Origin of the sequence: Micromonospora sp. NPDC023956 (genome assembly GCF_040639195.1) — a bacterium.
Taxonomy (GTDB): domain Bacteria; phylum Actinomycetota; class Actinomycetes; order Mycobacteriales; family Micromonosporaceae; genus Micromonospora.
Genome location: NZ_JBEZZN010000004.1, coordinates 377299 through 434694 on the forward strand (window position 1 = coordinate 377299; position 57396 = coordinate 434694).

Sequence of the window (57396 nt, forward strand, 5' to 3'; positions counted from 1 at the left end):
GGCTGGGTGCAGTTCGCCGCCGACCAGCGGGTCCCGCGCGTAGCGTGCCCGCTCCTCGGCCCGCCCGAGGAGGCGCACCGCCGTGGCCGCCGGTTCGTCCTCGGTGAGGGACTCCCGGACCAACCGGTCGGCGGTGGCCCGGGGCGTCTCCGTCCGGTCCACCCGGACCCGGAAGTCCACCAGGGTGTCGAGCAGCTCGTCCCAGGCGGCGTGCGCCCGTGCGCGGGCGGTGTCGGCGTCCGCCTCGACCACCACCAGCGGACCGGCCGCGCCGGACGCTCCGCCCGCCGCGTCGACCGCCGGGGCCACCGACGCGACGGTCGGTGCGGCCCCGCGACGACGGCGCAGCGCCATCCGCCGCAAGGCCGGCACGGCGAGCAGCACCAGCAGCGTCAGCCCGGCGGCCAGCCACCACGGCCAGACCGGCGCCTGCTCCGTCGCGGCGCCCGTGGTCGGGACCTCCCCCTCGTCGACGTTCCGGTTGGCCTCGTCCGGCCCGGACGGTCCGGCCGACGGGTCGGTCTCGCCCGGTGCGGCCGGGCTGCCGGCCGACGGGGTGACCGGGTCGGGCGCGTCGTTGTCCGGCGCCCAGTCCGAGCGGGTGTTGCCCGGTACGCCGTACGCCGGGGTGGCGTCGAACGGCACCCAGCCGATGTTCTCGCCGAAGTAGACCTCGGTCCAGGCGTGCAGGTTCCGGTTGGTCAGGACGTAGGTGTTCCCGTCCTTGCTGGTGCCGTTGGTGAACCCGAACGCCACCCGGGCCGGGATGCCGGCCGCCCGGACCAGCCAGGCCATCGCGGCGGCGTACTGCTGGCAGTAACCGGCCTTGTTGTTCAGGAAGTCGACGATGTCCCGACCGCTGGTGCCCCCCTCGGTGCTCAGCGAGTAGCGGAACCCGTTGCGGGCGGAGAAGTGGTCGTAGATCGCCCGGACCCGGTCGTAGTCCGTGTCGCGCCCGTCGATCAGCTCTGCGACCAGCGCGTCCACCTCGGGCGCCGGCGGCCTGCCGGTGAACTGCTGGACCACCTGGTCCGCCGCGGACAACGACGGGGCCCGGCGCAGCAACTCGGGGGTGTAGAGGGAGCGGACGTAGTCGAACTCGTACCGCTTGCCTCGGGAGTTCTCCCGGTTGGAGAAGACGATCTGGAGTTTCGGGTCGTACTGCCAGTTGCCGTTCAGGCCGTCGGTGCGGACCGGCTCGGCGTAGACCGGCATCAGCGGCATGTTCAGATCGCGGGTGACCTCGACGGTGGCCCGGTACCGCTCCTGCCGTACCCCGGTCGCGCCGTCGGTGGGATCGGGCAGGTCGCGGGTGACCACCCGCCCGGACGGATTGCGCACGTGGAAGCCGTTCGGCCGCAGCTCGTCGGCGACCCCGAACCGCAGGTAGAACGGATTGGTCTCGGTGGTGGTGACCTTGACCAGGTCGGCCACCTCGGAGTGGTTGAGCTGGCCGCTGAGCGCGGCGAACAGGTCCACCCGGCCGGGGCTGCCCCCGACCCCCGCCCGCCCGTTGCCGTTGCCGTTGCCCGACTGGAGGCTGTCCAGCAGACCGCCGGTCATCCCGGGCACCGCCAGTGGCGCGAGCACCGCGACCACCACCCCGACCACGGCCAGCCGCCGGCCGGCACTGGCCAGCGGGGAGGCCTCCCAGACGTCGACGTCCCGGCCGTCCCCGGTGAACCGTCGGCCGAACCGGCGCACCCGGTCGATGTTGTCGCTGACCAGCAGCCAGAGGTAGCCGGCCGCGCCGATCACGAAGGGCACCGGGGGGACGCTCTCGACGTAGACCGCGACCGGCACCGAGTAGATGGCGAGCATCGGCAGACCGGCCAGGGCGGGCCGGCGCAGGCCCACGGCGAGCAGGTCGACCACCACGGCCACCCCGCCCACCCCGAGCACGGTGATGAACAGCAGCGGGTCGGTGTCGGGCACCTTCACCCCGTACGACCGCATGTCCTGGACCGAACCGCCGAGCAGCTCACCGAAGTGGGCGATGGTGCCCGGCGTGGGCAGCACGGCGGCCAGCTCGCTGCCGCTGGGGAACATCCAGGTCAGGGCGATCAGCAGCCCGGCGAACATGCCGAGCACCTGACCCCACAGCGGAACCCGGACCAGCCGCAGCAGCGCGGCGACCCCGGCGACCACCGCCACCGCGATGGCCGACTGCACCAGCCACGTCCAGCGTTGGAAGATCGCCGACAGCGGTGCGGCGGCGAGCACCGTGGCCACCGCCGCCACCAGGCCGAGCCCACGGTTCACGATCACTGGTCCCCCCTCACTTCACGCCACCGGCCACCGTCTCGGCCAGCGCGGCGCGTACCGCGAACCCCTGCGAGCCCCGGGCCGCCTGCGGCCAGAGCGCGGGAAGCTGGCTGCCGTGCTCCACCCCGATCACCCGCCATCCGCTCTGCAACAGGGCGAGCGCGGCGGCGCCGTGGGCCTCCTGCGCCTCGGCGCGGGCCCGCTCCGGCAGATTGAGCCAACCGGCGCTGTCCAGCAGGAACGCCACACAGGTGGCGCCGTTGCCGCGCAGCGAGGCCAGCAACTGCGCCTCGGCGGTGCTCAGCGAGCCGAGCAGGGCGATGATCAGCCCGCCGTCGGCGCGCTGGCGGACCCGCTCCACCAGGCTGGTGAGCTCACCCCGCTGCTCCAGCCGGACCTCGGCGAGATGGTCGAGGAGCACGCCGTCGCCGGTCGCCTCGGCCGCGTCGACGTCGGCCCCGGAGCCGGTGACCAGGCGCAGCTTGTAGCCGGCCTGGCGCAGGTGCACGGCGATGCTCGCGGCGGCCGAGACGGCCCACTCGAAGCTCGCCGTCGGCCCGTCGCCGCGGTGCCCGTACGCGCGGGTGTCCAGCACCACCGTCGCCCGGCTCTCCCACGGCTGTTCCTCCCGGCGCACCATCAGCTCCCCGGTGCGCGCGGTCGACTTCCAGTGCACCCGGCGCAGGTCGTCGCCCACCCGGTACTCACGGGTCGCCGCGTCGTCCTCGCCGTGCACCGCCACCGAGCGGGCCCGGCTGTCGCCGCTGCCGGCGTACTCACCCGGGAGCCGGATCGACGGCAGCGGCGTGACCTGCGGAATCACCGTGAGCCGGTCGGTGCTCGGGAAGGCCCGGCTCAGCTCGCAGAGGCCGAACGGGTCGGTCATCCGCACCCCGAGCGGCCCCACCTCGTACCGGCCGCGCACGTCGGCCCGGACGGTGTACGCCACCGAGCTGGCCTGGAACGCGCCGAGCCGCTCCAGCACCACCCGGGGCCGGCTGCCCAGCGCGTACGGCAGCCGGTCCTCCAGCAGCAGCGTGCCGGTGGGCAGGCGGGACATGTTCTGCAACCGCAGCACCACCCGGGAGCTGGCCCCGACCGGCGCCCGGTGCGGTTCCAGCGACCGGACGCAGGCGAGCTTGTAGCGGCTGCGTCCGACGTACGCGGCGGCGAGCAGCGGGAGCACGGCCAGCAGCACCGCCACCCGGAGCAGGTCCCGCTCCCCGAGCAGCAGTGCCGAGATCGCCGCGGCCACGGCGGCGGCCAGGAAGGACCGGCCGCGGGTGGTGAGCCCGCGCAGCCCGTCGCGCACGGTCACCGCCTCCGCGGCTCGTACGCGGAGCGACCGTTCCCACCGGCCGGCCGGGTGTCGTACTGCGAGCGCTTGCGGTCCTGCGGCACGGCGAGCCGGTGCACCAGGTCGGAGACGATCGCGTCGGTGGTGCGCCGGGCCAGCTGCGCGTCGGCGGTCGGGATGATCCGGTGTGCCAGCACCGGCACCGCGAGCGCCTGGAGGTCGTCGGGGAGGACGTAGTCGCGTCCCTCCAGCGCGGCGACCGCGCGGGCGGTGCGCAGCAGTTGCAGGGTGGCCCGGGGGGACGCGCCGAGCCGCAGCTCGGGGGCCTCCCGGGTGGCGGTGACCAGGTCGATGGCGTACTGCTTGACCGCGTCGGCCACGTGCACCTCGCGGACCGTGGCGATGAGCTGCCGTACGGTCGCCGCGTCGGAGACCGCCCCCAGGTCGTTCAGCGGGTCGACCGCGCCGTGCCCGTCGAGCATGGCCAGCTCGGCCTCCGGGCCGGGGTAGCCCATGGCGATCCGCGCGGTAAACCGGTCGCGCTGTGCCTCGGGGAGCGGGTACGTCCCCTCCATCTCGATCGGGTTCTGCGTCGCGATCACCATGAACGGGGTCTGGAGCTGGTAGGTGACGCCGTCGACGGTGACCTGCCGCTCCTCCATGCACTCCAGCAGCGCCGACTGGGTCTTCGGCGAGGCCCGGTTGATCTCGTCGCCGACGACCAGGTTGGCGAAGACGGCCCCCGGCCGGAACTCGAAGTCGTGGGTCTCCTGGTTGTAGACGCTCACCCCGGTGACGTCGCTGGGGAGCAGGTCGGGGGTGAACTGGATACGTCGTACCGAGCAGTCGATGGAACGGGCCAGCGCCTTGGCGAGCTTGGTCTTGCCGACCCCGGGGACGTCCTCGATGAGCAGGTGCCCCTCGGCCAGCAGCACCGCGAGCGCGAGCCGTACGGTGGCCGTCTTACCCTCGATGACCTGCTCGATGTTGGCGACGATGGCTTCACTGGCGGCGCGGAACTCGTCGTGCGGCAGCACGCCGCCCACCTCGTCCCAGGTCTGTTGTGTCAACGGGCCTCCCTCTCGTCGCCTGGACGGCAGCTCTGTATAGAGCACCTGGACCCGCCGTGGGGTTCGCGTGTCGAGCCTCTGATGCCGCAGGAATCACTGGTATCTCAGGCTAACCATGTTTCCCGCCCGCGCCGAACGCCGCAGGTAGACGGTCGGTTACGCACCGAATAACCGTCTGGCGGGGGATCTGTGCCGGTGCGGCGCGCGTCGTCGGCCGCGACCACCCGCGCGGCGGACGGGCGGTCCCGCCGTCGGTGGTGTCCCGTCCGCTGGAAGCCCCCGGCGCGCTCCGGGCGGGGGCGGGTACACTGCCGGGCATGGCCGGTTTCCAGCTGCTCCTTACCGGGCCGTGCTGATGCGCTGAACGCGCGACAGCACGGCGGCCCCTCCTGCGTGAGGGGCTTTTTTGTGCCCCGAGCAGACCACGGCGAAGGCCCCGGCGGCCACGAGCGAAGCGAGGACACGCGATGACTGAGGCAGCCGCGAGCGACATCCCCCCGTTCCGGTACACGGCGGCGCTGGCCGGTGAGATCGAACAGCGCTGGCAGGACACCTGGGAACGGGACGGGACGTTCCACGCCCCGAACCCGACCGGCCCGCTGGCCGACCCCGGACATCCCCGGGCCGGCGCGGAGAAGCTCTACGTGCTGGACATGTTCCCCTACCCGTCCGGCGCGGGCCTGCACGTCGGGCATCCGCTGGGCTACATCGGCACCGACTGCTACGCCCGCTATCAGCGGATGGCCGGGCGCAACGTGCTGCACGCGATGGGCTTCGACGCGTTCGGCCTGCCCGCCGAGCAGTACGCGGTGCAGACCGGCACCCACCCGCGTACCACCACCGAGGCGAACATCGAGCGGTACCGGGCACAGCTGCGCCGGCTGGGCCTGGCCCACGACGACCGGCGTTCGGTGGCCACCATCGAGACCGGGTTCTACCGCTGGACCCAGTGGATCTTCCTGCAGGTCTTCAACTCCTGGTACGACACCGGGGCGCGCCGGGCCCGCCCGATCGACGACCTGGTCGCCGAGTTCGCCGCCGGTACCCGGCCGACCCCGGACGGCCGCCCCTGGGCCGAGCTGACCCCGGTCGAGCAGCGCAGGGTCGTCGACGATCACCGGCTGGCGTACGTCTCGCAGGCCCCGGTCAACTGGTGCCCGGGGCTGGGCACCGTGCTGGCCAACGAGGAGGTCACCGCCGACGGCCGCTCGGAGCGGGGCAACTTCCCGGTCTTCAAGCGCAACCTGAAGCAGTGGATGATGCGGATCACCGCGTACGCCGACCGGCTGGTCGACGACCTGGACGCGCTGGACTGGCCCGAGCCGATCAAGCTGATGCAGCGCAACTGGATCGGCCGCTCCACGGGCGCGCACATCGACTTCCCCACCCCGGCCGCCCCGGTGCGGGTCTTCACCACCCGCCCCGACACCGTCTTCGGCGCCACCTACATGGTGCTGGCCCCCGAGCACGAGCTGGTCGACGCGCTGGCGTCGGACGCCTGGCCGGAGGGGACGAAGGAGGCCTGGACCGGCGGGCACGCCGGCCCGCGCGCGGCGGTCGAGGCGTACCGGAAGGCGGCGGCGGCCCGCACCGACGTGGAGCGGCAGGCCGAGACGAAGGAGAAGACCGGCGTCTTCGTCGGCGCGTACGCCACCAACCCGGTCACCGGCGGGCAGATCCCGATCTTCATCGCCGACTACGTGCTGGCCGGCTACGGCACCGGCGCGATCATGGCGGTGCCGGCGCAGGACGAGCGGGACTGGGCCTTCGCCGAGGCGTTCGACCTGCCGATCGTCCGGACCGTGCAGCCGCCGGAGGGCTTCGACGGCACCGCGTACACCGGGGACGGGCCGGCGATCAACAGCGCCGCCCCGGACCGCGGCCTGGACCTGGACGGCCTGGCGGTCGCCGACGCCAAGGCCCGCATCGTCGAATGGCTGGAGGCGAACGGGCACGGCACCGGAGCGGTCACCTACCGGCTGCGCGACTGGCTGTTCAGCCGGCAGCGCTACTGGGGCGAGCCCTTCCCGATCGTCTACGACGAGCACGGTGCCGCCGTCGCGCTGCCCGAGTCGATGCTGCCGGTCGAACTGCCCGAGGTGGACGACTTCGCCCCGAAGACGTTCGCGCCGGACGACGCCGCCTCGAACCCGGAGACCCCGCTGTCGCGCCGCCGCGACTGGGTCGAGGTCGAGCTGGACCTGGGTGACGGGCCGAAGCGGTACACCCGGGAGACCAACGTGATGCCGCAGTGGGCCGGCTCCTGCTGGTACGAGCTGCGCTACGTGGACCCGACCAACACCGGACGGTTCGTCGACGCGGAGAACGAGCGGTACTGGATGGGGCCGCGCGGCGAGGGCGACTGCGGGGGCACCGACCTGTACGTGGGCGGTCAGGAGCACGCCGTGCTGCACCTGCTGTACGCCCGCTTCTGGCACAAGGTGCTGTACGACCTGGGCCACGTCTCGTCGTTCGAGCCGTTCCGCAAGCTGTTCAACCAGGGCATGATCCAGGCGTACGCCTACACCGACGACCGGGGCGTGTACGTCCCCGCCGAGGAGGTCGTCGAGGTCGACGGCCGGTACGTCCACGGCGAGGCGGAGGTGCGCCGGGAGTACGGCAAGATGGGCAAGTCGCTGCGGAACGTGGTCACCCCCGACGAGATGTGCGCGGCGTACGGCGCGGACACCTTCCGGGTGTACGAGATGTCGATGGGCCCGCTGGAGGTGTCCCGCCCCTGGGAGACCCGGGCGGTGGTCGGCTCGTACCGGTTCCTGCAACGGGTCTGGCGGACCGTGGTCGACGAGTCCACCGGTGCGCTGCGCATCACCGACGACCCGGCCGACGAGGCCACCCGCCGGCTGCTGCACAAGGTGATCGACGGGGTCCGCGCCGACATGGAGGGGATCCGGTTCAACACCGCGATCGCCAAGCTGATCGAGCTGACGAACGGGCTGACCCGGCTGGCCGCCACGCCGCGTGAGGTCGCCGAGCCGCTGGTGCTGATGCTGGCCCCGTTCGCCCCGCACGTCGCCGAGGAGCTGTGGCAGCGGCTGGGTCACCCCGGTTCGCTGGCGTACGCCGACTTCCCGACCGCCGACCCGGCCCTGCTGGTCGCCGAGACGGTCACCTACCCGGTGCAGGTCAACGGCAAGGTCCGGGGCCGGGTCGAGGTGCCCGCGGACGCGTCCGAGGAGGCGGTCCGGGCAGCGGCCCTGGAGGCGGTGGCCGCCGCGCTGGCCGGCAAGGAGCCCCGCAAGGTCATCGTCGTCAAGGGCCGGATGGTGAGCGTGGTCGCCTGACGGAGGTGCGGGAGGGGCGGCCGATCGCGGTGTCGGCCCCTTCCCGTCCGGCGGAACCGGTCGGCGCGGCCGGTGCGGTGGCCCGGCCGTGCGGCGGCACGACCGGGCCACGGCTACCCGTCGACGGCGACGGTGGTCGACAGGCCGAGCCCGGCGAGCGCCGCCGAGACGAGTTCGTGCGGGGTCAGCGACACGTCGAGCACCAGCACCGACTCGTCCGGATGGTGCCTTTCCAAAGTGGCCAGTTGGGACTCCAGCAGGCTCGTTGGCATGTAGTGCCCGGCCCGCCGGGACATCCGCTCCCGGATCACCTCGGCCGGCCCGTCGAGGTGGACGAACTCGACGTTCGGCGACCCCTGGCGGAGCACGTCGCGGTAGGACCGCTTCAGCGCCGAGCAGGCCAGCACGGTCGACACGCCGGCGGCGGACCGGTCGGCCATCCACCCGGCCAGGTCACGCAGCCAGGGCAGCCGCGCGGCGTCGTCGAGCGGCAAGCCGGCCCGCATCCGGGCCACGTTGGTCGGCGGGTGGAACTCGTCCGCCTCGGCGAAGACGAGCCCGGCGCGGGCGGCGATGCCCCGGGCCACGGTCGTCTTGCCGGCCCCGGACACCCCCATCACGACCACGTGCCGGGTCCGGGGCGGGCCGCCCGGACGACTGTCACCAGTCATGGACCGTCCCGTCCTGGAGCCGGTTGAACGGCAGGTAGGCCGGCACGTACGGGAACGTCGCGGCGGCGGCCTCGTCGATCTCCACCCCGATGCCGGGCTGCTCACCCGGGTGCAGGTAGCCGTCGGTGAAGCTGAACGACTGCCGGAACACCTCGTTGGTGAGCGGCCCGTGCTGCATGTACTCCTGGATGCCGAAGTTGTGGATGGCGAGGTCCAGGTGCAGCGCGGCGGCCATGCCGACCGGTGAGATGTCGGTCGGGCCGTGGATACCGGACTTGATCTGGTACTGGGCGGCGAAGTCGAGCAGCTTGCGCATGGCCGTGATGCCACCGGTGTGGGTGACGGCGGATCGGACGTAGTCGATCAGTTGCTCGCGGATGAGGGTCTGGTAGTCCCACACCGTGTTGAAGACCTCGCCGATGGCCAGCGGTGTGGTGGTGTGCTGCCGGACCAGCCGCAGCGCCTCCTGGTTCTCCGCCGGGGTGCAGTCCTCCAACCAGAACAGGTCGTACGGTTCGAGGGCCTTGCCCAGCTTCGCGGCCTGGATCGGGGTCATCCGGTGGTGGCCGTCGTGCAGCAGCGGCAGTTCCGGGCCGAACTCGTTGCGGACCGCCTCGAACACGCCGGGCAGGTGGCGCATGTACGAGCGGGTGTCCCAGTCCTCCTCGGCGGGCAGCGGGGTGCGTTGGGCCGGCTCGTAGTCGTACCGCGTGCCACCGGTGCTGGGCTGCGAGGCGACCCCGTACACGGCGTTGATGCCGGGCACGGAGGTCTGGACGCGGATCGACCGGAAGCCGAGTTCGAGGTGTCGACGGATCGAGTCGAACAGCTCCGGCAGGTCCCGTCCGGAGGCGTGCCCGTAGGCCATGATGCCGCTCCGGGACGCCCCGCCCAGCAGTTGGTACAGCGGCATGCCGGCGGCCTTGGCCTTGATGTCCCACAGGGCCACGTCCACCGCGGCGATGGCCGCCATGGTGACCGGCCCGCGCCGCCAGTAGGCCGAGCGGTACAGGAACTGCCAGGTGTCCTCGACGCGGTGCGGGTCGCGGCCGATCAGCAGCGGGGCGACGTGGTCCTTCAGGTACGAGGCGACGGAGAGTTCCCGTCCGTTGAGGGTGCCGTCGCCCAGACCGGTGACGCCGTCGTCAGTGGTGATCTTCAGGGTGACGAAGTTGCGGTCGGGGCTGGAGACGATGACGTCAGCTGCGACGATCTTCACGGGATGCCTTTCTTCCTGAGGGGTGCGCGGGCGGCTGAGGGGTGCCACGGGCGGCTAACGGATGACGTTTCCCGTCTCGTGGTCGTCGAGAAGGAAGAGTTCGGCGCGGCGCGGCAGCCCTTCCCAGTCACCCGGGCTGGAGACCGCGAAGGCGCCGAGGGTGGCCGCGCGGCGCAGGCGACCGGCCAGGTCGAGCCCGTCGAACCAGCCGGACAGGTAGCCGGCGGTGAACGCGTCCCCAGCGCCGACGGGGTCGACGGCGGTCACGGTCAGCGCCCCGGCGTGCCGGACTCCGTCCGGGGTGTACGCGCGGGCACCGTCGGCGCCGAGCTTGACCAGAACGGTGTGCACGCCCCGCCGGAACAGCCCCGCCACGACGGTGGACTCGTCGGCCCCCGGCTCACCGAGGAGGTCCAGCTCGTCGGCGGAGGCGACGACGATCGAGGCGTGGCCCACCAGCGGGGTGAGCACCTCGCGGGCCGTGTCGCGGGACCAGAGCCGGGCGCGGTAGTTGACGTCGAGGCAGACCGGGATGCCCGCCCCGGCGGCGGCCCCGGCCGCCCAGCGGGTGGCCGCGCGGGCGGTGTCGGACAACGCCGGGGTGACCCCGGTCAGGTGCAGGACCCGCGCTCCGGCGGCCAGCGGCGCCCGCAGGTCGTCGACGCACAGCGCGGACCCGGCCGATCCGGCCCGGTGGTACTGCACCCGGGTCAGGTCGGCGGTGCGCCGCTCCAGGACCATCAGGCCGGTCGGCCGGTCGGGGTCCCGGGTCACTCCGTCGACACCGACGCCCTCGGCGCGCAACTGCCGCAGCACGTACTCGCCGAACTCGTCGGCGCCCACCCGCCCGACCCAGGCGGCCCGGTGGCCGAGCCGGGCCACCCCCACCGCCACGTTGGACTCCGCGCCGGCCAGGTGCGTGGTCAGCGACCCCCCGGCGGCGAGCGGTCCGGCCGAGCGCAGCGACACCAGGGCCTCGCCGAGGGTGAGCAGGTCCGGCGCGCTCACGACCCGCTCGATTCCCGCACCGCGGCGAGGTAGGTGCGCGCCCGCGTCCGCAGGGCGGCCAGGTCGCCGCCGGAGGCGGCGTCCCCGACCAACGGTCCGCCGACACCGACCGCGATCGCGCCGGCACCGAGGTAGCCGGACACGTCGTCCAGACCGACGCCGCCGACCGCGACGAACGGGATGTCCGGGAACGGGTCGCGCACCGCCCGGAGGTACGCCGGGCCCCCGACCGACGCCGGGAACAGCTTGACCACCGACGCCCCCAACCGCATCGCGGTGTACGCCTCGGTCGGGGTGAGTGCCCCGGCGGCGACCGGGAGTCCCCGCCGGGCCGCCTCGGCGATCGACTCGACCACGGCCGGCGTCACCACGAACTGCGCGCCCGCGGCGGCCACGTCGGCCACGTCGGCGGCGGTGAGCACGGTGCCCGCGCCGACCAGGGACCCGGCGGGAGCGACCGCGCGCAGCGCCTCGACGGCCCGCGCCGCGTCCGGGGTGGTGAGGGCCACCTCGACCACGCGTACGCCCTCCGCCAGCAGGGCGGTGCCCGCCGCGATCGCGCCGGCGGTGTCGGTGCCCCGGATCACCGCGAGGATCCGGGCGGCGGTGAGTTCGGCGGCCAGGTTGACGGTCATGTGATCACCATTCCGCGTAGGAGCCGTCGAGGTGCCGCCACGTGGGGCTGCGCCACGCGTGCCCGCGCTTGTCCGCCGCCCGTACGGCGTGCTCGTCGATCTCGATGCCGAGGCCGGGTGCGGTGAGCCGCTCGACGTACCCGTCGACGAACCTCAGCGGGGTCTTGTCGAGGCAGTAGTCGAGCACCTCGGCACCGAGGTTGTAGTGGATGCCGATGCTCTGTTCCTGGATCAGGTAGTTGGGCGTGGCGAAGCCGACCTGGAGGCAGGCGGCCAGCGCGATCGGCCCGAGCGGGCAGTGCGGGGCGAGCTGTGCGTCGTACACCTCGGCCAGCGCGGCGATCTTGCGGACCTCGGTGATGCCACCGGCGTGCGAGAGGTCCGGCTGGGCGACCGCGATGCCGGCCTGGAGCACCGGCAGGAACTCCTGCCGGCTGTAGAGCCGCTCACCCGTCGACACCGGCGTGGTCGTGGAGCGGACGAACTCGCCGATCAGGTGCGAGTTCTCCGGCACCACCGGTTCCTCCAGGAAGAACGGCCGGTACGGGTCGAGCAGTGGGGCGACCCGGCGGGCGGTGGCGAGGGTGAACCGGCCGTGGAAGTCGACCGCGACGTCCCGCTCGTCGCCGAGCACCTCGCGGGCGGCGGCCACCCGCCGGACCACGCCGTCGAGTTCGGCGACGGACGCGAGCGCGCTCATCCGGCCGGACGCGTTCATCTTCACCGCGGTCAGGCCCGACTCGACCGCGGCGCTGATCTGGTCGCGTACCTCACCGGGCTCGTCGCCGCCGACCCAGCCGTAGACCCGGATCCGGTCCCGGACCGGGCCGCCGAGCAGCTGGTGCACCGGTGCCCCGTACCGCTTCCCGGCGATGTCCCACAGCGCCTGGTCGAGCCCGGACACGGCGCTGGCCAGGATCGGCCCGCCCCGGTAGAACGAGCCCTTGGTCATGACCTGCCAGTGGTCCTCGATGCGCAGCGCGTCCCGGCCGACCAGCAGCTCGCTGAGCTGCTCGACGGCGGTGCGGACGGTCTCGGACCGTCCCTCGCAGGTCGCCTCGCCCCAGCCGACGATGCCGGAGGACGTCTCGACCCGGACGAACAGCCACCGCGGTGCGACCAGGAAGGTCTCCACCCGTGCGATCCTCGTCATGGTGTCCTCAGCCCTTCGTGGCGCCGGCGGTGAGGCCGGAGACGACGTACTTCTGCACGAACAGGGCGATCAGCATGATCGGCAGGGTGACCACGGTGGCCGCCGCCATCAGGCCGCCCCAGTCGATGCTGGCGTAGCCGACGAAGTCGAAGATCGCCACCGGGAGCGTCTTGGTGTCGGCACCGGAGAGCACGAGGGCGAACATGAAGTTGTTCCAGGAGAAGATGAAGGACAGGATGCCCGCGGTGGCGATGCCGGGCACCGACAGCGGCAGGGTGATCCGCCGGAACGCGCCGATGTGGGTCAGCCCGTCGACGAGCGCCGCCTCCTCGAGTTCGGTCGGCAGGCCGTCGAAGTAGCCCATCATGATGTAGACGATCAACGGCAGCGACACGAACATGTGACTGAGGACCAGCACGGTGAACCCGCCGACCATCTGCAGGTTCGAGAAGACGTAGTACCAGGGGACCAGCAGCGAGACGCCGGGGATGACCCGCGCCATCAGCACGACGAGCGCGGACTTCTTCATGTTGAACCGGCTCATCGAGTACGCGGCGGGCACCCCGAGCAGGAGCGAGAGCACGGTGGCGGCGAACGCCACCCAGAGGCTGTTGCCGATGAACTGGACGTAGTTCGCCTGCTGGAGCACGTTGCTGTAGTTGTCCAGCGTCGGGGAGAAGACGAACGCCTTGTCGGTGTCGTAGATGTCGACGTTCGTCTTGAGCGACGCGGCGATCATCCAGATCAGCGGCGCGATCAGCGACAGCACCACGAGGGTCAGAGCCGTCGTCCGGAAGATCCTGTACGGCCTGCGCAGCTTCATCGGTCCAGCCCCTTCTTGCGGTAGGTCAGGGCCCACATCACCCCGATGATGATCAGGAAGAAGATGATGAGGACTGTCGATGAGACGCCGTACTCGTTGTAGTCGAAGCTCAGCCCGTAGGCGTACACGTTGAGGGTCTCGACCTCGTGGAAGGACCCGCCGCCGCGTCCCTTGGTGGCGTAGAGGATGTCGAAGGTCTTCAGCGCGTCGATGCCGCGCAGCAGGATCGCGACGATCACGGTGGGCATCAGCAACGGCAGGGTGACGTGCCGGAACCGCTGCCAGGTGCTCGCGCCGTCGATGAGCGCGGCCTCCTGCGGCTCGTCGGAGAGCGACGTCAGGCCGGCGAGCAGGATCAGCACCACCATCGGGGTCCACTGCCAGATGTCGATGAACATCGTCGTCGGCAGGGCTGAGCTCTGACCGGCCAGCCACGGCTGGGGGCCGATCCCGACCCAGCCGAGCACCTGGTTCGCCATCCCGATGTTGGGATCGAAGATCAGCCGCCACATCATGCCGACCGCGACCGGGGTGGCCACCAGCGGCAGGAGGATCGCGACCCGGACCCACTTCTCGCCGCGGAACGGTCGCCACAGCAGCAGGGCGATCGCCATGCCGAGCACGACCTCGAAGAGGAGGACGACCCCGGTGAAGGCGACCGTGCGCCACACCGCGGGCCAGAACCGGTCGGTGTCGCCGAGGACGTCGAGGTAGTTCTGGAAGCCGATGAACTCGGACTCTGCGCGTACGGAACCCTCGGCGTCGGTCAGGCTGAGGTATCCGGTCCACGCCACCGGGAAGACGATCAGAACGGCGACGAACGCCATGGCGGGTGCCGCGAAGAGCCACTTGCGGTGCTCGTTGGCCCAGCGCGACCAGGCCGACGTCTCCGGGGACGCCGGACGGCTCTCGGGCGATCTGGTGACTTTCGTGGTGACGGCTGACATGGGGGTCTCCGGGGGGTCAGGGCCAGGACCCGATGCGCAGCCGGCGGAGCCGATCGGCCCCGCCGGCCGCGCACCGGTCTACTTCGCCTCGTCGTCGAGGAACTTCTGGAACGCCTCGTTGGCCGCGTCCGCCGACGTGGCCGCGTCCTTGCCGGTGATCGCGTCGACGATCGGCTGGCCGACGATCTCCCGCGCCTGGGCGACCTTCACCACCAGCGGACGGTCGTGCCCGATGCCGTTGGCGGTGCTGACCGTGGTGGCCTCGGCGAGGTCCTTCGGGTAGGTCGCGGCACCCTCCGGGTTCGCCCACACCGAGGTGCGGGCGCTGGGGACGCCGGCCTTCTGCTGCGCCAGCGCCTGCTCCTTGCCGGCCGCCCACTGGATGAACTTCCAGGCGTTGTCCTGGTTCTTGGAGGCGTCGTTGACGCCGAGCGCCCAGGAGGGGATGTTGTACGGCTTGGAGCCGGCCGGGCCGGCCGGGAAGGCAGCGAACCCGACGGTGTCGGAGACCTTCGACTTGGCCGGGTCGGTGGCGTTCTTGTAGAGCGAGTTGGCCTCGGTGTAGAACGCCGCCTTGCCCTGGGTGAAGATCGCCATCGCCTCGGACCAGCTCATGTCGGTGCTGATGTTCTCCGGGCCGTGCTCCCGCAGCAGGCCGCCGTAGTAGGCGTACGCCTGCTTGGCCTGCTCGGTGTTGACCGAGGCCTTGCCGTTGGCGTCGACGAAGTCACCGCCGAAGCTGAAGAGGAAGCTGGAGAACTGCGTCACGGCGGCTGCCTTGCCGGTGCGGGACACGAAGCCCGCCACTCCCGGGTTGTCCGCCTCGACCTTCGCCGCCTGCGCCTTGAGCTCGTCCAGCGTCTTCGGCGGGGCGGTGAAGCCCGACTTCTCCAGCAGGTCCTTGCGGTAGTAGAGGACCTCCTGCTCGGTGATGATCGGTACGCCGACCACCTTGTCGTCATGCGTGGTGGCCTGCACCGGTCCGGCCTGGAAGTCGCCGAACTCGAAGCCGCTGTCCGACTTCGACTTCTCGGTCAGGTCGGCGAGGTACTTGTTCGTGGCGAACAGCTTCCCCTCCTGCAGCGGCCGGTACATCATCACGTCGAGGTCGCTGGACCCGGCGTTCAGCTTGACGTTGTACTGGTCGGAGAGCTGGTCCTCGCCGAGCTGGGTGACCTCCACCTTCAGGCCCGACTGCTTCTCGAACTCCGGCAGGGCGTTCTTGATGTTCTCGGTCCAGACGTGGTTCACCAGCGTCACGCGCACCGTGTTCGACGCTGCGGCGTCGTCTCCGCCGCCGCAGGCGGTCAGGCCGAGGGTGACGGCCACCGCCAGGGAAGTCCCGATAACTGATCGACGTCTCACGTCCAGCTCTCCTTACGCCGTGGCCGTTGCCGGGGCCGCATGCCGGGGGACGTGTCCGTCATCTCAACGGTCGCCACCAGGCGTTTAACGTCCGCTTAACAGCGCGATGCTAGGCCGAAAAAGCAGATTTATTCAAGAGGTGGGCTCAACTGATATGCTCCGCCCCGTGGAACAGTCCTCCCCAGGGGTTGCAGTCGCCCTCGTCGCCCCGGTCGAGGCTGGTCTGCACGCCCAGGTCCTCGACCACCTCGGCACGACCATCTGTGGTGGCGAACTGCGGCCCGGGATGGTCCTCAACATCGACGACCTGGTCGACCGGTACGCCGTGTCCCGATCGGTCGTCCGCGAGGTGCTGCGGGTGCTCGCCTCGATCGGGTTCATCGAGACCCGTCGCCGCGTCGGGATCATGATCCGGCCGAGGGACGCCTGGAATGTCTTCGACCCGCAGGTGATCCGCTGGCGGCTCGCCTCGTCCGGCCGCATTGCCCAGCTCCGGTCGATCACCGAGCTGCGCACCGCCGTCGAGCCGCACGCCGCCCTGCTCGCCGCCGAACGGGTCGGTCACGACGAGGCGAGCGACCTCGTCGGGCTCGCGGCCAAGATGTGGGCCGCCGGCAAGGCCGGGGACGAGGCGCGCTTCCTCGAACTGGACATCGATTTCCACCGGCGGGTCCTGGTGGCCTCCGGCAACGAGATGTTCGTCCGGCTGCAGGACCTGGTCGCGGAGGTGCTGACCGGCCGGCACCAGCACCACCTCATGCCGCACCATCCGCACGAGCAGGCCCTCCAGTTGCACGCGGAGGTGGCGCAGGCGATCCAGCGACGCGACGGCGAACGTGCCCGCAGGGCCATGGTGCAGCTCATGGAGCAGGCCTTCGGCGAGATGAGTTCGATCTGGGGGCAGACCGGCGAGCCCGGAGGCCACTGACCGCCGCAGCGCCACCCCGGCCACCACCCCGGCACGGCTCCGTCCTCGTCGACCGAGGTGACGTGCGGCCGCACCGGGGCGTGGGCGATTCGCCGGCCGTCGTCCTGACCCCGGTCGGTCAGGGTTCGCGTCGGCGGACGACCAGCACCGTGACCAGGGTGGCCAGCACCGCCCAGCCGGCGTACGTGGTCCACGCGCCGCCGACCGAGGCCCGGTGCGCGACGTCCACCCAGGGCGGCGGCTCGGCGGGTTGGAGCAGGCGGTCCCAGGCGGGCACCGGCATGGCGTGCCGGATCAGGGCGGTCCAGCGTTCGTCCTCGTCGATCGCGGTCGGCAGCAGGAGCAGGACCGTCGCGGCGGTGACGATCGCGGGCGCGGTGTGGCGCACCAGCGCACCGAGCCCGGCGCCGATGAGGGTGCAGAGCGGCACCAGCAGCGCGGACGCGACGATCGCCCGCAGTGCGCCCGGCTCACCGACGGACATGCCACCCTTTCCGGCCAGAATGGCCTGGGAGATCCCGAAGGCGGTCGCCGAACCGACCAGCCCCAGGAGCGTGGTGGCGGCGGTCAGCACGACGAGCTTCGCCGCGGCCACGGATCCACGGGCCGGGACGGCCGCGAAGGTGGCCCGGAACAGGCCGGAGGCGTACTCGCCGCCGATCGCGACCGCGCCGACGCTGCTCGCGGCGAGCACCACGAAGAGCTGCGCCTCCTGGGGGAACGCGTCCCACAGCGGGTTCAGCAGGTTCCGGCGGTCGGCCGGCCAGTCCGCCCACTGACGACGGCTGTCGAGGCTGGCGTGCACGGCGAGACCGACCGTGGTGAGCAGGATCAGCCCGAGGGCACCCCAGGTCGAGCGGAGCGACCAGAGCTTGATCCACTCGGCGGCGACCAGGTCCCGGAAGCGGGCCGGCGGCCCGATCGTCGCCGTCGGGCGACGGGTGCCGTCGCTGCCCCGGCCCGCGTCGGTCCCGGCCCGGACGGCGTCGCCGCCGGACCGGCCCGCCTGGGTGTCGGCGTGGCCGGTGCCGGTCTGCCGGCGGTCGGCGGTGGTCATCGGGCCACCTCCCCGGCGCGGTGCTCGACGCTGGCCGCGGTCAGCCGCATGAACGCCTGTTCCAGCGAGGGCGTACGGGTCACCAGCTCGTGCACCGGGATCCGGTGGGCGGCGGCAAGGTCGCCGATCCGGGCCGCGCTCAGGCCGGTCACCGTGACCGTCCCGTCGTCCTCGGCCCGTACCGCGCCACCCTCGGCGGTCAGCCGGGCGGTGAGCGCGCTCTCCTGCGGGGTACGGACGGAGACGGTGCCCCGGCCGCTGCCGGCGGCGAACTCGGCGACGGTCTGGTCGGCGAGGAGCCGTCCCCGGCCGATGACGACGAGCCGGTCGACGCAGTGCTCCATCTCGCTCATCAGGTGGCTGGAGACGAAGACCGTCCGCCCCTGGCGGGCGAGGTCCCGGAACAGACCCCGCACCCAGCGCACCCCCTCCGGGTCCAGGCCGTTGAACGGTTCGTCGAAGAGCACGACCGGCGGGTCACCGAGGAGCGCGGCGGCGATGCCGAGCCGTTGCCGCATGCCGAGCGAGAACCCGCCCACCCGTCGTCGGGCCACTCCGGCGAGACCCACCTCGCGCAGGGTCGCGTCGACCCGGGAGCGGGGGAGGCCGTTGCTGCGGGCCAATGCCCGCAGGTGCGCCTCGGCGCTGCGTCCACCCTGCACGTCGGCGGCGTCGAGGAGGGCGCCGACGTGGCGCAGCCCGCGCGGCCGGTCCCGGAACCGGACGCCGTCCACCGTGACGGTGCCGCTGGTCGGTGCGGTGAGACCGAGGATCATGCGGAGCGTGGTGGACTTGCCGGCCCCGTTGGGACCGAGGAACCCGGTCACGTGACCGGGGCGCACGGTGAGGGACAGGTCGTGGACGGCCGTCGTGCGGCCGTACCGTCTGGTCAGCGAGGTCAGTTGGATCACGTGGTCCAGGCTGTCCGGCCGCCCCCGTCCGGTCGTCCGGCCGGCGGCCACAACCGGGCGCGGGCGGTACGCCCCGGGGCGTACGCCCACGGGCCGATGCCCGGCCGGCCGGTCCTGGCTACCGTGGGCGGCATGCATGCCGCCGTGCCGCCGCGCCGTGTTCCGGCCGTCCTGTCGTCGGTGCTGCCGTGGGTCGGCGTCGCCGCGCAGCCCGTCGTGGTACTGCACGCCCCGACGGTCGGGACCGGCGGCGGATTCGGCTTCGGTGCCTGGTGGATTCCGCTGGCGTACCTGCTGCCGGCCCTGGTGGTCGCCCTCCCGATGGGGCTGTTGCCGCGCCGCCCCCTGGTGGCCCTCGGGCTGATGCTCACCGGCGCGACCATGGTCACCGCGACGGTCAACTCCGCCGACGGCAGCTACCTCTCCGACATCTGGTATCTCCAGTTCCTCGCGGTGGACGTGACGCTCGGGGTGGTCGCCGCGAACCGGTCCCGCCGGCTCGCCCTGCCGGCCACCGCGCTGGTGCTCGTGGTGCAGGTCGTCGCGGCCTTCATCGACCCCGGCGCGGACGACCCGGTGAACCGGGCCGTCCTCTCGGTGCTGGCGGTCGCCACCGCCGCGACCGTGGGCGGTTCGGTGCGGGCCCGCCGCCGGTACGCCGCCGCGCTGCGGTCGCACGCCGCCGCCGAGGCGGTCACCGCCGAGCGGTTGCGCATCGCCCGCGAGCTGCACGACATGGTGGCCCACAGCATCGGGGTGATCGCCATCCAGGCCGGGGTGGGCGCCCGGGTCATCGACACCCAGCCGGCGCAGGCCCGGGCGGCGCTGCGGATCATCGAGGCCACCAGCCGGGACACCCTCGCCGGGCTGCGCCGTACCCTCGGCGCGCTGCGGCGCCCGGAGTCCGCGCCGACGCTGGACCCGACGCCCGGCCTGGCCGACCTGGACCGGCTGGTCACCGCCGGGGCGGACGCCGGGGTCCGGGTCGAGCTGCGCCGGGTCGGGCCGGCCGAGCCGGTTCCGGACGACATCGGTCTCGCCGTGTTCCGCATCGTCCAGGAGGCGGTCACCAACGTGGTACGGCACGCCGGCACCGACACCTGCCGGGTGCTGGTCGAGCAGCACCGCGACGGGCTGGGCGTGGAAGTGGTGGACGACGGCCGGGGTGGGCCGGTCGGCGGCGAGGGGCACGGCATCGTCGGCATGCGGGAACGGGTCGCGCTGCTGGGCGGCCGGTTCACCGCGGCGCCCCGCCCGGAGGGCGGTTTCCGGGTCGCCGTACGGCTGCCCCTGCCGGCGGCGGTGACCCGGTGAGCGCGGCGGGGGAGAGCGCCGCCGTCGTGTCCGGTCGGATCCGGGTGCTGCTCGTCGACGACCAGCCGCTGGTCCGCGCCGGACTGCGGGTGCTGATCACGGACGCGCCCGACATCGAGGTCGTCGGCGAGGCGGGCACCGGCGCGGACGCCGTCCGGGTGGCCCGTGACGTGCGACCGGACGTGGTGCTGATGGACCTGCGGATGCCGGGCATGGACGGGATCCGGGCCACCCGGGAGATCACCGCGTCGGGCGGGCCGAGCCGGGTTCTCGTCCTCACCACCTTCGACGACGACGACCACGTGCACGCCGCGCTGCGGGCCGGGGCGAGCGGCTTCCTGGTCAAGGACATGGCCCTCGACGACATCCTGCACGCCGTCCGGGTGGTGGCCGCCGGGGACGCCCTGCTCGCGCCGGGCGTCACCCGCCGGCTGGTCGCCGAGTTCGCCCGCCGGGCCGCGCCGGCCGCCCGGCCCCGCTGCCTGGACGGGGTGACCGGGCGGGAACGGGAGGTGCTGACGCTGGTCGGGCGGGGCCTGAGCAACGGCGAGATCGCCGCCGAACTGACGATCAGCGTGGCCACCGCGAAGGCCCACGTCGGACGCCTGCTCACCAAGCTCGACGCCCGGGACCGCGTGCACCTGGTCATCGCCGCCTACGACGCCGGACTGGTCACCCCGGCGGGCTGAGGTCGGCGCGGCGGCGGCGTTCCGCCCGCCACCAGCTGTGGCCGAGCACGACGGTGGCGACCAGGCCGAGTCCGGCGGGGGCGACGGTCAGCCAGTTCACCTCGTCGGGGGTGCTGACCGCCGCGCCGAGTGCCGCGTAGCCGAAGGCGGTGGGCGCCGAGGCGAGCACGCTGCCGAGCAGGAACGGCAGCAGCCGCGCGCCGGTGGTGCCGTAGCCGTAGCTGACCAGCCCGAACCCGGAGATGGGCAGCAGCCGTACGGTCATCACCCCGAGCACGCTCTGCCGGGCGAACCAGTGGTCCAACCGGGCGAGCCGACCCCGGACCCGTTCGGCGACGAACTCCCGGCCGAGGACCCGGCCGACCGCGAACCCGAGCGCCGCCGCGAGCAGCGCGGCGGTGAGGGCGTACGCGGCTCCCTCGAGGGCACCGAAGAGCGCCCCCGAGGCCAGCGTGACGAAGGTGCGGGGCACCAGCGCGACCAGCAGCAACGCGCCGCCGACGATGGCGGCTGCCGGGGCGGCGCGGCCGAGGCGGTCGGCGTGCGCCGGCAGGTCGGCCAGCTCCGGCCGGGGCACCAGCACCAGCAGCAGCGCGAGAACCCCCAGCAGGAGCAGCAGGGACGCGAAACGGACGGCCGACCGCTGCGCGAGCAGCCGCCGGACCGTCGGGATCACGGCCGGGCGGCGGCCACCGCGGCCTGGCGCTCGGCGCGCAGCCGGTCGGGCCAGGTGTCGTTCAGCGGGGGGAGCTGGTGCGCCCCGGTGGCCCACTTCAGCAGCAGGTCGGCCAGGGCCGGGTTGCGGGCCAGCGCCGGGCCGTGGGAGTAGGTGCCGAGCAGCTTGCCGCGCCAGGCGCCCTCGGTCTGGCTGTCGTTGCCCACCCCGGCGGTGACCCGGGCCAGCGGCGCGACCCCCGGCCCCAGGTGGGTACGGCCGCCGTGGTTCTCGAACCCGCTCAGCGGGGGCAGGCCCAGCCGGGGGTCGATCTCCCCGGCGAGTTCGCCGACGGCCCGCGACGGACCCCGGTCGGACTGGAGGTCGAGCAGGCCCAGGCCCTGACAGCGGGTGCCCTTGGCGAAGAACGAGGTGCCGAGCAGTTGGTAGCCGGCGCAGACGCCGAAGACCACCGAACCCTGGGCGACCGCGCGGTGCAGGCCGCCGTCGGCGAGCAACCGCTGCGCGCCGAGCGCCTGCGGCCCGTCCTCGCCGCCGCCGATGAGGTAGATGTCGGCGCCGGTGGGCAGCCGCTGGTCCGAGCGGACCTCCAGCACCTCGACCGGCATGCCGCGCTGCTGCGCCCGGCGGGCCAGGATCAGCACGTTGCCCCGGTCCCCGTAGGTGGAGAGCAGGTCGGGGTAGATCCAGACGATGCGCAGGCTCTCAGTTGACACGGTCCAACTCCGCTCGGATGTCCTGGAACGCGGTGTAATTGGCGATGACCTCCAGCCGGCCCGGCGGGACACTGCGGACCGCCTCGCCGAACGACCGGACGTGCTGGAACGGCACGTCGTTGACGTCGAGGCGGACGGCCAGGTCGTAGGCCCGGTCGCCGGTGATCAGCACCTGCCGGCCGCGCAGCGGGGCGAAGTCGACGTCGAACAGCCAGGAGGTGTCCAGGCCGTCCGGGTCCCGAGCGTTGATCGAGAGCAGTGTCGGGGCGTGGTCGGCCATGTCGAAGGCCTCCAGCCAGCTCGCCGGGTTCTTCGCCAACAGCAGCCGGATGTTGCGTCCGTCCCGGTCGACCTGCGCGTACCGGCCGGCGATCGAGGTGACCCCGCCGAGCCGGGAGACCGCGTCGACCGGGCGGACGCCGAACTCGGCGGCGACGGCGAGCGCGGTGGCCGCGTTGCCGAGGTTGACCCGGCCGGGGAGCTGGAGGACGACCTTGTGCCACGCGCCGGTCGGGTCGACCACGCCGTCGTCCTCGACGACCCAGTGCGGCTGGGGGCGGCGCAGCGAGCAGCCGGTGCACCACCACTGCTCGCCGGAGCGCTGGATGGACGAGCCGCACTCGGGACAGACCCAGGAGTCGTCGTGCCACCGCTGGCCGGCGCTGAACCAGATCACGGCGGGCGGGGTGATCCGGTGGTCGTGGCTGGCCGGTGGGGTGGCCGCCCAGACCACCATCGGGTCGTCGGCGTTGGCCACCACGCGCAGCTCCGGGTGGCGGACCAGCGCGGCCCGCCAGAGCTGCGCCATCATGGCCACCTCCTTGGCCCGGTCGAGCTGGTCGCGGGAGAGGTTGAGCAGAGCCACCACGTGCGGCTCGGTCGCCTCCATGACCTGCGCCAGGTAGTGCTCGTCCACCTCGAGCACCGCGTACGGGGTGCTGCCGGCCTTGGCCAGCGCGGAGGTGTGGCCGGTGGGCATGTTCGCCCCGAAGGAGTTGGTGGCGACGGTGCCCAGCACGCCGACCGCCGCAGTGGTGAGTCGGGTGGTGGTCGTCTTGCCGTTGGTGCCGGAGATCAGGGCGATCGCCCGGCCCGTCGAGAGGTGGGCCAGCAGGTCCGGGTCGATCTTGAGGCCGATCCAGCCGCCGATCACCGAACCGTCCCCGCGGCCCGCAGCCCGCGACAGTGCCGCAGCCGTACGCGACACGGAGCTGGCCACCTTTGCCCGCAGGGGCATCTTCGCGTCCGTCACGCGAGCGAGGTTACCGGACCGGTCGCTCCGTCAGATCGCCGCCGACGGCGAACCGTTCGGGCGGGGGGCTCCACCCGCCGGGGTGACCGGTCGGCCGGGCGGACGCGCGGTGCGCGCCGGCCGGGGGCGGCCGGCGCGCCAGCCGGGTGGATCTTGCTCAACCGGATGGAGTCGATCTATGTCGGAAAACGGACGTCGGTGCGGGGAGTGTTCGGCCCTCCACGTCGCTCCACCGCCTCTGACGTGCGGTTTTGTCTTTCGGCGCGGCGCGCCGACAGGTCGTTTCCGGTTGCAGGTGGAGGGAAGTGGAGTAGAGTGGAGCGCAATGGTGAGGCCGGGAGGGCCCACCGGCCCGGGGGGTCAGCGGCGCCGCGAACGCCGTCGAAGGGCGAGGGGGTTGGGCCGTGTTCCTCGGCACCCACACTCCGCGCCTGGACGACAAAGGCCGGTTGATTCTCCCGGCGAGGTTCCGGGACGGACTGGCGGGGGGTGTCGTGATCACCAAAGGGCAGGAACGCTGTCTCTACGTCTTCCCGACACCCGAGTTCCAGCGCATCGCCGACCAGTTGCGTCAGCAGCCGATGACACACAAGGCCGCGCGGGCGTACAGCCGGGTCTTCTTCGCCAGTGCCCACGACGAGGTTCCCGACAAGCAGGGCCGGGTCACCGTCCCCGCCCACCTGCGTGCCTACGCCGACCTCGACCGCGACCTCGCGGTGATCGGCGCACACACCCGGGTGGAGATCTGGGACCGGGTCGCCTGGGAAACCTACCTCGCGGAGAGCGAGGAGGGGTTCTCCGACATCTCCGAGGGGGTGTTGCCCGGCGGTCTGTAGGGCGTGACGACGCCCGACGTACTGCGAGATCTCCAGCCGCTTCGCGTTCCTGGCACCCCTTCCCCGGTGCCAGGGGCACGATCCGGTCTCCTCGAGCCGCGGTCGGGGAGCGGGCGGGAGCGGATGGGGATCTGGCGGTACGACGGGGTGTCGTGACGACGACGCAGACAACACGAGAGAGAAGGTCCGGTACCAGTGGGGGTCGACATGGGGGAGCTACGCGGCACGCACGTGCCGGTACTGCTCGAGCGGTGTCTCGAGCTACTGGCCCCCGCGCTGGACCGGCCGGGACCGACGGTCCACGTCGACGCCACGCTGGGTCTGGCCGGACACGCCGAGGCGGTACTCCAGGCACACCCCCGGACCACCCTCGTCGGTCTGGACCGGGACACCGAGGCCCTGGCGCACGCCCGGGCCCGGCTGGCCCGGTTCGCCGACCGGATCCACCTGGTGCACGCCGTCTACGACGAGCTGCCCGAGGTGCTCGACCGGCTGGGTGTCCCGGCCGTCGACGGGATCCTCTTCGACCTCGGGGTCTCCTCGCTGCAACTGGACGAACCCGACCGAGGGTTCGCCTACGCGCGGGACGCCCCGCTGGACATGCGGATGGACCAGACCCGGGGGACCACCGCGGAGGAGGTGGTCAACACCTACTCCCATCCGGACCTGGCCCGGGTGCTGCGGACCTACGGCGAGGAGCGCTTCGCCGGTCGGATCGCCTCGGCGGTCATCCGGGAACGGGAGCGGGCGCGGATCACCTCGACGGCCCGGCTGGCGGAACTGGTCCAGGACGCCATCCCGGCACCGGCCCGACGAACGGGCGGTCACCCGGCAAAGAGAACGTTTCAGGCTTTACGGATCGAGGTAAACAGGGAACTGGCGGCGCTGGAGACGGCGCTGCCGGCCGCGCTCGACACGCTGACCGTGGGTGGCCGCATGGTGGTCCTGTCCTACCACTCGTTGGAGGACCGGCTCACCAAGGCGGCGCTCGCCGAGCGGACCCGACGTCAGGGTCCGGTCGACCTCCCGGTCGAACTGCCCGGCACCGGCCCGACGTTCCGGCTGCTCAGCCGGGGCGCCGAGCTGCCCGGGGAGACGGAGGTCACGGCGAACCCACGGGCGACGTCGGTGCGGTTGCGTGCCGCGGAAAGGATCGACCCCGACGCGGAACGGTCCGGCGGTGCCGAACGCGAACGGTACCGCCGGCGGGTCAGGGCGATGCACCAGGGGGTGGGGTCGACCACGGGTTCCACGATGGACCTGCGGCCGGCCTCGGACGGCGGCACGACGACGGACGACGAAAAGGGGGAGGGATCATGAACGTCAACAAGCGCGACCGCCGGGACCTTCCCGGCGCGGGGCAGCGTACACCGCGGTCGGGGGGCCGGACCGCGGCGGAGCGGACCGCGTCGGTGGGGACTGGCGTGACCGGACCGGACCGCGCTCGGCGGCAGGGGGAGGCCCGCGCCCGGGGGACGCGCGAGTTCCCCACCCAGGGTAGTGCCGCGCTGAAGCCGGCGCCGCGCAGTGCCGGTGCTGACCGGCCCACCGCGCCCCGCCTGCGGGTCGCGCCGCCGCCGCCGGTCTCCGTGCCGCGGGCGCCCTTCGTCGCGATGGTCCTGGTCCTGGTGGTCGGTGGGGTGCTCGGCATCCTGCTGGTCAACACCAAGATCAACGAGAACGCCTTCCGGCTGGAGAAGCTCCAGCAGCAGCAGGCCAAGCTCGACGTCGACCAGCAGCAGCTGGAGAAGCGGATCGCCGAGTCGGAGGCGCCGGGCAACCTGACCGCCAACGCCCGCAAGCTGGGTCTGGTCGAGTCGGACGAGCCGGCGTTCATCCAGCTGCCGGACGGCCGGATGATCGGCGTGCCCCGCCCGGCGGGCGGCCAGCCGGCCATCACGAGCCAGCAGGCCACGGGAGACTGACCCGTGGCCCCGAGACCAGAGGAACCGCGCCGGGACGCCACAGGCTCCCGGCGCGGTTCGTCACGTGCCGCCGGTAACCGGGGTGGCGAACCGCGTGAACCGGGCGTCGGCGGGATCTCCGACGCACGGTCGTACACGCCTCGGGGTCGTACGGTCCGGGAGAGCCACGACGAGCGCGCCGGAACCGGGCGGGGGACCGGCCGGGACGCCCGCGTCGCCCGCCAGCCGGGTCTGTCCGGCCGCAGCGAGCGCGAGGAACGCACCGCCGCCGCCCGCCGCACCCCGCGCTCCGGCGACCCGTTCCGCCCGGCCCTCCAGGTGCTCGACGGGGGACGGACCGGAGCCGGACGCACCGGTCGCCGGGCCGCGCCGGCCGCCCGGACCACCGTGATCCGCACCGTCGACCCGGCCAGCGCCCGGGGCCCGGCGGACGACGAACCGCCACCGCCACGCCGACGGAGCCCCCGACCGGCGACCGGCGCGCGCCGACCGGCCCGCAAGCCGCGCCGTCCGCCGCTGCTCGCCGACCCGCGCCGCCGGCTGCGGCTCGGCACCGTCCTCACCCTCGCTCTCTTCGCCGTCATCGGCATCCGCCTGGTCGCGTTGCAGGCCGTGGACGCCCCCGCGTACGCCGGCGGCGGCGTCGAGGACCGCCTGCGTAAAGTGGACCTGCCCGCCCCGCGTGGGGCGATCTACGACCGGGACGGCAACCCGCTCGCGCACAGTGTGGAGGCCCGGTACGTCTTCGCCGACCCGACCCGGGTCGAGGACGTCCCGGCCGCCGCCGAGGCGCTCTCCCCGCTGCTCGGCATCCCCGTCTCCGAACTGACCGAGCGGATGACCCCGCGTACCCGCGCCGACGGCATCCGGTCCGAGTTCGAGTACCTCGCCCGGGGCGTCGACATCGAGGTCGCCAAGGAGATCCTGGCCCTGGAACTGCCCGGTATCGGCGCGCACCGCGACGAGCGCCGCGACGTGCCCGGCGGTGACCTGGCCGCGAACCTGATCGGCTTCACCAGCCCGGACATGGTCGGCCTGGAGGGTCTGGAGGCCCGGTACGACGACCTGCTCGACGGCGAGGACGGCAAGCGGGTCTTCGAGATCGGCAACGGCGACCTGAAGGCGCCGATCCCCGGTGGGTACCGCGAGACCACCGAGGCGAAGCCGGGCAGCTCCATCAGGCTCACCGTCGACCGGGACCTCCAGTACCGCACGCAGGAGATCTTCAGCGACCAGATGGCCAAGGTCAACGGCAGCACCGGCGCGGTGGTAATCATGGAGATCCCGACCGGCGAGATCCTCACCCAGGCCAGCCACCCCACCTACAACGCCGCCGCGCCGCGCGGGAGCAAGCCCACCGACCGGGAGGACGCCGCCACCAGCTTCGTGGTCGACCCCGGCTCGGTGCACAAGGCGATCACCTTCGGCGCGGCGCTCCAGGAGGGCGTGATCACGGCCGACACGGCCTTCCCGGTGGAGAACGTCATCGTGAAGGGGGACACCCCCTTCCGGGACACCCACCGGGCGAACGGCCAGCGGATGAGCGTGGCCGGGATGATGGCCTACTCCTCGAACGTCGGCACCATCAAGATCGCCGACCAGCTCGGCAAGGAGAAGCTGTACGAGTACCAGCAGCGCTTCGGCCTGGGCAAGCCGACCGGGGTGGGCATGCCGGGTGAGGCGTCCGGCCGGCTGCTGCCGCCGGCGGAGTGGAGCGACTCGTCGCGGGGATCGGTGCCGATCGGGCACAGCGTGGACGCCACCCCGTTGCAGATGGCCGCCGCGTACGGGGCGATCGCCAACAACGGCACCTGGGTCCAGCCGCGCCTGATCAAGGAGACCATCGACCCCGACGGCAAGCGCACCCCGACCAAGCCGCCGGTCACCCGCTCGGTGCTCAGCCCGGAGAACGCGAAGGCGCTGCGCACCATCCTGGAGGCGGTGACCACCGTCGAGGACGCCACCGGGGTGACCGCCGCCATCCCCGGCTACCGGGTCGCCGGCAAGACCGGCACCGGCTGGCGGCTGGTCGACGGGAAGAAGCAGCCCGGCGAGGTCGCCTCGTTCATCGGGATGGCCCCGGCGGAGAACCCGCGCTACGTGATCGCCGTCTTCGCGCACACCCCGGGTGGGGGCGGGGGCGCGATCGCCGGCCCCGCCTTCCGCGACATCATGGGCTTCACCCTGCGTCACTACAAGGTGCCCCCGACCGGCGAGAAGCGACCGGAGTTCACGGTCTATCCACGGTGAGCAGGCCGATCGGGACATCATCGGTGAGTGGGGACGAACCACCGGGGCGGCTGTGCGGCCCCCGCCGAGGGACCGGGTAGGGTCTGACGCCGTGCCCGGCAATCCACGCCCCCGTACCGTGATCGGAATCCGGCTCGGCGCGCTCGCCGCGCGCCTCGGTGTCGAGCCGCCGGCGCAGGCCGCGGGCGTGTCGGTGACCGGAGTGACCCACGCCAGCCAGGAGGTCCGTCCGGGCGACCTGTACGCCGCCCTGCCCGGTGCCCGCCGGCACGGCGCGGAGTTCGCCGCCGGCGCGGCCGAGGCGGGCGCGGTGGCCGTGCTGACCGACGAGGCCGGCCGGGCGGCGGTGGCCGCCACCGGGCTGCCGGCGCTGGTCGTCGCCGACCCGCGCGACGCGCTCGGTCCGCTCGCCTCCGCCGTCTACGGCGACCCGACCGAGGGACTCACCGTCATCGGGGTGACCGGCACCGCCGGCAAGACCTCCACCGCCTACCTGGTCGAGTCCGGGCTGCGCGCCGCCGGGCACACCACCGGCCTGATCGGCACGGTGGAGACCCGCCTCGGCGACCTGGTGCTGGACAGCGTGCGGACCACCCCGGAGGCCACCGACCTGCACGCCATGCTCGCCGCCGCCCGGGAACGCGGGGTGACCGCCGTGGTCATGGAGGTCTCCAGCCACGCGCTGGCCATGGGCCGGGTCGGTGGCGTCCGGTTCACCGTGGGCGGGTACACCAACTTCGGCTCCGACCACCTGGACTTCCACGCCGACACCGCCGACTACTTCGCGGCCAAGGCCCGCCTCTTCGACGGCCGCTGCGCGGCCGAGGTGCTCAACCTCGACGACCCGGCGCTGCGTCCGCTCTTCACGCCGGACACGGTGAGCTACTCGGCGACCGGCGACCCGACCGCCACCTGGTGGGCCTCGGACGTCGACGAGGCCGGCTACGCCCAGCGGTTCACCGCGCACGGCCCGGACGGGCTGACCGTCCCCGCCGGGGTGGCGCTGCCCGGCCGGCACAACGTCGCCAACGCCCTGCTCGCCATCGCCACCCTGGTGGCGGTCGGGGTGGACGCGCGGACCGCCGCCGCCGGGGTGGCCGACTGCCCGGGTGTGCCCGGACGGCTGGAGCTGGTCCGGGCACCCGGCCCGGTCACGGGCGTGGTCGACTACGCGCACAAGCCGGACGCGATCGTCGCCGCGCTGACCGCGCTGCGTGAGCTGACCGCCAGCGGCGGTCGGCTGATCTGCGTCATCGGGGCCGGCGGGGACCGCGACCGGGGCAAGCGCCCGGTGATGGGGGCCGCGGCCGCCCACGGCGCGGACGTGGTCCTGGTGACCGACGACAACCCGCGCACCGAGGACCCGGCGGCGATCCGGGCCGAGGTGCGGGCCGGTGCCGAGACGGCGGACGCGGGGCCGGTGACCGTCCTGGACGTGGCCGGCCGCCGGGCCGCCATCGACGAGGCGGTCCGGATGGCCGGGCCGGGCGACGTGGTGGCCGTGCTCGGCAAGGGCCACGAACGCGGCCAGGAGGTCGGCGGCGAGGTGCTGCCCTTCGACGACCGCACGGAGCTGGCCGACGCGCTGCGCGCCCGCTTCGACGACCGGGTGGAGCAGTTGTGATCACGTTGACCCTGGCCGAGGTGGCCGCCGCCGTCGACGGACGGCTGATCGGCGCCGACCCGAGCGGCACGGTGAGCGGCCCGGTCGAGTTCGACTCCCGCCGGGTCCGCCCCGGTGGACTCTTCGTCGCCTTCGACGGGGAGAAGGTCGACGGGCACGACTTCGCGGTCCGGGCGGTGGCCGACGGCGCGGTCGCCGTCCTGGGCACCCGGGAGGTGCCCGGGGTGCCGATGGTGCTGGTCACCGACGCGCTCGCCGCGCTGGGCCGGCTGGCCCGCGCCGTGGTGGACCGGTTGCCGGAGCTGACCGTCGTCGGCATCACCGGCTCCTCGGGCAAGACCACCACCAAGGACCTGATCGCCCAGCTCACCGTGCGGCTCGGCCCGACGGTGGCCCCGCCCGGGTCGTTCAACAACGAGCTGGGCCACCCGTACACCGCGTTGCAGGCGGGACCGGAGACCCGGTTCCTGGTGCTGGAGAAGGGCGCCCGGGGGGTGGGGCACGTCCGTTACCTCTGCGACGTGGTGCCGCCCCGGATCTCGGTGGTGCTCAACGTCGGGGTGGCGCACATCGGGGAGTTCGGCTCCCGGGAGGCGATCGCCCTGGCCAAGGGGGAACTGGTCGAGGCGCTGCCGGTCGACGGGCTCGCCGTGCTCAACGCCGACGACCCCCTGGTCGCGGCGATGGCCGAGCGCACCCGGGGCCGGGTGGTCCGCTACGGCGAGGCGGTCGACGCCGACGTGCGCGCCACCGACGTGACGCTGGACGAGCGGGGGCGTCCCTCGTACACCTTGGTCACGCCGGAGGGCAGCGTCCCGGTGCGGCTCGGGTTGACCGGCCGTCACCAGGTTTCCAACTCGCTGGCCGCCGCCGCGGTGGCCCGGGAACTGGGCATGCCCCTGGCTGCCCTGGCCGAGGCGCTCGGCGGGCTGGGACTGGTCTCGACCCGACGGATGGACGTCTTCGACCGTCCCGACGGGGTGACGGTGATCGACGACTCGTACAACGCCAACCCGGCGTCGATGGCGGTCGCGCTGCGTGCGCTGGCCGGCATGCGGCGGGGGGACGGGCGGACGATCGCGGTGCTCGGCTACATGGCCGAACTGGGCCCCTTCGAGGTCGAGGGGCACCGGGAGGTCGGCCGGCTCGCGGCCGAACTGGGTGTCGACCGGCTGCTCGTGGTGGGCGAGACGGCGGCACCGATCCAAGCAGGCGCGACAGCGGTAGGAAACTGGGGAGGAGAATCGGTGCTGCTCACCGATCAGGCGGCGGCCGTCGAGGTGCTGCGCAGTGAGCTACGGCCAGGGGACGTGGTCCTGGTGAAGGGCTCCCGTTACCGCACCTGGGAGGTGGCCGACGCGCTGCGCGTCGACACGGGGGGCGGGGACGCCTCATGAGGGCCGTCATCGTGGCCATCGGGGTGGCCTTCCTGGTCTCGCTCCTCACCACCCCGATCGCGATCCGGGTGTTCACCCGACTCAAGGCGGGACAGCCGATCCGATCCATCGGGCTCGCCAGCAACCAGGGCAAGAAGGGCACCCCCACCATGGGCGGGGTGGTGTTCATCATCGCCACGGTCATCGCGTACGTCGCCGGGCACCTCGCCCTGACCACCCTGCCGGACCAGCAGATCGCCCAGGTCGAACCGACCATCACCGCGCTGGTGCTGCTGGGGCTGATGGTCTTCTCCGGCGCGGTCGGCTTCGTCGACGACTTCGTCAAGGTCCGCAAGCGCAACAGCGGCGGCATCAGCGCGCGGGCAAAGCTGATCGGCCAGATCCTGGTGGGCGCGGTCTTCGGGGTGGTGGCGCTCTACTTCCCCAGCAGCATGACCGACGCGAGCGGCGCGATCACCAACGTCGAGACCGTCGGCAGCACCACCCTGAGCTTCATCCGGGACATCCCGGCGCTGGAGGTCGGCAAGGTCGCCTCGGTGGTCATCTTCATCTTCGTGGTGATGGCGGCGACCAACGGCGTCAACCTCACCGACGGTCTGGACGGTCTCGCCACCGGCGCGTCGGTGATGGTGCTCGCCGCGTACGCGCTGATCGCGTTCTGGCAGTACCGGCACTGGTGCGCCGACCCGAACTACACCGAGGACTACTGCTACACCGTCCGGGACCCGCTGGAGATCGCGCTGATCGCGGGCGCGGCGGCCGGCGCCTGTGTCGGCTTCCTCTGGTGGAACACCTCACCGGCCCGGATCTTCATGGGTGACACCGGCGCGCTCGGCCTGGGCGGGCTGATCGCCGGCATGGCGATGTCCACCCGGACCGTGCTGCTGCTGCCGATCATCGGTGGGCTCTTCGTGATCATCACCATGTCGGTGGTCATCCAGATCATCTCCTTCAAGAGCACCGGCAAGCGGGTGTTCCGGATGTCTCCGCTCCAGCACCACTTCGAGTTGGCGGGCTGGAGCGAGGTCAACATCGTGGTCCGGTTCTGGATCATCGCCGGGATCGGCGTGGCGATCGCCCTGGGCCTCTTCTACAGCGAGTTCCTCGCCAACGTCAGCTGACCGGCTCGCCGGGGTGGTCGGGAGGGGTCCCCTGTGACGCGGAAAGCGGTAGCAGGGCACCCTGGGACCACCCCGGCGGCAACTCGACACGCCGAGAGTCGGGGGTTCCGCGCGAAGCGGGCGACGGCAGCGGCGATGATGGGCGGGTGGGGGAGGACCGAGGGAACACCAGGACGGTCGACGGGCAGCCGCGGGGAGCCGCCGCAGGGCGTACCGGCGACCCGCCCGCGCCGCTACGCGGCCTGGACGCCGCCGGTGGGCTGGCGGCGTTGCGTGGCCTGCTCGCCCGGCCGCTGGCCTCGTACTACCTGCTGATCTCCAGCGCCGGCCTGCTGCTGCTCATCGGGCTGGCCATGGTCTTCTCCGCGACCAGCGTGCAGGCGTTCGCCCAGGAGGGGAACGCCTTCGCCGCGCTCACCAAGCAGGCGATCTTCGCGGTGATCGGCATCGTCGCCTTCTGGGCCTGCCAGCGGCTGCCGGCCCGCACCTTCCGGGTGCTGGGCGGGCCGGTACTCGGGTTGTCGGTGGCGCTGCTGGTGCTGCTCAACCTGCTGCTGGTGTACGGCAGGCTGTTCGACACCGCGTCGAAGATCGGCCCGTTCGAGGCGGAGTTGCTCTGGCTCTACCTGGGACCGATCGGGTTGCAACCCTCCGAACTGGCCAAGTTCGCCATGGTGCTCTGGGGGGCCGACGTCATCGCCCGCAAGGGCGTGAAGCTGGGCTGGTGGAAGGAGTTGGCCACCCCCCTCTTCCCGGTGGTCGGGCTGCTCTTCGTCCTGGTCGGCTACAACGACCTGGGCACCATGCTCTGCCTGCTGGCCCTGGTGATCGGTCTGCTCTGGGCGGCCGGGGTCCGGAAGCGGGTCTTCGCCGTGCTCTCGGTGGTCGGGCTGCTCGGGGTCGCCCTGCTGGTGGCGGTCGCCTCGCTCGGCGCCGGTTCCGGCGCGAGGGGCGAGGAGAACTACCGTCTCGCCCGGCTGACCATGTTCATCAACCCGCCGCCGCCCGACGAATGCAAGATCAACGGCTGTTACCAGATCGCCCAGGCCCGGTACGCCATCGACCTCGGCGGCTGGTTCGGCACCGGGCTCGGCCAGAGCCGGACCAAGTGGGACTGGCTGCCCGCCGCCAACAACGACTTCATCTTCGCGGTCATCGCCGAGGAACTCGGGGTGGTCGGCTGCGTCGTGGTGCTGGCACTGTTCGCGGTACTGGCGTACACCGGGCTGCGGATCGCCCGCCGGGTGGAGGACCCGTTCCGGCGGCTCGCCGCCGCCGCCGTCACCACCTGGCTGGTCAGCCAGGCTGTGATCAACATCGGCGGGGTGGTGGGGCTGCTGCCGATCACCGGCCTGCCGCTGCCGTTCATCTCCGACGGCGGCAGCGCCCTGGTGGTGACCCTGGCCGCGATCGGAATGCTCGCCTCCTTCGCCCGTGCCGAGCCGGACGCCGCGCGGGCCCTGCACGCCCGTCCGCCCGCCCGATGGGTCCGACTAGTGTGGGCCCCGTTGCCGCCGCTTCCCGGCCGGCGTCGCCGGCCGGCGACGCCACCGGCCGACCGTGGGTCCGTACCCCGGGCGCGGACGCGGCGCAACGACGACGACGAGACGGCGCCGCGCGGCGCCCGGGGCACCCGGAACCGCGCCGGGTCGGCCAGTGAGAGGAGACGCTGATGGGTCCGCTGCGTTCGGTGGTGCTCTGCGGAGGGGGCACCGGGGGACACATCTACCCGCTGCTCGCCTTCGCCGACTGCCTCCGCCGGCACGACCCGAACGTCCGGATCACCTGCCTGGGCACACCCAAGGGCCTGGAGAACGAGCTGATCCCGCCGCACGGCTACGACCTGCGCACCATTCCCGCCTACCAGCTGCCGCGCTCGGTCAACATGAACCTGGTCCGGACCCCGGGTCGGATGTGGACCGCGGCGCGCGCCGCCGGCGCGGTGATCGACGAGGTCCGCGCCGACGTGGTCGTCGGCTTCGGCGGCTACGTCTCGGTGCCCGGCTACCTCGCCGCCTGGCGGCGGGACCTGCCGATCGTCATCCACGAGGTCAACGTGCCGCCGGGGGTGGCCAACCGGCTGGGCATGAAGTTCACCCGGCACGTGGCGGTGGGTTTCCCGCACCAGCCGCAGCAGGCCGAGGCGCTGCGGGAGGCCCGGGTGGTCGGGGTGCCGCTGCGGCGCGGTATCGCCGGGCTGGACCGGGTCGCGTACCGCAACGCCGCCCGCGCCCGGTTCGGGCTCCGGCCCGACCTGCCGGTGCTCTTCGTCGCCGGCGGCTCGCAGGGGGCCCGTTCGATCAACCTGGCGGTGGCCGGGGCGGCGAAGGAACTGGCCCGCTACGGCGTACAGGTGCTGCACGTGATCGGCGCCCGCAACGAGCCGGTGCCGGTCCCCACCGACCTGCCGGTGCCCTACGTCACCCTGCCCTACCTGTCCGAGATGGAGCTGGGCTACGCCGCCGCGGACCTGATGCTGGGCCGGGGCGGGGCGATGACCTGCGCCGAGGTGGCCGCGATCGGCCTGCCCACCATCTACGTGCCGTACCCGCACAGCAACCAGGAGCAGAAGCGCAACGCGCTGCCCGTGGTCGAGGCCGGCGGCGGGCTGCTGGTGGACGACGCCGAACTCACCCCGGACTGGGTCGAGCGGACGGTCATCCCGCTGATCCGTGACCCGCAGCGCCTCTCCGCGATGGGTGCCGCCGCCGCCAACTACGGCCGGCGCGACGGCGACGAGGCGCTGCTCCGATTCGTCTACGAGGCGGTGGCCCGGTGAGCCGGGCGACCGCGACGGGAAGGTACCTCCCATGAACACCGCGCAGTTCTCCCCGGCCGGCACACTGACCGCCGAGGACCTGGGCACCATCCACCTGATCGGGGTGGGTGGGGTCGGCATGAGCGGCCTGGCCCGGCTCTTCCTCACCCGGGGCATCCGCACCACCGGCAGCGAGCTGCGGGAGTGGCCCTCGCTGGCCGGGCTGCGCGCGCTGGGCGGCACCATCCACATGACCCACGAGCCGGCCAACCTCGACGGGGTGGACACCGTGGTCTACTCCTCGGCGATCCCGGCGGACCACCTGGAGATGGTGGAGGCCCGACGGCGCGGGCTGCGGGTGCTGCACCGGTCCGAGGCCCTTGCGGCGGCGATGACCGGCCGGCGGGCGGTGGCCATCGCCGGCACGCACGGCAAGACCACCACCACCTCGATGGCGACCATGGTGCTCCAGCAGGCCGGCGAGGACCCGTCGTTCGTCATCGGCGGGGAGATCTCCGAGGTGGGCTCGGGCGCGCACCACGGCACCGGGCAGTACTTCGTGGTGGAGGCCGACGAGAGCGACCGGTCCTTCCTGATCTACCGGCCGTTCGTCTCGGTGATCACCAACATCGAGCCGGACCACCTGAACACCTACGGCGACTTCGCCACGCTGAAGGCGGCCTTCGCCGACTTCGCCCGGCTCACCGACCCGGCGGGCTTCGTCGTCACCTGCGCGGACGACCCGGCGGCCCGGGACCTGGCCGCGACCCTGCGGGCCGAGGGCCGCCGGGTGTACACGTACGGCGAGTCGCCCGACGCCGACCTGCGGATGACCGACATGTCGTCGTCGGCCCGGGGGGTCCGCTACCTGGCCGAGGTGGACGGACGCGCGCTCGGCGAGATCCGTCTGCCGGTGCCCGGCCGCCACATGGGACTCAACAGTGCCGCCGCGGTGCTCACCGCGTACCTGCTGGACCTGCCGCTGACCGCCAGCGCGGACGCGCTGGCCGCCTTCCCCGGCGTGCGGCGGCGGTTCGAGCGCAAGGGCGTGGCCGACGGCGTCCTGGTCTACGACGAGTACGCGTACCACCCGACCTCGATCACCCTGGCCCTGCGGACGCTGCGCGAGGTGGCCGGGGAGGGCCGACTGATCGTGGTGTTCCAGCCGTACCGCCTCTACCGCACCCGCGACCTCCAGGCGGAGATCGCCGAGGGGCTGGCCATCGCCGATGAGGTGGTGCTGCTGGAGGTCTTCGGCCCGGGTGAGCTGCGCCAGCCGGGGGAGGGCTCGGCCGCCCTGGCCGAGGCGATCGACCTGCCGGCCGAGCGGAAGGTCTTCGTGGACTCCTGGGAGGCGGCGCCGGTCGAGGTGGCTCGGCGGGCCCGTCCCGGGGACGTGGTGGTCACCATGGGCGCGCCGCCGATCTCGCTGATGGGCGACCAGCTCCTCGACGCGCTGCTGGCCCGCACGGGCGACCCCGGTGCGGCCGGCCCGGCGACCGGTGCCCCGGTCGGCACCACCACCGCCCCGGTCACCGACGCCGCCGCCCCGGGCACCGGTACGGACGGCGCGTCGCCAGCGGGCGGATGAGTCCCGGCCCGGCGCGGGGGCGGACAGCCGGCGCGGAGCCCGGCGGCCGGCGCGGCGCGGCCCGGCGGTGGCAGCTGGTCCGGGCCGGCACCGACGCGGTGCCGCCGTCGACCCGCCGGTTCATGCAACGGGCCCGGCAGCGCCGGCTGCGGGCCGCGCTGCCCTGGGCGGTCGCCGGCGGGGTGCTGGTGCTGGCCGGGATGATCGCCTGGACACTGCTCGGCACCGGCCTGTTCGGCGTGCGCGAGGTGCGGGTGCTCGGCACCGAGCTGGTGACTCCGGTACAGGTCCGGCAGGCGGCGGCGGTGCCCGACGGTGTCCCGCTGGCCCGGGTCGACCTGGCGGCGACCGCTCGCCGGATCGGCGAGCTGCCGGCGGTGGAGCGGGCCACGGTGACCCGGGACTGGCCGGACGCGCTGGTGGTGCGGGTGGTGGAGCGGACACCGGTGGCGGTGGTTCCGCAGGGCGAGCGGTTCGTCGTGGTGGACCGGTCCGGAGTGGCGTTCCGGGAGGAACCGGCACGCCCGGAGGGCCTGCCGCTGGCCCGGGTGGCCCGGCCCGGCCCGGACGACCCGGAGACCCGGGCGGCACTGGAGGTGCTCGCCGTGCTCACCCCGCAACTGCGCGAGGCGCTGGTGGACGTCACGGTGGAGGGGCTGGCCCGGATCACGGTCCGGCTTTCCGACGGGCGCACCATCGTCTGGGGGGACGCGACCCGGGGCGAGGACAAGGCCCGGGTGGCGACCACGCTGCTCGGTCGGAATGCCGACACCATCGACGTCAGCGCCCCTGACGTGGTGACGTTCCGGTGACCGGGGAGGCCGGAGAGGGTGAGCCTGCCCGCTCTCCGCAGCGACACGCCGGTCAGGTCCTTGGCTCATCGCGCGGCGGCGCTTACGTTGCCCGGAAGAGGATCAGTAGTTGACATAACTGTAAGCCTCTAGTAGAGGGTGAAGGTTAAGCCCTTCGTCTTCACGGGGCGACAGTTGACGTCGACGGCGATCCGGGGCGAGCCGTCGGTCGGCGTGGCCAATCTCGAAGGGAAAGGACCGGAGATGACACCTCCGCACAACTACCTGGCGGTCATCAAGGTCGTCGGCATCGGGGGCGGCGGGGTCAACGCCGTCAACCGGATGATCGAGGTTGGGCTCAAGGGCGTCGAGTTCATCGCGATCAACACCGACGCGCAGGCGCTGCTGATGAGTGACGCCGACGTCAAGCTCGACGTCGGCCGTGAGTTGACCCGGGGGCTCGGCGCGGGCGCCAACCCCGACGTGGGCAAGAACGCCGCCGAGGACCACCGCGACGAGATCGAGGAGGTGCTCAAGGGCGCCGACATGGTCTTCGTGACCTGCGGCGAGGGCGGCGGCACCGGCACCGGTGGGGCGCCCGTGGTGGCCAACATCGCCCGCAAGCTGGGGGCGCTGACCATCGGTGTGGTCACCCGGCCGTTCTCCTTCGAGGGCAAGCGGCGGCAGGTGCAGGCCGAGGCCGGAATAGAAGAACTGCGCAACCAGTGCGACACGCTCATCGTCATCCCGAACGACCGGCTGCTGGCCCTCGGTGACCGGGGCATCAGCATGATGGACGCCTTCCGCCAGGCGGACCAGGTGCTCCTCTCCGGTGTCCAGGGCATCACCGACCTGATCACCACGCCGGGTCTGATCAACCTGGACTTCGCCGACGTCAAGAGCGTGATGAGCGGCGCGGGCAGCGCGTTGATGGGCATCGGCAGCGCCCGGGGCGAGAACCGCGCGGTCGAGGCGGCCGAGGCGGCCATCTCCAGCCCGCTGCTGGAGCAGAGCATGGACGGCGCGCGCGGTGTGCTGCTCTCCATCGCCGGTGGCTCCGACCTGGGCCTGTTCGAGATCAACGACGCGGCCCAGTTGGTCACCGACGCGGCCCACCCGGACGCGAACATCATCTTCGGCGCGGTCATCGACGACGCGCTCGGCGACGAGGTGCGGGTGACCGTGATCGCGGCCGGCTTCGACGGCGGCGCGCCGGCGTACAAGGCGGTCGACTCGGGGCGCAAGAGCAACCAGAACCAGCCGACCAGCCCGCCCGCGTCGACCCCGACGCAGGCCAGCATGCCCCCGCCCAGCCAGTCGCCGCGCCGGGTCCTCTTCGACGACGTCGACGTGCCCGACTTCCTCAAGAACGGTTCCTGAGCCACGCCCATGACCGATCCCACCCCGCCGCACCCCGACCGCCGAGCCGAAATCGCCGCCGGGCTGGCCCGGGTCCGGGCCAGGATCACCGACGCCTGCGCCGCGGCCGGGCGGGACCGCGCCGAGGTGACGATGATCGCGGTGACCAAGACGTACCCGGCCGGCGACGTGCTCGCGCTGGCCGGGCTCGGCGTCGTGGACGTCGGGGAGAACCGCGACCAGGAGGCGTCCGGCAAGGCGGCCGAGGTGGCGGCGGCCGGGGCGCGGCCCCGGTGGCACTTCATCGGGCAGCTCCAGCGCAACAAGTGCCGGTCGGTGGTCCGGTACGCCGACGTGGTCCACTCAGTGGACAGTGCCCGGCTGGCCGACGCGCTCGGTGCCGCGGCCGAACGGGAGCGGGACCGGCCTCTGGAGACGTTGGTGCAGGTCAGCATCGACGGCGACCCGGCCCGGGGCGGGGCGCTGCCGGACTCCACCGACCCGGACCGGGGGCTGCACCGGGTGGCCGAGGCGGTGGCCGGGGCGGCGTCGCTACGGCTGGCCGGGCTGATGGCGGTGGCGCCGCTGGGCTGGGAGCCGGAGCGGGCCTTCGCCCGGCTCGCCGAGGTGGCCGAGGCGTTCCGGACCGTCCATCCGCGAGCCACCGCACTCTCCGCCGGCATGAGCGGCGATCTGGAGATCGCGATCGGATACGGCGCGACACATGTCCGCGTCGGCAGCGCGTTGCTCGGAATGCGTCCCACGCTGCGGTAGCCTTCGCGGGAAGGCAAATTACATCAGTGTTGTTTGGGCCGGCGTCCCACGTCGGGGGTCAGGCGGACGACCGCGAATCGTCCGCTGCGGTTGCCGGCCCGGTCCGGTGGGCAGAGGGAGTCCCACACGCGACACGCGACACGGGCACGGGGGCGCGTGCCGCACGGCGGACGGAAGGGCGCGGCGATGGGTGCACTGCGCAAGGCGGGGGTCTGGCTCGGTCTCGTCGAGGAGGACGACGAGCGGGGCTACGACGACGGTGGCTACGAGAAGGGTGGCTACCGCGAGTCGCGGTACCGGCAGAGCCGGTACGCCGAGGAGTTCGCCGACGACGATGACGACGACAACGACGACCCGCCGGCCCCCCGGCCCCGAGCGAGCGAGCGGAGCCGGCTGACCGAGCGGACGACCTCCCGTACGGAGAGCGACCGGGGCGACACCGACCGGCTGGAGCGCGCCGATCGGTCGGAGCGCGCGGAGCGGGCCAGCGTCCGCTCGATCACCCGGTCCGGTGCCGGGGAGACCTCGGGCGGGGCGTACCACACCCGGGACAACCTCGCCCTGGCTCCCCAGGCCCAGCCCCGGGAGCGGACCGTGGTCGCCGAGGAGGAGCAGCGTTACCAGATCACCACGCTGCACCCGACGACCTACCGTGAGGCCAGGACCATCGGCGAGCACTTCCGCGACGGGGTACCTGTGATCATCAACCTCACCGAGATGGACGAGGCCGATGCCCGCCGTCTGGTGGACTTCGCCGCCGGTCTGGCGTTCGGACTGCGGGGTACGATCGAGCGCGTGACCAACCGGGTGTTCCTGCTCTCACCAGCCAATGTCCAGGTCACCGCGGAGGACAAGGCCAAGATCGCTGAGGGTGGCTTTTTCAGCCTGGGGTAACACCCCCCGACCGAGGGACGTCGCCTACCGTGTTGTCGATCCTGCTCCAGGTGCTGTACCTGATCCTGTACGTCTTCCTGCTCCTCCTCCTGGCCCGCTTCGTGCTCAGCGCCGTCCTCCAGTACGGTCGCCGCTGGCAGCCCGGTCGGGGAGCGTCGGCGGGACTGGAATCCGTGTGGAGCGTCACTGATCCGCCCCTGAAGGCGTTGAGGCGGGTGATCCCTCCGCTGCGGATTGGTACCGTGAGCATCGACCTGGCTTCCCTTGTGCTCCTGGTTATCCTGTTCGTGCTGATGGAGTTCGTGTTAAGGCGGCTGATCCTCGGGTGAACACCCGGTGACAGCCCGCTACGCGGCCGCAACTGACCCGAGGAGTTTCGATGCCGCTGACCCCGGCCGACGTCCACAACGTCGCCTTCAAAAAGCCGCCGATCGGCAAGCGGGGGTATGACGAGGAGGAGGTTGACGCCTTCCTGGACGAGGTCGAGCGCGAGCTGGCCCGTCTGATCGAGGAGAACAACGAGCTCCGCGCCCAGGTGGAGCGCGGTGGCCGTGGTGCCGCCCCGGCCGGCCCCGGTGCCGACCCCCGGCTGGCCGCAGAGCTGAACGACGTGAAGGCCCAGCTCGACCGGGTCCAGCGGGACAAGGCCGCCGCCGAGCAGGCCGCCCGCGCGATGCAGGCCGAGCTGGAGCAGGTCCGCTCCCAGGGCGGCCCGGCCCCGACCGGGGACGGCGAGCAGCAGGCGCTGCGGGTGCTGATGATGGCGCAGCGCACCGCCGACGACCACCTCTCCGACGCCCGGCGCGAGGCCGACCAGCTCCTCTCCGAGGCCCGGACGAAGGCCGAGGAGGTCACCCGCGAGGCCCGTAACAAGGCCGACGCGCTGGAGCGGGACGCCCGGCAGCGGCACCAGGAGGCGATGGGCGGGCTGGACGCCAAGCGCACCGCGCTGTCCAAGCACATCGAGGAACTCAAGCAGTTCGAGCGGGAGTACCGCACCCGGCTCAAGGCGTACCTGGAGAGCCAGCTGCGCGACCTCGGTGCCCGGGGGCAGGACATCGAGGCCGACATCAACGGCAGCGAGGGCGGCCGCAGTGTCGGCAGCGGTGGTCTGGCGACCGCCGGTCTCGGTGGGTCGTACGGCGGCGGGGGCCGCACCAACGCCCTCGAAGCCGGCCACTGAGCCCGGCGACCAGCTGACCCGGATCGGATCGACGCGACGGGGGTGAGCCGTGATAGTCGGTAGTCTCCTGCTCATCCTCGTCGCCGTCGTGCTCCTGGTGGTCGGCCTCGTGGGCGGCTCCAGCGTCCTGCTGATCGCCTCCATCGGGGCCAGCCTCCTGGCCGCCGTGGCTCTCGTGGTGGGTGCCCGCCAGGTGGCCACCGCACGGACGGCGGCGGACCCATCCGGTCCGACCACCCGTCCCGGCGACCGTCGCCGTCCGCCGGCGACCGCCGGCACGGCACCGACCGACCCCCGGACCACGGCCGGGCAGGCCGTACCGGCCCAGTTCACTCCGACGACGGACGGCGCCGGTGGCAGCGGGTGGCGGCAACCACCCGGGTCACCGGTGGCCGAACCGGAGTCCCCGACCGCGCCCGGCTCGCCGGTCGCGGTCGCGCGGGACGAGGACCCGGACGACGAGCCCGGCGTGCAGGAGGTCTCCCCGGCCGACGCGGCCCGGGTGGCCCGGCTCGACACCGAGGTCCTGGTGGTCGACGGCCGGCCCCGCTACCACGTCGCCGACTGCCCGCACCTGCTCGGTCGGGAGCCCGAGCCGCTGCCCGCCTCCGAGGCCGTCGAGTTGGGGTTCACCCCGTGCGCGGACTGCGCGCCGGACACCGTCCTGCTCGCCGACTCGCACCCGTCCTGACCGGCCGCCGTGCCCGGGGACGAGACGCTGACCGTCGCGGTCCGGGTCAAGCCCGGCGCGTCCCGCGCGCGGGTGGGCGGGCGCTTCGACGGCCCGCACGGTCCGGCCCTGGTCATCGCGGTGAACGCCCCGGCCGTGGACGGTCGGGCCACCGAGGCGGCCCGGAAGGCGCTGGCCCAGGCGCTCGGCGTGCGACCGGCGGCGGTGTCACTGCGTGCCGGGGCGGCGAGCCGCGACAAACTCTTCCTGGTGGCGCACCCCGAACCGGCCGTCAGCGGGCTGCTGTCCCGACTGCGCGACGGACCGGACGGGTGACGATCGTCCAGCGCGGACGCCGGTGACGCACGACCTGGATGTCGCGCTGCTGGTCGGCGCGGCGGTGCTGCTGGTCGCCATCGCGGCGGTCCGGTTCTCCTCCCGGCTGGGGGTGCCGAGCCTCCTGGTCTACCTGGCGCTCGGCGTGGTGATCGGCCGCTCCGGGCTGGGCATCCGGTTCGACGACGCCGAGCTGACCCGGATGCTCGGCTTCTGCGCGCTCATCGTGATCATCGCCGAGGGCGGCCTCACCGCCCGGTGGAGCACCCTGCGTCCGGTGCTCGGACTCGCCGCCGCGCTCTCCACGGTGGGGGTGCTGGTGAGCATCCTGGTGGTGGGGCTCGCCGTCCACCTGCTGCTCGGGCTGGACTGGCGGCTCGCCCTCCTCTACGGCGCGGTGCTCTCCTCGACCGACGCGGCGGCGGTCTTCGCCACCCTGCGCCGACTGCGCCTGCCACCCCGCCTGGTGGCCACCCTGGAGGCCGAGTCGGGGATGAACGACGCCCCGGTGGTGCTGCTCGTGGTGCTGCTGTCCCGGGGCTTCCCGCTGTCGCACCCGTGGTGGTACGAGCTGCTCCTGGTCTGTTACGAGCTGACCGCCGGGGCGGCGGTGGGCCTCGTGACCGGGTACCTCGGCCGGTGGGCGCTGCGCCGGGCGGCGTTGCCCTCGGCGGGGCTCTACCCGGTCGCGGTGGTGGGCACCACCGTGCTGGCGTACGCGGTCGGAGCGTCGGTGCACGCCTCGGGGTTCCTCGCCGTCTACGTGGCGGGGGTGCTGCTGGGCAACGCCCGGCTGCCGCACCGGCAGGCGATTCTCGGGTTCGCCGACGGGCTGGCGTGGCTGGCCCAGATCGGCCTCTTCGTGCTGCTCGGACTCCTGGTGACCCCGGCCCGGTTGGACGAGGCGATCCTGCCGGCCGTGGTGGCGGGCCTGGCGCTGCTCTTCGTCGCCCGGCCGTTGAGCGTGGCCGCCGCGGCGCTGCCGTTCCGGTTCGGGGTACGGGAACAGGCGTTTCTCTCCTGGGCGGGGCTGCGGGGCGCGGTGCCGATCGTGCTCGCCACCATTCCGCTCTCCGGCCGGGTGCCCGGTGCGGACCGGCTCTTCGACTCGGTCTTCGTGCTCGTGGTGATCTTCACACTGGTGCAGGCGGGGACGTTGGCCCCGGTCGCGCGTCGGTTGCGGGTGACCGCGCCCGCCGAGGCGGCGGAGATCCGGGTGGAGACGGCCCCGTTGGAGCGGATGCGGGCGGACCTGCTCCAGGTGGAGGTGCCGGTCGGCTCGCGGCTGGCCGGGGTGCACCTCGACGAGTTGCGGCTGCCGCTCGGGGCGTCGGTGACCCTGGTCCTGCGGGACGGCACCGGATTCGTGCCGGGCCCGGACACCCGGCTGAAGACCGGGGACAGCTTGTTGATCGTGGCGACGGCCGCGGTGCGGGACGCGGCGGAGCGGCGGCTGCGGGCGGTCAGTCGCCGGGGCCGGCTGGCCCGGTGGTTCGGGGAAACCGGGGATGATCGTGGCGATTGACCTGTTATTGTCCTTTTGCTCCGATTGAGGATTGTTCGGGGATGAAACACGGGATATCGGAGCGGCACGTTGTCGGACGCCTGTACGTTCCGTATTCTTGCGAATCTCTGGAGTGCGCGACGGCTGTCGCGCGCCCCTTTTGTTCAATGGGGGACGCCACCGCCGGCGGCCCCCGTCCAGGCACCGGGGACCGCCGCGGTTGCCGCGGCCGAGGGAGTGACGATGGCGAAGCCAGACACCAGGACCGCCGGCCGGAAATCGACGGCGAAGTCCCCCCGCAGCGCTGCCGAGACCGAGAAGATCCGGGCTGCCCTGGCGGCACGGCGTGACGAGTTGCGCGCCGAGTACGATCACACCCTGAGCGAGATCACCGAACTCCAGCGCGACCGGTTGACCGACTCGGCCGGTGACGATCCGGCCGACACCGGGGCCCGGACCTTCGAGCGGGAGCAGGAGATCTCCCTCGCCAACAACATCCTGGAGCGGATCACGCAGGTCGAGCGGGCACTGGAACGGCTCGACGAGGGCGGTTACGGCTGGTGCGAGCGGTGCGGCAACCCGATCCCGGTGGAGCGGCTCGCCGCCTTCCCGTCGGCCACCCTCTGCGTGACCTGCAAACAGCTGGAGGAGCGGCGCTGACGCGTGCTCCCCGGCGGCCGGGCCGAGGTCGGTGAGCGATCACCGCGGAGCGTCGATGGGGAGCACATGACGGCAGCAGGGCCGGACGGGCCCGGAACCGCCGAGCCGGGCGGCGGCGGGCCCGGACGACGCCGGGCGATCGTGGTACTCGTCGGCACCGCCGGGCTCGCCTTCCTGGCCGACCTCTCCACCAAGCACCTCGCGCTGGCCACCCTGGACGACCGTGACCCGGTCCGCCTGCTCGGCGGAACGGTCTACCTCACCCTCACCCGCAACAGCGGTGCCGCGTTCAGCCTCGGCGCCGACCACACCTGGGTCTTCTCGCTGATCACCATCGCGGTGGTCGGCTGGATCGGCTGGATGGCGCTGCGGCTGCGGTCGGTACCCTGGGGGCTCTCGCTCGGCCTGGTGCTCGGTGGTGCGTTCGGCAACCTCGCCGACCGGATCTTCCGGGCACCGGGGCACTTCGTCGGCCACGTGGTCGACATGGTGAGCCTCTTCGACCCGTACGGCCGGGTCTGGCCGGTGTTCAACCTCGCCGACAGCGCGCTGGTCTGCGGGGTGGTGCTGGCGGTCGCCCTCGAACTCACCGGCCGGCAGCGCGACGGGACCCGGCTGCGGGCGGGCGGCACCGGGCCGGACGCCGCGAGCCCGGACGCCGGGACCGACGGTTCCCGGACGCCCCCGATCGGGAACCGACCGAAGACCACCGACATCGAGCAGCGGGAGCGGGCATGACCACGACGCACGGTGGCGACCACCGTTCCCTACCGGTTCCCGACGGCCTGGACGGCATGCGGCTGGATCAGGCCGTGGCCCGGCTGTTCGGGCTCTCCCGCACCGCCGCCGCAGCCCTGGTCGACGGGGGCGACGCACTGGTCGACGGGGCGGTCCGGGCGAACTCGCACAAGGTCAAGGCGGGCTCCTGGCTGGAGGTCACCCTGCCCGCGCCGGCCGCCCCGCCGACCGTGGTGCCGCAGGCGGTGCCAGGGCTCCGGGTGGTGCACGCCGACGACGACATCGTGGTGGTGGACAAGCCGGTGGGGGTGGCCGCCCACCCCAGTCCCGGCTGGACCGGCCCGACCGTGATCGGCGGCCTGGCGGCGATCGGGCACCGGATCTCCACCAGCGGCGCGGCCGAGCGGCAGGGGGTGGTGCACCGGCTGGACGTGGGCACCACCGGGATCATGGTGGTGGCCAAGAGCGAGCAGGCGTACACCGCGTTGAAGCGGGCCTTCAAGTTCCGCGAGGTCGACAAGCAGTATCACGCCGTGGTGCAGGGCCACCTGGATCCGTTGCGCGGCACCGTCGACGCCCCGATCGACCGGCACCCGCACCACGACTACCGCTGGGCGGTGGTCTCCGGCGGCAAGCCGAGCATCACCCACTACGACACGATCGAGGCGTTCCCGGCGGCCAGCCTGGTGGACGTCCGGTTGGAGACCGGCCGGACCCACCAGATCCGGGTGCACTTCTCCACGTTGCGGCATCCCTGCGTGGGCGATCTCACCTACGGCGCCGACCCCACCCTGTCGGCCCGGCTCGGCCTGTCCAGACAGTGGCTGCACGCCCGCGCGTTGAGCTTCCTGCACCCCCGAACGGGGGACGAGGTCCGCTTCGTCAGCGACTACCCTGACGACTTGGATCGCGCGCTGGGACGCCTGCGCGACTGACGTGCCGGCCACGGCGGCGGTCCACCGGTAACCCATCCGACGAGGGGGCGGTCGCCCGTGCGCGCCGGTGAGCTGTTGCGCCGACTGGACCAGCGGTTCCTGCCGCCGCTGGTCCGGGCCCTGACCGGCCGGGACGCCCCCCGGCCGGGGCTGCTCGGCTGGGTCGCGCTCGTCTCGGTGGGCGCGGTCCTGCTCACCGCGGTCTGGGCCACCGGCCGTCCGCCGGCCGGCGACCGGACGGTGGGCGAGGTGACCCGGGTCGGAGTGGGCGAGGGCGACTCGATCCCCGGCTACCTCCGCTCCGCCGGCGACGAACTCGACGCCCTGCCCGACCCGGCCCCGTCGGCGTCCGCCGGGTCGACCTGGGCGCTGGTGTCCCTGGCGGAGTACCTGCCGCCGGACCGGCTCGCTCCGGTGCTCGGGGACGTCCCGGTCTCCGCGGTCTTCGGGCGGGTGCCGCTGCCCGGTCGGCAGACGCAGATCGTGCGCATTCCGGCCGTGCGCGTGCCCGAGGACGTCCGCGCCGGGATGGTGGAACTCGCCGACCGCAAGGACCGGGAGGCGGCCGACTACCGGGCCCGCGGCGCGGAACTGACCGGCGACGCGCCGCGCGAGCGGGAACTGCGCCAGCTCTACGACAGCGGTGCCGAGGTGGCGGCGGTCGAGGCGGCGGCCTACCGGGCCGGCTGCTCCTGCGTGTACGCGGCGGTGGTCCGGGCCGAGCCGGCCCGGCTGCGTACGGTGGCGGCCCGCCCCGGGGTCCGGGCGGTGGACCCGGCACCCGAGGTCGAGCGGCTGGACCGGACGGTCTTCACGCCGCCCCTGCCCGAGCAGGAGGATCAGGTCCGGCCGCCCGCCGACGAGCAGCTGCCGAGCGCGTCGTCGGTGCCCCCGCCCACCGGCCGTACCACCCCGACCGCGACGCCGGAGGGTACCGTGACCAGCACTCCGGCCCCGACCGCGCCGATCAGCCCGACCGGCCCGGCCGGGGCCACCACGGTTGCGCCCGCGCCGTCGGGGGCCAGCACGTCCGGGCCGATCGACGGGGACGATTCCGAACCGACGCCGTGAGACCGGCGACGGGGAGGTGCGCGTACCGGTGTGGTCCGAATAGGGTTGGCTTCGTAGCCTGTCGGGCGGAGATCGATGGCGCTGGGAGGGCGAGCCTTGGACGGCACCGAGACCGGTTGGGGTCGGTCAGCCGAACCAGCACCACGTTGGCGCACGCTGCTCGACCGGGCGCGGCTCGGTGGCCGCGGCGGCGGGGAGCAGGTCGAGGCCGACCGGGAGGCGGACGAACCGTTCCTGCCGCCGGCACCGGACCCACTGCCCCGGCGGGGCGGCGGCAACGGCTACGCCGGGCGGGCGCGGGCGATCGAGCCGGCGTACGGCGGGGAGTACCGGCCGGATCCGGGATATCCGGCGGAGCCCGGTCACCCGGTCGAGTCGACCTACCGCGCCGAGTCCGGCCACCGGTCCGACCCCGGGTACCGGGTGGAACCGGTCTACCAGGCCGGGACGACCTACCCGGCTGAGCCGACCTACCGCGCTGACGTCGAACCCGGCTACCGCCATGACGTCGAACCCGGCTACCGCGCTGACGTCGAATCCGGCTACCGCGCTGACGTCGAACCCGGCTACCGCGCGGGTTCCGGCTACCGGTCCGACGACGGCTACCGCGCCCAGCCGGTCTACCGGCAGCCCGAGCCGGCGTACCCGACCGAGCCGAGCTACCCGATCGAGCCGGCCTATGCGGCCGTGCCGGTGTACCCGGCGGAGCCGGCCTATCCGGCCGAGCCCGCGTACCCGACGGAGCAGGCCTACGCGGTCGAACCCGGGTACGCGGTCGAACCGGCGTACCCGAGCGAGCCGGTGTATCCGGCCGACCCGGCGTACCCGGCCGACCCGGCGTACCCGGCCGGGGCGAGTTACCGGGCGGAGCCGGCCTACCCCGAACAGACCTACCCCGCCGCGCCGGTCTACCAGCCCGAGCCGGCCCATCCGGTCGAGCCGGCGTACCGGGCGGAGCCGTCCCCGCCGGTGGAGTCCCGCTACGCGCTGCTGGAGCAGTACCGGCACAACCCGCACCCCGCTGAGAACCGGTACACGGCGCTGGAGAGCGGCTACCCCCAGCCGGAGCCCGCGTACCCGCCGCCGGTGGCCCGTGCGGCGGTACCGGCGGTCGTCGACCGCGGCTACCCGGCCCGGCTGGAGTGGCGACCGCAGGCCGTCGAGAACGAGCAGGAGCGGGCCGCGGCGATCCTGCGCCGCGATGTCGGCACCCCCCGGGTGCTCGCCTTCGCCAACCCGAAGGGCGGGGTGCACAAGACCACCGCCACCGTGCTGGCCGCCGCGACCGTGGGCAGCGTGCGCGGGCGGGGTGTGCTGGCCTGGGACGACAACGAACTGCGCGGCACCCTCGGGCTGCGCGCCGGCAGTGCCCGGCACGCCCGGACGATCCGCCACCTCATCGCCGACCTGGCCTCGATCGAGATCAGCCAGGGCCCCGACCTGGTGGAACAGCTCGACGACTACCTGCGGCACGCCTCCGACGGCTCGTACGACGTACTGGCCGGGGAGGAGAGCCCCCGGTTCGCCCAGAAGCTCGACAAGTACACCGTCCAACGGGTGCTCGACCTGCTCCGCCGGACCCACGACGTGATCTGCGTGGACACCGGCAACAACGTGGAGAGCCCCAACTGGCGGGCGGTGATGAACGCCGCCGACCAGCTCGTGCTGACCACGGTGCCCCGGGAGGACGCGGCGTTCAGCGCGGACTGGATGCTGGACCTGCTGCACGAGGTCGGCATGGGCGAGCTGGCCGACAACGCGGTGACGCTGCTCTCCTGTCCCAACCCCGACCGGTCCCCGCTCCTGGACGACCTGCAACGGCACTTCGCCACCCGGACCCGGGCGGTCGCCGTGGTGCCGTACGACCCGGCCCTGGAGACCGGCTCGTCGATCGAGTACCACCAGCTCCAGCCGGAGACCCGCGAGGCGTGGCTGCGCGCCGCCGCGGTGATGCTGGAGCCCTTCGCCCGCTGAGGCCGTGGCGCGTTGCGCCGTGTGGCCCGGCTGCACGCGGCCACCGCCGTGCCCGGGTGGCGGGCTGCCTGAGAGGATCACCGGGTGAGCCCGGCCGTCCCCGATCCCGACCGTCCCGTCGTCCCCGCCGACGCGGCGTCCCCACCGCATCCCGGAACCGACGGACCGCAGGACGCCGACGCGCCACCTGCGGACGGCGTAGCGGCCGGTGTGCCGACGCGGCGGGCGCTGGGCCGGACGGCCGGCACGGTCGGGCTGCTGACCCTGCTGGGCGTCCCCCTCGGGCTGCTCTGGGCCGGGCTCGCCCCGGGCATTCCGGTGATCAAGACCGCCGAGGGGGCGGTCTACGCCGAGGCCCAGCCGGAGCAGCCGATCGCGGCGGACGGCTGGTTCAGCCTCCTCGGCCTCGGGTTCGGGGTGCTCGTGGCCCTCGGCCTGTGGTTCCTGCTGCGCCGGAACCGGGGCCCGCTGGAACTGTTCGCGGGCGTCCTCGGCAGCCTGGGTGCCGCCGTGGTGGCCTGGCAGCTGGGCCGGCGGATCGGGCTGGAGGAGTTCCAACGCCTGCTGGTCGAGGCACCCACCGGGCGGCACTTCGACAAGCCGGCCGACCTGCGCGCGGGCGGGATCGACCAGGTGCTCGGCGTGCTACCGGTGCCGTACGGCAACCTGCTGCTGCCGGCGTTCGCCGTCGCCGTGACGTACACCCTGCTGGCCGGCTGGTCGCGCTGGCCGTCCCTGCGTCCGGAGCCGGACCAGGTCAGTTGGGTGCCGGCGGGGACGACAGCTCCCGCAACGGCACCGGAACCGCCCGCACCTGACGCAGCAGAGCCGCCTCGCGGTTGAGCAGCCGCAGTTCGGCGCGGAGCCGACCGGCGGTGTCGTCGATGGCGAGCAGCCGCTGCCGATCGGCCACGGTCAGCGCGGCGGTCGCCGCGACCAGGTGGGAGAGGACCGTCGGGTCGTCCGGCAACTGCTCGGCGATCGCCTCCGGGTCGGGCCGGATCAGCGCGAGATACCGCCGGAAGATCGCGATCACCCGGGCGGCGAGCAGCCCGGTGCTCTCGTCGGCCTCCTCCGGTTCGGGCCGCCACTGGACGTCGGCGGTGAGGTAGGGCGCGGTGTGCTCGTCGATCCCGGCCAGCCGGAACCGCCGCCGGCCCACGGTCACCACGTCGAAGCCGCCGTCGGCCAGCTCGGTGACCTGCCGCAGCTCCGCCGTGCAGCCCACCTCGTACAGCGTCATCCCGGCCAGCCCGGGGGGCGACCCGTCGGCCGGTGCGGACGGGGCCACCTCGGTGCCCCGCTCGATCGCCACCACCCCGAACTCCCGGGGCGTGCCCTCCGGCAGTGCGAGCAGGTGGCGGACCAGCGCGCGGTACCGTTCCTCGAAGATGTGCAGCGGCAGTACCAGCCCGGGGAAGAGCACCGTCTGGAGCGGGAACACCGGCAGCCGTGCGGTCACGCCGTCGAGGGTAGCCCGATCCGGTGGGGCGTGGCTCACCCCACCGTCCCGGCGTTCGGACGCCGTACCGGCGTCGCCCGCACGGCCGCCTAGACTCGCGGGTGTGCTGAATCGGATCGACCTGCGGGGGAGCGACACCGACCCCCGCCGCCTGCTGCCCCGTGCCCGACTCGACGTCTCCGTGGCGGTCGAGCGGATCCGTCCGCTCGTCGAGGCGGTGCGGGAGCATGGTTACCCGGCGATCCGGGAGGCGAGTGAGCGCTTCGACGGAGTCTGTCCGGAACACCTGCGGGTACCGGTGGAGGCCATCGCCGCCGCCGAGGGGACGCTCGACCCGGCGGTACGCGCCGCGCTGCTCGAGTCGATCGCCCGCGCCCGCCGGGTCCACGACGACCAGCGCCGCACCGACCACATCACCCGGGTGGTGTCCGGCGGCACGGTCACCGAACGCTGGTTGCCGGTCGACCGGGTCGGCCTCTACGTCCCCGGCGGCCTGGCGATGTACCCGTCCACCGTGGTGATGAACGTGGTTCCGGCCCAGGCGGCCGGGGTCCGCTCACTGGTCGTGGCCAGCCCGCCGCAGCAGGACAACGGCGGCCTGCCCGACGCGCGCGTGCTGGCCGCCTGCGCGCTGCTCGGCGTCGACGAGGTGTACGCCGTCGGTGGTGCCCAGGCGGTGGCGATGCTGGCGTACGGCTCGACGACCGACGCGGACGGCGCGACCCGCTGCGCGCCGGTCGACATGATCACCGGTCCGGGCAACATCTGGGTCACCGCCGCCAAGCGGCTGCTGCGCGGGGTGGTCGGCATCGACGCCGAGGCCGGACCGACCGAGATCGCCATCCTGGCCGACGACACGGCCGACCCGGCGCACGTCGCCGCCGACCTGGTCAGCCAGGCCGAGCACGACCCGCTCGCGGCGAGCGTCCTGGTCACCCCGTCGGTGGCGCTGGCCGACGCGGTGGACCGCGAGCTGACCCGCCAGGTGGCCGCCACCACGCACGTCGAACGGGTCACCACCGCGCTGACCGGTGAGCAGAGCGGGATCGTCCTCGTCGACGACCTCGAAGCCGGGCTGCGGGTGGTCGACGCGTACGCCGCCGAGCACCTGGAGATCCAGACCGCCGACGCCCGGGAGTGGGCGCTACGGGTGCGCAACGCCGGCGCGGTCTTCGTCGGCGCCTGGTCGCCGGTGTCGCTCGGCGACTACTGCGCCGGCTCCAACCACGTGCTGCCCACCGGCGGCTGCGCCCGGCACTCCTCCGGTCTGTCCGTGCAGTCCTTCCTCCGCGGCGTCCACCTGATCGAGTACACCGAGGAGGCGCTGCGCGAGGTGGCCCCGCACGTGGTCACCCTGGCGACCGTGGAGGACCTGCCCGCGCACGGCCAGGCGGTGCGGGCCCGCTTCCCCGGGGAGGCGCTGTCGTGACCGCTCCCGACGACCTGCCGGTCGGCACCGGCCCCGGCGACCTGCCGGCGCGGGCCGGTCTGGCCGACCTGCCGATCCGCGACGACCTGCGCGGCCTGCGCCCGTACGGTGCGCCGCAGCTCGACGTGGCGGTGCGGCTGAACACCAACGAGAACTCCTACCCGGTGCCGGAGCCGGTGGTCGAGGCGATCGGCAAGGCCCTCGCCGCCGAACTGCGCGACCTCAACCGGTACCCGGACCGGGACGCGGTGGCGCTCCGCGCCGACCTGGCCGGTTACCTGGGGCACGGCCTCACCGTCGACGGGCTCTGGGCGGCCAACGGCTCCAACGAGATCCAGCAGCAGCTGCTCCAGGCCTTCGGCGGCCCGGGGCGGGTGGCGCTGGGCTTCACCCCCGCCTACTCCATGCACCCGCTGCTGGCGCTGGGCACCGGCACCGGCTGGCAGCCGGCCCGGCGGGGCGCGGACTTCGGGCTGACCGTGGACGACGCGGTGACCCAGGTTCGCGAGCACCGTCCGGACGTGGTCTTCCTCTGCTCACCGAACAACCCGACCGGCACCGCGCTCGACCCGGAGGTGGTGGCCGCCGTCCTGGACGTCGCCCCCGGCATGGTGGTGGTCGACGAGGCGTACGCCGAGTTCGCCCGGCCCGGCACGGTCAGCGCGCTCGCCGTGCTCCCCGGCCACCCGCGTCTGGTGGTGACCCGGACGATGAGCAAGGCGTTCGGGTTCGCCGGTGGCCGTCTCGGCTACCTGGCCGCCGACCCGGCCGTGGTGGCGGCGGTGCAGTTGGTGCGGCTGCCGTACCACCTCTCCGCGCTGACCCAGGCCGCCGCCCGCGCGGCGCTGGCCCACCGGGACGCCCTGCTCGGCACGGTGGCGGCGATCATGGCCCAGCGGGACCGGATCGTCGCGACGTTGCGGGAGCGCGGGCGGCGGGTCGCCGACAGCGACGCCAACTTCGTGCTCTTCGAGGTCGGCGGGGACCAGGCGGTGGCGTGGCGGGCGTTGCTCGAGCGGGGCGTGCTGGTCCGCGACGTCGGCCTGGCCGGCTGGCTGCGGGTCACCGCCGGAACCCCGGCCGAGACCGACGCCTTCCTGGCCGCCACGGAGGATCTGCGGTGAGCACGGCTCCGCACGCCCGGTGGTCGGGAACGAGGAATTGTCCGGTGAGCGCGGGGAGTGAGCTGGTGTCACCGGCCCCGCAGTGGCGAACGAGAGGTAATCCAGCATGAGCCGGACCGCCCGGGTGGAGCGGACCACCAAGGAGACCAGGGTGCTCGTCGAGATCGACCTCGACGGCACCGGCACGGCGGAGATCAGCACCGGCGTCGGCTTCTACGACCACATGCTGCACCAGATCGCCCGGCACGGCGGCTTCGACCTCACCGTCCGGACGGTCGGCGACCTGGAGATCGACGCCCATCACACGATGGAGGACACCGCGCTGGCTCTCGGCGCCGCGTTCGACCAGGCGCTCGGGGACAAGGCCGGCATCCGGCGGTACGGCTCGGCGACCGTCCCGATGGACGAGGTCCTGGTCCGCGCCGCGGTCGACCTCTCCGGCCGGCCGTACGTGGTGCACGACGAGCCACTGCTCACCCCGTACATCGGACCGGTCTACCCGACCAGCATGACCCGGCACATCTGGGAGTCGTTCGGGCAGGCCGCCCGGATCACCCTGCACGTGGACGTGCTCCGGGCGGCCCGTCCCGGTGGCCACCCGGACGCACACCACGTGGTGGAGGCACAGTTCAAGGCGGTCTCCCGGGCGCTGCGCGAGGCCACCGCGATCGATCCGCGCTCGGCCGGTGTGGTGCCGAGCACCAAGGGGGCGCTGTGACCACCGGGACGGGGTGCCGCTGATGGACGCGGTGCTCCCCTCGCTGCTGCTGATCCTCGCCGGCCTCCTGGTCGGCGGGGCGGTGTCGCTGCACCGGCAGGGCGCCTCCCGGGGCGTGGTCGTGGTGACCGGCCTGCTCGCCCTGCTCGCCACCGCCGGGGGCGTGCTCTGGCTGATCCCGCAGGTGACGTCGTGAGCCGGGTGGTGGTGCTCGACTACGGGTCGGGCAACCTGCGGTCCGCCGAGCGGGCGTTGCAGCGGGCCGGTGCCGACGTGACGGTCACCGACGACCTGGTCGCCGCGGCCGCCGCCGACGGGCTGGTGGTGCCGGGCGTCGGGGCGTTCGCCGCCTGCATGGCCGGGATCGAGGCGCTCGGCGCCGGCCCGGTGATCGCCGACCGGGTCGCCGCCGGACGACCGGTGCTCGGCATCTGCGTCGGCATGCAGGTGCTCTTCGCGCAAGGCGAGGAGCACGGGGTGGTGACCAGGGGACTGGGCCTGCTGCCGGGCGGGGTGACCCGGCTGGCCGCCCCCCGCCTGCCGCACATGGGCTGGAACACGCTGCGCCCGCCGGCCGGCTCGACGCTCCTGGCCGGGCTGCCCGAGGCAGGGCGGGTCTACTTCGTCCACTCGTACGCGGTCGCCGACGTGGCCGCGCTGACCGCCGCCGGGGCCCTGGTGACCACCGCCCACCACGGAGGGGACTTCGTCGCGGCGGTGGAGCGGGGCGCGCTCTCGGCCGCCCAGTTCCACCCGGAGAAGTCCGCCGACACCGGCGCCCTGCTGCTGCGCAACTGGCTGGCCACGCTGTGACCGGCAGGCCCCCGGGCGCGGTGTGCGTCCCCGCCGCCCCGGCCGGGCGGGTGGGTCGGTGAGCAAGGAACGGGCCCGGCTGCGGGCCGTCCGGGAGGCCGAACGCGAGCGGGAGAAGGCTGTCCGGGCCCGGAAGGTGGCCCGCCGGGACCGCCGCCGGAGCCTGCTGCGCGGACTGCGACCGCGGCGACGGCGGCACACCGGTCGTCTGTTGGCCCGCCGGAGCCGGGCCGAGCGCGCCGGCATCGTGGTGCTGACCCTGGCCGTGCTGGCGTCGATCTGGACGCTGGTGCCCGACCCCGCGCTGCGGGTGCTGCTGATGGTGCTGCTCCTGCTCGTACTGCCGGCGATCGTGGTGATCGCCCTGGACCGTCGTACCTGATCCGAGGAGAACACGTTGAGTCTGACCCTGCTGCCCGCCGTGGACGTCGCCGACGGGCAGGCCGTCCGTCTCGTGCAGGGCGCCGCCGGTAGCGAGACCAGCTACGGCGACCCGCTGGAGGCGGCGCTGGCCTGGCAGCACGACGGCGCGGAGTGGATCCACCTGGTAGACCTCGACGCGGCCTTCGGCCGGGGCACCAACGCCCCGCTCCTCGCCGAGGTGGTGCGCCGGCTGGACGTCAAGGTAGAACTCTCCGGCGGGATCCGCGACGACGCCTCGCTGCGGGCCGCGCTGGCCACCGGGGCGGCCCGGGTGAACATCGGCACCGCCGCGCTGGAGGACCCCGAGTGGTGCGACCGGATCTGCGGCGAGTACGGCGACCGGGTGGCGATCGGGCTGGACGTGCGCGGTCGTACCCTCGCCGCCCGGGGCTGGACCCGCGACGGCGGTGACCTGTACGAGGTGCTGGCGCGGCTGGACAAGGCCGGCGCATCCCGGTACGTGGTGACCGACATCACCAAGGACGGCACGATGCGCGGGCCGAACCTGGACCTGCTGCGCGAGGTCTGCGCCGCCACGGCCGCCCCGGTGATCGCCTCCGGCGGCGTCTCCACCCTGGACGACCTGCGGGCCCTGGCCACCCTGGAACCGGTCGGGGTGGAGGGGGTCATCGCCGGCAAGGCGCTGTACGCCGGGGCCTTCACGGTGGCGGAGGCGCTGCGGGTGCTCGCCGACGCCTGACCCGGTACCCGGCCCGGCGAGCGCGCCGGGCCGGGCCGGCACCCGCCCGGTTTGGTTGTGCGCAATTGAATAGCGGGCTACCTTTGTCAGGTGGACGACGACCTGGTGCTACGCCGACAGGTGTGCTTCGCGCTCTACGCCGCCTCCCGGGCGGTCACCGACGTGTACCGGCCGATCCTCGACGAACTGGGGCTGACCTACCCGCAGTACCTCGTGCTGCTGGTGCTCTGGGAGCGCGGCGACACCGCCCCGACCGTCTCCGAGCTCGGCGCCGCGCTGCGACTCGACTCCGGCACCCTCTCCCCGCTGCTCAAACGGCTGGAGGGGGCCGGGCTGGTGGTCCGACGCCGGGCGGCCCAGGACGAACGGCGGGTGGAGGTCGACCTGACCGACGCCGGCCGCGCGCTGCGCGAGCGGGCCGGCGACGTGCCGTACCGGGTCGCCGCGTCCACCGGCCTGACCCCCGACGAGTTGGTCGCGCTCCGCGACACCCTCACCCGGATGACCCGGACCATCCACCGACAGAAGGGAAAGTGACCACCATGCAGGTGCTCTACACCGCCGCTGCGCACGCCACCGGCGACGGCCGCGACGGCCACGTCCGCAGCTCCGACGGCACAATCGACCTCGACCTGGCCGTACCGAAGGAGATGGGTGGCGCCGGCGGCGCGGCCAACCCCGAGCAGCTCTTCGCCGCCGGGTACGCCGCCTGCTTCCACTCGGCGCTGCGACTGGTCGCCCGGCAGGCCCGGGTCGACGTCGCCGGCTCGGTGGTGGACGCCGAGGTGGGCATCGGCCCGAACGGTGACGGCGGCTTCGCGCTCACCGTCGCCCTGCTGGTCGACCTGCCGTCGGTGCCGCGTGCCGTCGCCGAGGACCTGGTCGCCCAGGCCGAGCGGGTGTGCCCCTACTCGAACGCCACCCGGGGCAACGTCGAGACCGCCCTGACCGTCCGGGACGCCGCATGACGGCCAACCGGGAGATCCACCTCGCGTCCCGGCCGGAGGGCTGGCCCACCCCGGAGAACTTCCGCCTGGT

General features: G+C 73.3%; 56 protein-coding genes (2 of these 56 cut by a window edge). 39 read left to right on the top strand and 17 right to left on the bottom strand.

Features of this window, described 5'->3' with window-relative positions:
- The 3 genes in view from AB0F58_RS11305 to AB0F58_RS11315 are tightly spaced (at most 10 nt apart) and all read right to left on the bottom strand, a layout consistent with a single transcriptional unit that may run on beyond the window.
- Positions 1 to 2268: the 5' portion of a DUF3488 and transglutaminase-like domain-containing protein gene (locus AB0F58_RS11305; protein ID WP_357141355.1), read on the bottom strand. The gene continues 207 nt to the left of window position 1, outside the view; only the first 2268 of its 2475 coding nucleotides appear in the window; its start codon is at positions 2266 to 2268; its stop codon lies off the left edge, out of view.
- Positions 2269 to 2278: 10 nt separating this feature from the next.
- Positions 2279 to 3577 carry a DUF58 domain-containing protein gene (locus AB0F58_RS11310; RefSeq protein ID WP_357141840.1) on the bottom strand — a complete coding sequence of 433 codons (1299 nt, stop codon included), beginning with the start codon at positions 3575 to 3577 and terminating at the stop codon, positions 2279 to 2281.
- 2 nt (positions 3578 to 3579) lie between these two features.
- The gene (locus AB0F58_RS11315) at positions 3580 to 4632 is read right to left on the bottom strand and encodes a MoxR family ATPase (protein WP_357141358.1); all 1053 of its coding nucleotides are present in this window, start codon (positions 4630 to 4632) and stop codon (positions 3580 to 3582) included.
- Between the two features lie 467 nt (positions 4633 to 5099).
- Between AB0F58_RS11315 and leuS the strand changes: the two genes are divergently transcribed.
- Positions 5100 to 7934 (top strand): leucine--tRNA ligase, encoded by a 2835-nt coding sequence (gene leuS, locus AB0F58_RS11320; protein ID WP_357141361.1) that lies wholly within the window; start codon positions 5100 to 5102, stop codon positions 7932 to 7934.
- A gap of 113 nt (positions 7935 to 8047) precedes the next feature.
- On the opposite strand, the gene AB0F58_RS11325 is transcribed toward leuS, so the two are convergent.
- From AB0F58_RS11325 to AB0F58_RS11360, 8 genes are all read right to left on the bottom strand, one after another.
- Positions 8048 to 8605 carry a gluconokinase gene (locus AB0F58_RS11325; protein WP_357141363.1) on the bottom strand — a complete coding sequence of 186 codons (558 nt, stop codon included), beginning with the start codon at positions 8603 to 8605 and terminating at the stop codon, positions 8048 to 8050.
- Positions 8595 to 9824, bottom strand: a complete 1230-nt coding sequence (gene manD, locus AB0F58_RS11330; protein ID WP_357141366.1) for a D-mannonate dehydratase ManD — start codon at positions 9822 to 9824, stop codon at positions 8595 to 8597. Before manD ends, AB0F58_RS11325 begins: the two co-directional genes overlap by 11 nt.
- Before the next feature lie 54 nt (positions 9825 to 9878).
- Positions 9879 to 10832, bottom strand: coding sequence for a sugar kinase (locus tag AB0F58_RS11335; RefSeq protein ID WP_357141368.1), 954 nt, complete (start codon positions 10830 to 10832; stop codon positions 9879 to 9881).
- A complete protein-coding gene (locus tag AB0F58_RS11340) occupies positions 10829 to 11467 on the bottom strand; it encodes a bifunctional 4-hydroxy-2-oxoglutarate aldolase/2-dehydro-3-deoxy-phosphogluconate aldolase (protein WP_357141370.1) in 639 nt (212 codons plus the stop codon). The genes AB0F58_RS11335 and AB0F58_RS11340 overlap by 4 nt, the downstream gene beginning before the upstream one ends.
- 4 nt (positions 11468 to 11471) lie before the next feature.
- Positions 11472 to 12620 (bottom strand): galactonate dehydratase, encoded by a 1149-nt coding sequence (dgoD, locus tag AB0F58_RS11345; protein WP_357141373.1) that lies wholly within the window; start codon positions 12618 to 12620, stop codon positions 11472 to 11474.
- Between the two features lie 7 nt (positions 12621 to 12627).
- Entirely contained in the window at positions 12628 to 13443 is an 816-nt protein-coding gene (locus AB0F58_RS11350) for a carbohydrate ABC transporter permease (RefSeq protein ID WP_357141376.1), read from the bottom strand.
- Entirely contained in the window at positions 13440 to 14390 is a 951-nt protein-coding gene (locus AB0F58_RS11355; protein ID WP_357141379.1) for a sugar ABC transporter permease, read from the bottom strand. Before AB0F58_RS11355 ends, AB0F58_RS11350 begins: the two co-directional genes overlap by 4 nt.
- Positions 14391 to 14468: 78 nt before the next feature.
- Positions 14469 to 15755, bottom strand: coding sequence for a sugar ABC transporter substrate-binding protein (locus tag AB0F58_RS11360; protein ID WP_357141382.1), 1287 nt, complete (start codon positions 15753 to 15755; stop codon positions 14469 to 14471).
- Positions 15756 to 15921: 166 nt separating this feature from the next.
- Between AB0F58_RS11360 and AB0F58_RS11365 the strand changes: the two genes are divergently transcribed.
- Positions 15922 to 16683 (top strand): FadR/GntR family transcriptional regulator, encoded by a 762-nt coding sequence (locus tag AB0F58_RS11365; protein WP_357141384.1) that lies wholly within the window; start codon positions 15922 to 15924, stop codon positions 16681 to 16683.
- A 118-nt stretch (positions 16684 to 16801) separates the two neighbouring features.
- On the opposite strand, the gene AB0F58_RS11370 is transcribed toward AB0F58_RS11365, so the two are convergent.
- The gene (locus AB0F58_RS11370; RefSeq protein WP_357141386.1) at positions 16802 to 17740 is read right to left on the bottom strand and encodes an ABC transporter permease; all 939 of its coding nucleotides are present in this window, start codon (positions 17738 to 17740) and stop codon (positions 16802 to 16804) included.
- The gene (locus AB0F58_RS11375) at positions 17737 to 18660 is read right to left on the bottom strand and encodes an ATP-binding cassette domain-containing protein (protein ID WP_357141843.1); all 924 of its coding nucleotides are present in this window, start codon (positions 18658 to 18660) and stop codon (positions 17737 to 17739) included. Before AB0F58_RS11375 ends, AB0F58_RS11370 begins: the two co-directional genes overlap by 4 nt.
- Positions 18661 to 18783: 123 nt before the next feature.
- On the opposite strand from AB0F58_RS11375, the gene AB0F58_RS11380 reads away from it, so the two are divergent.
- Positions 18784 to 19965, top strand: coding sequence for a histidine kinase (locus tag AB0F58_RS11380; RefSeq protein WP_357141389.1), 1182 nt, complete (start codon positions 18784 to 18786; stop codon positions 19963 to 19965).
- Entirely contained in the window at positions 19962 to 20654 is a 693-nt protein-coding gene (locus tag AB0F58_RS11385) for a response regulator transcription factor (RefSeq protein WP_357141392.1), read from the top strand. Before AB0F58_RS11380 ends, AB0F58_RS11385 begins: the two co-directional genes overlap by 4 nt.
- On the opposite strand, the gene AB0F58_RS11390 is transcribed toward AB0F58_RS11385, so the two are convergent.
- From AB0F58_RS11390 to AB0F58_RS11400, 3 genes are read right to left on the bottom strand one after another with little or no spacing between them, the layout of a single operon-like run.
- Positions 20638 to 21330, bottom strand: a complete 693-nt coding sequence (locus AB0F58_RS11390; protein WP_357141394.1) for a VTT domain-containing protein — start codon at positions 21328 to 21330, stop codon at positions 20638 to 20640. The two genes, AB0F58_RS11385 and AB0F58_RS11390, sit on opposite strands and share 17 nt — an antisense overlap.
- On the bottom strand, positions 21327 to 22046 hold the full coding sequence (locus AB0F58_RS11395; protein ID WP_357141397.1) for a glutamine amidotransferase: 720 nt from the start codon (positions 22044 to 22046) through the stop codon (positions 21327 to 21329). The genes AB0F58_RS11390 and AB0F58_RS11395 overlap by 4 nt, the downstream gene beginning before the upstream one ends.
- Positions 22036 to 23283 carry a MurT ligase domain-containing protein gene (locus AB0F58_RS11400; RefSeq protein ID WP_357141845.1) on the bottom strand — a complete coding sequence of 416 codons (1248 nt, stop codon included), beginning with the start codon at positions 23281 to 23283 and terminating at the stop codon, positions 22036 to 22038. The genes AB0F58_RS11395 and AB0F58_RS11400 overlap by 11 nt, the downstream gene beginning before the upstream one ends.
- Before the next feature lie 419 nt (positions 23284 to 23702).
- Between AB0F58_RS11400 and mraZ the strand changes: the two genes are divergently transcribed.
- The 25 genes from mraZ (at position 23703) to AB0F58_RS11525 (ending at position 50532) form a co-directional block, all read left to right on the top strand.
- Complete coding sequence (gene mraZ / locus AB0F58_RS11405; protein WP_357141399.1) at positions 23703 to 24134, top strand: division/cell wall cluster transcriptional repressor MraZ; 432 nt, start codon at positions 23703 to 23705, stop codon at positions 24132 to 24134.
- A gap of 207 nt (positions 24135 to 24341) precedes the next feature.
- Complete coding sequence (gene rsmH, locus AB0F58_RS11410; RefSeq protein ID WP_357141848.1) at positions 24342 to 25454, top strand: 16S rRNA (cytosine(1402)-N(4))-methyltransferase RsmH; 1113 nt, start codon at positions 24342 to 24344, stop codon at positions 25452 to 25454.
- Entirely contained in the window at positions 25451 to 26059 is a 609-nt protein-coding gene (locus AB0F58_RS11415; protein WP_357141402.1) for a hypothetical protein, read from the top strand. Before rsmH ends, AB0F58_RS11415 begins: the two co-directional genes overlap by 4 nt.
- Before the next feature lie 3 nt (positions 26060 to 26062).
- Positions 26063 to 28309, top strand: a complete 2247-nt coding sequence (locus AB0F58_RS11420) for a penicillin-binding protein 2 (protein WP_357141404.1) — start codon at positions 26063 to 26065, stop codon at positions 28307 to 28309.
- Positions 28310 to 28361: 52 nt separating this feature from the next.
- On the top strand, positions 28362 to 29933 hold the full coding sequence (locus tag AB0F58_RS11425) for a UDP-N-acetylmuramoyl-L-alanyl-D-glutamate--2,6-diaminopimelate ligase (RefSeq protein ID WP_357141407.1): 1572 nt from the start codon (positions 28362 to 28364) through the stop codon (positions 29931 to 29933).
- Positions 29930 to 31330 (top strand): UDP-N-acetylmuramoyl-tripeptide--D-alanyl-D-alanine ligase, encoded by a 1401-nt coding sequence (gene murF / locus AB0F58_RS11430; RefSeq protein WP_357141411.1) that lies wholly within the window; start codon positions 29930 to 29932, stop codon positions 31328 to 31330. The genes AB0F58_RS11425 and murF overlap by 4 nt, the downstream gene beginning before the upstream one ends.
- Positions 31327 to 32451, top strand: coding sequence for a phospho-N-acetylmuramoyl-pentapeptide-transferase (gene mraY / locus AB0F58_RS11435; protein ID WP_357141413.1), 1125 nt, complete (start codon positions 31327 to 31329; stop codon positions 32449 to 32451). Before murF ends, mraY begins: the two co-directional genes overlap by 4 nt.
- 260 nt (positions 32452 to 32711) lie before the next feature.
- Entirely contained in the window at positions 32712 to 34124 is a 1413-nt protein-coding gene (locus AB0F58_RS11440; protein ID WP_357141850.1) for a putative peptidoglycan glycosyltransferase FtsW, read from the top strand.
- Positions 34124 to 35230, top strand: a complete 1107-nt coding sequence (gene murG, locus AB0F58_RS11445) for an undecaprenyldiphospho-muramoylpentapeptide beta-N-acetylglucosaminyltransferase (RefSeq protein ID WP_357141416.1) — start codon at positions 34124 to 34126, stop codon at positions 35228 to 35230. Before AB0F58_RS11440 ends, murG begins: the two co-directional genes overlap by 1 nt.
- Positions 35231 to 35261: 31 nt before the next feature.
- The gene (gene murC, locus AB0F58_RS11450; RefSeq protein WP_357141419.1) at positions 35262 to 36800 is read left to right on the top strand and encodes a UDP-N-acetylmuramate--L-alanine ligase; all 1539 of its coding nucleotides are present in this window, start codon (positions 35262 to 35264) and stop codon (positions 36798 to 36800) included.
- A complete protein-coding gene (locus AB0F58_RS11455; RefSeq protein WP_357141421.1) occupies positions 36797 to 37612 on the top strand; it encodes an FtsQ-type POTRA domain-containing protein in 816 nt (271 codons plus the stop codon). Before murC ends, AB0F58_RS11455 begins: the two co-directional genes overlap by 4 nt.
- Positions 37613 to 37855: 243 nt before the next feature.
- On the top strand, positions 37856 to 38971 hold the full coding sequence (gene ftsZ / locus AB0F58_RS11460; protein WP_357141424.1) for a cell division protein FtsZ: 1116 nt from the start codon (positions 37856 to 37858) through the stop codon (positions 38969 to 38971).
- Positions 38972 to 38980: 9 nt separating this feature from the next.
- Positions 38981 to 39724 carry a YggS family pyridoxal phosphate-dependent enzyme gene (locus AB0F58_RS11465; protein WP_357141426.1) on the top strand — a complete coding sequence of 248 codons (744 nt, stop codon included), beginning with the start codon at positions 38981 to 38983 and terminating at the stop codon, positions 39722 to 39724.
- A gap of 186 nt (positions 39725 to 39910) precedes the next feature.
- Entirely contained in the window at positions 39911 to 40618 is a 708-nt protein-coding gene (gene sepF / locus AB0F58_RS11470; RefSeq protein WP_357141428.1) for a cell division protein SepF, read from the top strand.
- Between the two features lie 29 nt (positions 40619 to 40647).
- Positions 40648 to 40947, top strand: a complete 300-nt coding sequence (locus AB0F58_RS11475; protein WP_145836246.1) for a YggT family protein — start codon at positions 40648 to 40650, stop codon at positions 40945 to 40947.
- A 50-nt stretch (positions 40948 to 40997) separates the two neighbouring features.
- Positions 40998 to 41801: a DivIVA domain-containing protein gene (locus AB0F58_RS11480; protein WP_357141432.1), complete on the top strand. Its 804-nt coding sequence runs from the start codon at positions 40998 to 41000 to the stop codon at positions 41799 to 41801.
- A gap of 49 nt (positions 41802 to 41850) precedes the next feature.
- On the top strand, positions 41851 to 42492 hold the full coding sequence (locus tag AB0F58_RS11485) for a hypothetical protein (protein WP_357141435.1): 642 nt from the start codon (positions 41851 to 41853) through the stop codon (positions 42490 to 42492).
- A gap of 9 nt (positions 42493 to 42501) precedes the next feature.
- Positions 42502 to 42807, top strand: a complete 306-nt coding sequence (locus AB0F58_RS11490; protein ID WP_357141438.1) for a DUF167 domain-containing protein — start codon at positions 42502 to 42504, stop codon at positions 42805 to 42807.
- Positions 42808 to 42829: 22 nt separating this feature from the next.
- Positions 42830 to 44332, top strand: coding sequence for a potassium/proton antiporter (locus tag AB0F58_RS11495; protein ID WP_357141441.1), 1503 nt, complete (start codon positions 42830 to 42832; stop codon positions 44330 to 44332).
- A gap of 222 nt (positions 44333 to 44554) precedes the next feature.
- Positions 44555 to 44971 carry a TraR/DksA C4-type zinc finger protein gene (locus AB0F58_RS11500; protein WP_357141444.1) on the top strand — a complete coding sequence of 139 codons (417 nt, stop codon included), beginning with the start codon at positions 44555 to 44557 and terminating at the stop codon, positions 44969 to 44971.
- Between the two features lie 66 nt (positions 44972 to 45037).
- Entirely contained in the window at positions 45038 to 45709 is a 672-nt protein-coding gene (gene lspA / locus AB0F58_RS11505; RefSeq protein WP_357141447.1) for a signal peptidase II, read from the top strand.
- Positions 45706 to 46644, top strand: coding sequence for an RluA family pseudouridine synthase (locus tag AB0F58_RS11510; RefSeq protein WP_357141449.1), 939 nt, complete (start codon positions 45706 to 45708; stop codon positions 46642 to 46644). Before lspA ends, AB0F58_RS11510 begins: the two co-directional genes overlap by 4 nt.
- Positions 46645 to 46701: 57 nt before the next feature.
- Positions 46702 to 47715, top strand: a complete 1014-nt coding sequence (locus tag AB0F58_RS11515) for a hypothetical protein (protein WP_357141452.1) — start codon at positions 46702 to 46704, stop codon at positions 47713 to 47715.
- Between the two features lie 96 nt (positions 47716 to 47811).
- Positions 47812 to 49689 (top strand): AAA family ATPase, encoded by a 1878-nt coding sequence (locus AB0F58_RS11520; RefSeq protein WP_357141453.1) that lies wholly within the window; start codon positions 47812 to 47814, stop codon positions 49687 to 49689.
- A gap of 84 nt (positions 49690 to 49773) precedes the next feature.
- Complete coding sequence (locus tag AB0F58_RS11525; protein WP_357141456.1) at positions 49774 to 50532, top strand: DUF2567 domain-containing protein; 759 nt, start codon at positions 49774 to 49776, stop codon at positions 50530 to 50532.
- On the opposite strand, the gene AB0F58_RS11530 is transcribed toward AB0F58_RS11525, so the two are convergent.
- A complete protein-coding gene (locus AB0F58_RS11530; protein WP_357141459.1) occupies positions 50447 to 51151 on the bottom strand; it encodes an LON peptidase substrate-binding domain-containing protein in 705 nt (234 codons plus the stop codon). The genes AB0F58_RS11525 and AB0F58_RS11530 overlap by 86 nt on opposite strands.
- Before the next feature lie 103 nt (positions 51152 to 51254).
- Here AB0F58_RS11530 and hisD point away from each other — a divergent pair, with 103 nt between their 5' ends.
- From hisD to AB0F58_RS11580, 10 genes are all read left to right on the top strand, one after another.
- Complete coding sequence (gene hisD / locus AB0F58_RS11535; protein WP_357141462.1) at positions 51255 to 52580, top strand: histidinol dehydrogenase; 1326 nt, start codon at positions 51255 to 51257, stop codon at positions 52578 to 52580.
- A gap of 41 nt (positions 52581 to 52621) precedes the next feature.
- Positions 52622 to 53704 carry a histidinol-phosphate transaminase gene (locus AB0F58_RS11540; RefSeq protein ID WP_357141852.1) on the top strand — a complete coding sequence of 361 codons (1083 nt, stop codon included), beginning with the start codon at positions 52622 to 52624 and terminating at the stop codon, positions 53702 to 53704.
- A 106-nt stretch (positions 53705 to 53810) separates the two neighbouring features.
- Positions 53811 to 54422, top strand: coding sequence for an imidazoleglycerol-phosphate dehydratase HisB (gene hisB / locus AB0F58_RS11545; RefSeq protein WP_357141465.1), 612 nt, complete (start codon positions 53811 to 53813; stop codon positions 54420 to 54422).
- Positions 54423 to 54444: 22 nt separating this feature from the next.
- Positions 54445 to 54618: a hypothetical protein gene (locus AB0F58_RS11550; protein WP_357141468.1), complete on the top strand. Its 174-nt coding sequence runs from the start codon at positions 54445 to 54447 to the stop codon at positions 54616 to 54618.
- The gene (gene hisH, locus AB0F58_RS11555) at positions 54615 to 55235 is read left to right on the top strand and encodes an imidazole glycerol phosphate synthase subunit HisH (RefSeq protein ID WP_357141471.1); all 621 of its coding nucleotides are present in this window, start codon (positions 54615 to 54617) and stop codon (positions 55233 to 55235) included. The genes AB0F58_RS11550 and hisH overlap by 4 nt, the downstream gene beginning before the upstream one ends.
- A gap of 58 nt (positions 55236 to 55293) precedes the next feature.
- Positions 55294 to 55617: a hypothetical protein gene (locus AB0F58_RS11560; protein ID WP_357141474.1), complete on the top strand. Its 324-nt coding sequence runs from the start codon at positions 55294 to 55296 to the stop codon at positions 55615 to 55617.
- A gap of 15 nt (positions 55618 to 55632) precedes the next feature.
- Positions 55633 to 56358 (top strand): bifunctional 1-(5-phosphoribosyl)-5-((5-phosphoribosylamino)methylideneamino)imidazole-4-carboxamide isomerase/phosphoribosylanthranilate isomerase PriA, encoded by a 726-nt coding sequence (gene priA / locus AB0F58_RS11565; protein ID WP_357141477.1) that lies wholly within the window; start codon positions 55633 to 55635, stop codon positions 56356 to 56358.
- 90 nt (positions 56359 to 56448) lie between these two features.
- Positions 56449 to 56895 (top strand): MarR family transcriptional regulator, encoded by a 447-nt coding sequence (locus AB0F58_RS11570; protein ID WP_357141479.1) that lies wholly within the window; start codon positions 56449 to 56451, stop codon positions 56893 to 56895.
- A gap of 5 nt (positions 56896 to 56900) precedes the next feature.
- Positions 56901 to 57326, top strand: a complete 426-nt coding sequence (locus tag AB0F58_RS11575; RefSeq protein WP_357141855.1) for an organic hydroperoxide resistance protein — start codon at positions 56901 to 56903, stop codon at positions 57324 to 57326.
- Positions 57323 to 57396, top strand: the 5' end (the start) of a protein-coding gene (locus AB0F58_RS11580) for an NADP-dependent oxidoreductase (RefSeq protein WP_357141481.1). The gene runs 925 nt beyond the window's last position; the window shows 74 of its 999 coding nt (coding positions 1-74); it begins with the start codon at positions 57323 to 57325; its stop codon lies off the right edge, out of view. The genes AB0F58_RS11575 and AB0F58_RS11580 overlap by 4 nt, the downstream gene beginning before the upstream one ends.

Excerpts from the sequence above, each read along its gene's own strand:
- leuS (WP_357141361.1), top strand. The coding sequence starts at position 5,100 with ATGACTGAGGCAGCCGCGAGCGACATCCCCCCGTTCCGGTACACGGCG.
- AB0F58_RS11325 (WP_357141363.1), bottom strand. The coding sequence starts at position 8,605 with ATGACTGGTGACAGTCGTCCGGGCGGCCCGCCCCGGACCCGGCACGTG.
- AB0F58_RS11340 (WP_357141370.1), bottom strand. The coding sequence starts at position 11,467 with ATGACCGTCAACCTGGCCGCCGAACTCACCGCCGCCCGGATCCTCGCG.
- dgoD (WP_357141373.1), bottom strand. The coding sequence starts at position 12,620 with ATGACGAGGATCGCACGGGTGGAGACCTTCCTGGTCGCACCGCGGTGG.
- AB0F58_RS11350 (WP_357141376.1), bottom strand. The coding sequence starts at position 13,443 with ATGAAGCTGCGCAGGCCGTACAGGATCTTCCGGACGACGGCTCTGACC.
- AB0F58_RS11355 (WP_357141379.1), bottom strand. The coding sequence starts at position 14,390 with ATGTCAGCCGTCACCACGAAAGTCACCAGATCGCCCGAGAGCCGTCCG.
- AB0F58_RS11370 (WP_357141386.1), bottom strand. The coding sequence starts at position 17,740 with ATGACCACCGCCGACCGCCGGCAGACCGGCACCGGCCACGCCGACACC.
- AB0F58_RS11380 (WP_357141389.1), top strand. The coding sequence starts at position 18,784 with ATGCATGCCGCCGTGCCGCCGCGCCGTGTTCCGGCCGTCCTGTCGTCG.
- AB0F58_RS11400 (WP_357141845.1), bottom strand. The coding sequence starts at position 23,283 with ATGCCCCTGCGGGCAAAGGTGGCCAGCTCCGTGTCGCGTACGGCTGCG.
- rsmH (WP_357141848.1), top strand. The coding sequence starts at position 24,342 with ATGGGGGAGCTACGCGGCACGCACGTGCCGGTACTGCTCGAGCGGTGT.
- AB0F58_RS11415 (WP_357141402.1), top strand. The coding sequence starts at position 25,451 with ATGAACGTCAACAAGCGCGACCGCCGGGACCTTCCCGGCGCGGGGCAG.
- mraY (WP_357141413.1), top strand. The coding sequence starts at position 31,327 with ATGAGGGCCGTCATCGTGGCCATCGGGGTGGCCTTCCTGGTCTCGCTC.
- murG (WP_357141416.1), top strand. The coding sequence starts at position 34,124 with ATGGGTCCGCTGCGTTCGGTGGTGCTCTGCGGAGGGGGCACCGGGGGA.
- murC (WP_357141419.1), top strand. The coding sequence starts at position 35,262 with ATGAACACCGCGCAGTTCTCCCCGGCCGGCACACTGACCGCCGAGGAC.
- AB0F58_RS11455 (WP_357141421.1), top strand. The coding sequence starts at position 36,797 with ATGAGTCCCGGCCCGGCGCGGGGGCGGACAGCCGGCGCGGAGCCCGGC.
- ftsZ (WP_357141424.1), top strand. The coding sequence starts at position 37,856 with ATGACACCTCCGCACAACTACCTGGCGGTCATCAAGGTCGTCGGCATC.
- AB0F58_RS11465 (WP_357141426.1), top strand. The coding sequence starts at position 38,981 with ATGACCGATCCCACCCCGCCGCACCCCGACCGCCGAGCCGAAATCGCC.
- sepF (WP_357141428.1), top strand. The coding sequence starts at position 39,911 with ATGGGTGCACTGCGCAAGGCGGGGGTCTGGCTCGGTCTCGTCGAGGAG.
- AB0F58_RS11480 (WP_357141432.1), top strand. The coding sequence starts at position 40,998 with ATGCCGCTGACCCCGGCCGACGTCCACAACGTCGCCTTCAAAAAGCCG.
- AB0F58_RS11500 (WP_357141444.1), top strand. The coding sequence starts at position 44,555 with ATGGCGAAGCCAGACACCAGGACCGCCGGCCGGAAATCGACGGCGAAG.
- lspA (WP_357141447.1), top strand. The coding sequence starts at position 45,038 with ATGACGGCAGCAGGGCCGGACGGGCCCGGAACCGCCGAGCCGGGCGGC.
- AB0F58_RS11510 (WP_357141449.1), top strand. The coding sequence starts at position 45,706 with ATGACCACGACGCACGGTGGCGACCACCGTTCCCTACCGGTTCCCGAC.
- hisB (WP_357141465.1), top strand. The coding sequence starts at position 53,811 with ATGAGCCGGACCGCCCGGGTGGAGCGGACCACCAAGGAGACCAGGGTG.
- AB0F58_RS11550 (WP_357141468.1), top strand. The coding sequence starts at position 54,445 with ATGGACGCGGTGCTCCCCTCGCTGCTGCTGATCCTCGCCGGCCTCCTG.
- AB0F58_RS11575 (WP_357141855.1), top strand. The coding sequence starts at position 56,901 with ATGCAGGTGCTCTACACCGCCGCTGCGCACGCCACCGGCGACGGCCGC.